The sequence below is a fragment of the Gynurincola endophyticus genome (assembly GCF_003991195.1).
GTDB lineage: Bacteria > Bacteroidota > Bacteroidia > Chitinophagales > Chitinophagaceae > Gynurincola > Gynurincola endophyticus.
On the sequence record NZ_RCWL01000009.1, the window covers coordinates 173,015 to 230,685 of the forward strand.

A 57,671-nucleotide genomic window follows, 5' to 3' on the forward strand; every position below is an offset into this window, starting at 1 on the left:
GGAATAATTTTTCCTGAGCCAGTAATAAAATAACAGGAATTATTTCTTCGTGAAATTCTTTTCTGTTGATTAAAAAGATCAAACATGAAGAAAATGAAGACATCATAACTTTCTTTATTTTTTTCATGTTTTTTCATTGATCATATGTTTTAATATTTTCGTAACTTTATAACCGCTTTAGGGGTATTCTGAAAAAGAATTGAGAGAGTCCCTTTGAACCTGATACGGCTAACACCGACGTAGGGAAAAGCAATAAGACAATGTTGCGTCTTATCCTTTTCTGCTCCGGATATTTTCCTAAAGCCATTTTAAATTTAATGAATGACTATGGAAAAGAATCTTTGGAAGCACATCTTACACGTTAAGCAACAATCTCCTTTAGTACATAACATTACCAATTATGTGGTAATGAATAACACGGCAAATGCACTACTCGCTGCCGGAGCTTCCCCTATCATGGCACATGCCAAATCAGAAATACACGATATGGTTCAACTGGCACATGCGCTGGTTATTAATATCGGTACCCTGGATGAATATTGGACGGAGTCTATGCTCATTGCTGCTAAAGAAGCTAAATCTAATAAAACTCCCTGGGTCTTAGATCCGGTGGGCGCCGGAGCTACTCCCTTCCGCGACCAGGTACTGAGCGTATTGCTTACTTATAGTCCTACCGTGGTCAGAGGCAATGCTTCTGAGATCATAGCACTGGCAAAAGCTAACAAAACTGCTACGAAAGGCGTGGATAGTACGGCTGCCAGTAATGAAGCGATTGATGCTGCCAGAAACATCCATAACCAATATGGTTGTATTGTTTGCATTTCGGGCGAAACCGATATTATTATTGATGAAGAAAGGGCAGTGATGATTAATAACGGACATCCGTTAATGACTAAAGTTACCGGACTTGGCTGCTCTGCTTCTGCGCTCATCGGTGCATTTATCGGTATCATTCCCAATAAAACCGAAGCGGTTGCTGCTGCTATGGCATTATTGTCTGTAGCAGGTGAACTGGCCGAACAAAAAAGTAACGGCCCCGGTAGTTTACAAATGCACCTGCTCGATAAACTGTATAACATTACTGAAGAAGAGTTTCTCGCACACGTTAAAATAACTCATTAATGAGTAACCATTTGCAGTTTCCTTATCAATTGTACCTGGTTATTTCGGAAGCCGATTGCCGGGGAAGAAACTTTTTACAGGTGGCAGAAGCTGCCATTCTTGGTGGTGTAGATATCATTCAACTTCGTGAAAAAGATCTTTCTACTGACGTATTCCTGAAAAGAGCTGTTGAACTAAAGCAGATAACTGATAAGTATAACGTACCGTTGATCATTAATGATAATATTACCGTTGCAGAAAAAGTGGATGCATTTGGCATTCATGTAGGCAATAGTGATACCCCTCCGGTTCTGCTAAGAAAAAATCAGGCTTTTGAAAATAAAATGATTGGTTATTCGATCGAATACATTGAGCAGTTAACCAATATCCAGACTGCTGTAGCAGATTATCTGGGTGTAAGCCCGGTGTTTAGTACCGCTACTAAAACTGATACGGTAACAGAATGGGGACTGGATGGTATTCGTACAATTCGCGAAATGACCGTTAAGCCACTGGTAGCGATCGGAAATATGCATTTGAAAAATATTCGTTCGGTAATAGATGCGGGTGCAGATTGTATTGCCGTTGTTTCGGCAATCTGTGCAGCTGATTGTCCGCAACAGGCTGCCAGCGAATTAAAAAATGAAATATTAAAATGAAAAAATTTACCTATCCATCGGTGTTAACCATTGCCGGGTTTGACGGCAGCGGAGGCGCCGGTATACAAGCAGATATCAAAACTTTTTCTGCATTAGGTTGCTACGCCACTTCCGTATTAACCGCATTGCCCGTGCAAAATACGCAGGGAGTACGTAAAATATATCCGATTCCTGTTGAAGCTGTAGCAGATCAGATAGATGCCATCATGGAAGATATTTTTCCTAATGCCATCAAAATAGGAATGGTACATACACCTGCATTAGTAGAAACAATAGCCAATAGCTTAAAGAAATATAAAAAGGTTCCGGTAGTATTTGATCCGGTAATGGTCGCTACCAGCGGACATCGTTTAATTGAAGAAGAAACGATCAGCTCCATTATCGATCAACTGCTTCCACTTACAGCAATCATTACTCCGAATATGGACGAAGCAGCTATTCTGGCAAAGATGCAAGTAACGACTCCTGATGATATGCTTGTAGCAGGAAAACGTATTCTAGAGCTGGGCTGTAAAAATTTATTGCTAAAGGGTGGGCATCAGGAAACAGCACGTATTACTTCTTTCTTTTTTGAAAAAGACGGCAGTTACAAAACTTTCGAAACTGAAAAATTTAATACCAATAATACACACGGTTCGGGATGTACATTATCCTCTGCCATTGCCGCCTGTCTGGCATTAGGAAAATCGTTAGAAGAGGCTGTAAACCTCGGTCAGGAATATGTTTTTGAAGCCATCAAGGCAGGAAAGGATGTACAAACAGGAAAAGGAAACGGGCCCCTGAATCACTTCTTTAACCCACAAAAATTAGTAAAATATGAAATGGTCTGAACAGGTTTGGAGTAGAATTGAAAAAGACTATCAATCGATACTAAAAATGCCTTTTATTACAGAACTGGCAGACGGAAGCTTACCCAAAAATAAGTTTCAGTTTTATATGGCACAGGATTCTATTTATCTGGAACATTTTGGAAGAGCACTCGCATTAGTAGGTGCACGCGCACATGATATTAAAGACGCCCTGTCGTTTATGGGATTTGCTGCTAATGCCATCGTTGTTGAAAATGCTTTACATGAGTCTTATTTTGTAGATTTTGGAGTAACGGATAAAGGTAAAATTGAACCTGCCTGTCATCATTATGTGCATTTTTTAAAAAGCACTACAGCGTTGGATGCAGTAGAAGTAGGAATGGCTGCTGTACTCCCCTGCTTCTGGATCTATCAGCGGGTAGGTGATCATATTTATAAAAACAGTAAAGCTGAAAACAATCCCTATCAAAAATGGATTAATACATATAGTGGAGAAGAATTTGGCGTAGCAGTTCAACAGGCTATCATGAGTTGCGATGAGGTTGCTGCTAAAACTACATCGGTGATAAGAGATAAAATGACAGAGGCATTTGTTGCTTCTACCTTGCTCGAATATAATTTCTGGCAGGCTGCCTATGATTTAAAAATGTGGAGATAAATCACGCATTCCTTTTACAAAAAAGCCTGCAAGCAGCAGGCTTTTTTGTGTATGCATGCCACATTACCAGTAAATGATTGCAAAATAGTTGTATTTACTGATGGCATAGAATTTATGAATATATAGGTAATTTCAGAACCCGCTCTCTTTCTATAACAACTTCTCATATTGTTTCATCTCAATATATTACCAATAAACTTGCTTTTATGAAAAAACTACTACTTCCTGCATTATTGATTTTACTGATTTCATCACTTGTTTATTCACCACTTATAGCCTGTACGCGTGTAGTATACAAAGGGCCGAATGGTACTGTTATTACAGCCCGTTCAATGGACTGGAAAGATGAAATTGCTGCGAACTTATGGGTGTTTCCCCGCGGTATGGAACGTAATGGCGGTGTTGGCCCGTTATCTGTAAAATGGACATCTAAATATGGTAGTATTATCAGTACTGCATGGGATATAGCAACTGCCGACGGGATGAATGAAAAAGGACTGGTGGCAAATGTATTGTGGCTCGCTGAGTCGGCATATACGCAATTCGACCCAAAAGGAAAGAAAAAGGGATTGGCTATTTCACTATGGGCACAATATGTATTAGATAATTTTGCAACAGTAAAAGAAGCGGTTAATCAACTGAAGTCAGAGCCTTTTGTTGTAGTCAGTGATTATATCCCCGGTACGGAACGTTTTACTACTTTACATCTATCCATATCCGATGCGAACGGAGATAATGCAATATTTGAATACGTAAAAGGAAAATTAATTATTCACCACGACCCTTCTTATGTAGTAATGACCAATTCACCGGTTTTTGATCAGCAACTGGCGTTAAATAGTTATTGGAAAAATATTCCCGGAACAGTCATGCTACCCGGAACAAACCGTGCTGCAGACCGATTTGTGAGAGCATCCTACTATATTAATGCGATTCCTCAAACTGATAATACCCGCGTGGCAATTGCAAGTGTATTCAGTGTTATCCGCAACTGCTCAGTACCATTTGGCATCTCTTCTGAACAGGAACCCAATATCTCTTCTACCAGATGGCGCTCTGTATCTGATCACAAAAACCTTGTGTATTATTTTGAAACAGTATTTACTCCGAATACATTTTGGGTAAACCTGAAAGATTTTGACCTATCCCCCAAAGGAAAAGTGATGATGCTGGATCTGGGAAACAATGCTACTTATAACGGAAAAACAAATGCTTCTTTTGTAGAAAGTAAACCATTTACATTTCTTGGATTGGCCGAATAAGAAACAGGTAAATACGAAGAGCCCTATCTTAAAAGATACAAAAAAAAGCTGATATTTCCAAAAATACTTTAACATACATTCATTACTTACTTTTGGTAAGTAATAAGTAACTTTGGTGATGGAGAAAAGCAAATCTGTTAAAATAGATGTAGATGAAAACTGTCCTGTTCGGGGAATACTCGACAGATTTGGAGACAAATGGTCTACCCTGATACTTTTATTGCTCGGTGAAAGTTCTGTATTGCGTTTTAATGAGATTTATAAAATGATTCCGGGTATTTCTCAGAAAATGCTGACAGTGTCGTTAAAAACCCTGGAGGAAGACGGATTGGTGAAAAGAACGGTATATCCACAAATACCCCCACGTGTAGATTATGAATTAACGCCACGCGGTATGAGTCTTTTGCCGCATATTCAAAATCTGGTCAAATGGGCAAATGAAAACAGATTAAACATTCTCCAATCAAGAGAAACACATCGTTTATAAACTAAGTAATATCAGTGATGATTATTTCTGTAATTAATGTATCCTTAGACGGGTTTTGTAATCACATGGATGTGATCGCAGATAACCGCCACCATGAGTTCAATAACCAGCTTATTGAACAAGCTGATATCATTTTACTAGGTAGGGTAACGTTTCAGTTGTTCGAAAATTTCTGGCCAAAAGCTTTAAACGATGATTCATTACCACAGCATATGCGCCAGACAGGAACATTGCTCACTAATAAACAAAAGTGGGTGGTGTCTTCTTTTTTGAGTAATTCTGATTGGAAAAATACCAGATTTATCAAAAATCTCGATCCTGAAACAATTTCGGGTATTCAGCAAACTAGTAAAACTTCTATACTTATACTAGGAAGCCCGGCCGTTATAACAACACTGAGTCAATCAGCAGTGATAGACGAATATATCTTTTTGATACAACCGCTTATTTCCGGTAAAGGTAAAAGGCTTTTTGAGCAGGCTTTGTTGTCAGCTCCTTTACAACTAAAGATAGATCAACAAATACGATTAGATTCAGGTGTGAATATTCTTCATTATAAAAGACCCCTGTCTATGTGATAAACATATTACAGGGGGCTTCTTGTTATTTCGTTTTATTAATAAGCAGCTGTAAACTGTTGTTTAATAAATTGTGGGTTTTGTGCTTCATCAATCAATGCGATCGATAGATCTTCTACAGAAAGTACGCTTCTTCCGGCTGCATTAAATACAGGTGAAGTAGTTCCTGTACGGTATTTTCCGGTTCTACCGGTGGTGATACCTGGATGCATTTCTATTGCAGGGCTAAAAAATGTCCAATCAAGCACTTTATTTTCTTTGAGCCTGTTATAATAATCTCTTACTGAAGTGGCACCTGGTTTAATCTCAGCAGGAAAGTCGGGTCCGTCTACTAATTGTTTACCGTCTATTTGTAAAGTACCGGCTCCGCCGATTACAATATAATGCTTAACACCGGATTGTACTACCGCTGCTTCAATTGAATCCAGCCCTTTGGAATTATCCTCGTAAATATTCGGATTTGTCCAACCGGCATTAAATGAACTGATTACAACGTCAGAACCCGTAAGTACTTTTGCCAGTGTATCTATATCATTTACATCAACATTTTCTTTTATGAGATGATCATTGGCAATAGTTAGCTTTGAAGTATCTCTGGCAACGGCTAAAACCTGTAAACCTCTTTCAAGTGCTTCATTTACTAAAGCTTTTCCCACAAATCCGGTAGCTCCTATAATGGCTATTTTCATATTAGTATTTTTAAATTATTATAAGTTTAAAATAGTTCTTTACTAACTTTTAGTAAGTCAAAAATATATCCTAACCTACTTAAAAACAAGAGCTTACGAAACAGTTCGACACGCACCTACCGGTAACTAATATTGATTTTCAATGATTTAAAATAAAATGAAAAGCTTATTTTATTAAAGTTTTAAGAGATTAATAATTAATAAACCAATCTGCTGCAGTATAAAAATTATACGAAAATATTCTGAGAGAAAGTTTCCTTCCGTTTTGATTTTCACCATTAGTTTGTACATTGTCCGATCATATTCATTTATTCTCTAAACTCAACCACCAATGATAATTTTCGGGCATAACTCTAAATATGTTGTACATGAACCGAATTATGAAGATTGTACTTACTGCAACAGTAAAGCCAGTGTTTCATTATATATCTATCAAAAATATGCACACGTATTCTGGATACCTATGTTTCCTTTGAGAAAAGTGGGTGTAAGTGAATGCAGCCATTGTAAACAGGTGTTGAGAAGCAAACAAATGCCGGCTTCATTGAAGTCAAGGTATGAAAAACTTAAATCGGAAAGCAGAACGCCGTTATGGATTTTTAGCGGTACATTTTTATTGATAGTGTTAGTAAGTTCACTGGTCTTTATCAGTAATAAAAAAACTGCACTTACCAAAAAATACATCGCTGCACCACAAGCCGGGGATATTATGAAAATAAGAACCTCTACCGGCCACTATACACTTCTAAGAATAGCAGATGTAAGAGAGGATTCTGTTTTCATTCAGTTCAATCAGTATGAAATTAATAAATCCGGCAAATTACATACATTAGAATCTGAGCCATTTTCGGAAGATGTATTTATTTTAACCAAAGAAGAATTACAGGAAAAATACAACAGCGGTGATATTTTTAATGTTGACCGCAAAAAAAACTAATTTTAATACAGGGATATTGATGATTGTTAGCAGTATCCCTCTTCTACTTCTTTCAAAACCACTTGTAATTTTTTCTTTACCAGTTTCAGCTGTTTTATTTTTAATTCTACTTCTTCTATTTTAGCTGCAATAACAGCTTTTTTCTTCTCGGGTGATAACCGGTTATTTGTCCAGCTGTCTAACAAATTCTTAATTTCACTTAATGTAAAACCGACCTCCTTTGCTTCATTGATGAATTCAATTACTTCAATAGCATCTTCAGGATATGTTTTATAATTATTAGTAGTAACCCCTTCCCTGCATTGTCCTTTAATCAACCCGCGACTTTCGTAGTAGCGCAGAGTATGAATAGAAACGCCTGTTTTCTTTGATAGAGTGTTAATCAGCATAAAACGGGAATGTTTATAAAAAGTTAAAGTGTAAACTATTGAGTATACTCTATAGTTGTCAGGAATAAAATTAGACCATACTTTTATACCGTCAAAAATTATCTGACAATACTGACAATTTTTCAACCAATTGTTATTAAAAACTGTTCTTAATAGAAGTGGTCAAAGCTAACTTAAACTGAATGAAAAGATTTTTTAAATACATCAAACGCATTTTTTTTGTTTTGTTAATGTGTTTAGCTGTAATATTTATTGTAACCTTAATGTATATGCAACAACCTCAATTCGGAAGAGCACCGGCAGGCGAAAGATTAACAAAAGTAGAACAATCACCGAATTATAAAAACGGTAAGTTCAGAAATCTGATAGAAAAACCCACTATTACTGAAGGTTATTCTATGGCAGGTGAAATATATAAGATGCTCTTTAAGAAATTTCCAAGAACTGCTCCCGTTGATTCATTACCAACTATAAAAACTAATCTGAAACAACTTGATATCAATGAAAATGTTTTAGTTTGGTTCGGACATTCTTCTGTTTATATTCAGATTGAAGGTAAACGTATTCTCATAGACCCTGTTTTTAGTGAGCGTGCCTCCCCTATTCCATGGGGTCCGAAAGCGTATAAGGGTACAAATATTTATTCAGCAGACGATATGCCTGAGATCGACTATCTTCTGATCTCACACGACCATTATGACCACCTTGATTATCCGACTATTCTTGCGTTAGAAGATAAAGTTAAGAATGTGGTTTGTGGTTTAGGTGTTGGTGCTCATTTTGAGCACTGGGGATACGCTCCTTCGAAAATTATCGAAATGGATTGGTATGAGGCGTTAAAAGTGAGTGATTCGCTTACACTTCATGCTTCTTCTGCACAACATGATTCGGGAAGAGCTTTCAAACGTGCACAAAGTTTATGGTTATCGTTTCTCCTGCAAACACCTCGATTAAAAATTTATATCAGTGGCGATGGTGGTTATGACGATAGGTTTAAAAATTTACAAAGTACATTGGGTGACGTTGACTGGGCGATTATTGAAAACGGGCAATATAATAAAGCCTGGCAAAGCGTACATAATTTACCGGAAGAAGTTGCCCAGGCAGCGCTGGATCTGAACACCAAAAATCTATTGACGGTACACCACTCCAAATTTACATTAGCCCGTCATCCATGGGATGAACCTTTGATTCGTGCGAAAGAGCTGGCAGCTGCAAATACTTATCGACTGGCAACGCCAATGATCGGAGAAGTTGTAAAGCTGAATGACAGCACACAGGTATTTCAGGAATGGTGGAAAGGAATCCGGTAATAAAGAGTGGAAAAAAATGATGTTATAAAAAAAGGCTGTCCCGTTTACGAGACAACCTCTGCTTAGTTTCCATCATCTTCTATTCTAGCGTATCAAAAGTTTTTGTGTTTCCTGATAATTGCCGTAACGAATGGTAATCATGTACCACCCAGGTTTAAGGGAATGGTTGATTCTTGAAGAACTTGTTAACTCTTGTTGATGAAACAAACGCCCGCTGCCGTCGTATATAGTAAGGGTAGATTTTGTTCCTTTCAATGCAGAAGGTAATTCAACATAAAATTGTCCATCCGTGGATGGGTTCGGATATATTCTCGCTTGTTCGATAATTTCTTTCTGAATGAGCTCATTTTGTAAAGTAGTGGTTGCGGTTCGTTGTGACGATGACACCGCTACAAATCGCCACATAGCACTGTGCCAACCGGCTTGTGATCCTGTATACTGAGCATTACCAGTGAGGTTTTCAATGTTAATCCATTGTGAGCCGTTCCAGCGGTTTTGCAGGTAGTTCCATCCGCTACCGGCTGAAGCAATCGTCCATTGAGCACTATACCACGATGTATTAATATTGCCACACTGTACGCTCCCATTTTGATTTTCAAGATGCATATACCTGCCGGTATTTCGATTTTTTAATAACACATAACCATTACCGGCATCTTCCTGTATCCATTGATAAGCAGTGTTATTACCAGGATTGGTACCATACTGTACTGTACCATTTCCATTGTCATATAGAAAGCGCCCTGCCTGCCAGCGGTTTTCTATATGATAATATACTGGTGCAGGGTTTCCCGGAAATGAATCATACCATGTGCCGTTCATGTACCAGCCGTCTTTATCTCTGTTTAGATTAGCTGTTTGTGCGGTACCGTCGTTAAATATCAGATTAGTAGCAGTGATATTGGTAAATGTATAACTATACCAGCCATTTCCATCTGAGGTCATTGTAACACCGGGCCATGATCCATCTGTCAGAATACCGCCGGGCTGTGCACTCCACCAGTAAATACGCACGGTACTTCCCCAACTCACTGGTTTATTGAAATGAACTGTAAAGCTGGTGGGAGCCTGTACGGTTACGGTAGTAGTTGCAGTTCTGTTCTGATCAACTGTAGTAGCTGTAATTGTTGCCGTACCAATTGCTACAGCTGTAACTTTGCCTGTAGCGTCTACGGTAGCAATGGCATTATTGCTGCTCGTCCAGTTAACAGTTTGATTAGTGGCATTGGATGGCACTATTGTAGCTGATATGGCAGACGTTAACCCTTGCTGTAAAGTAAGGGTGGTTGGATTTACCGTTACACCTGTTACCGGAACATTCGGAACATTTGCATTGGTTAATACCAGATACTGAAAAGCACCGAGTGTGATCGTATTTGTTGCTGTTAATGTAGTGGATGAATTATTATTGAAAACATTCACATAAGTACCGGCCAGTGCAGATGGAATCTGATAGGTTCTTGACTGATTACGCATATTGGCTATCACTACTACTTTTTCAGTTCCCTGTACTTTTGTAAATGCACAGATATCTGTATTAGAGTAATTGGTCATTGATCCCCTTCTGATAGCGGTACTGGCTGTTCTGAAGTTCAATATTTTTTTGAAGTCGGCTGAAGCAGACTGATTCGCATTCCAGTTAATTTTTACAGTAGTGTATGGCCAGGGAATGGTTTGATTGAAATCCACTTCTTGTCCGCTGGTCAGAAAAGGTACGCCACGCATGTAAGCTGATACCATAAAATTCACCACCACTCCGTTGTGGCCACCAAAAACATTCAAAGCAGTAGTTCCGTTTTCGGTATCATGATTGGCAGTATAACGAACTACCTGCTGATGAGCGGCTGCATAAGTATATTCAACATTAGTGGTTTGTTGAATCTGACTTACATTACCACCGTTTGCAATAGGCATAATGGCATCATAATACCATTTATCTCCAAAGTTGAGATCAAATCCAACCTGGAAGTTTTCTAAACGGTCTCCTTCTGCAAAAAATAATAAATTTCTTCCGGAAATACCTCTGAGATTTGTAATTGCCTGTTGCCAGAAGTCTAATGGTGCATTATTCGCAAAATCGCAACGAAACCCATCTATGTTTGCTGCAAATACCCAATACCTCATGGCGTTAATCATGGCCGTGCGCATTCCGCTATTGGCAAAATTCAGAGCAGCAACATCCGGAAATGGATTCAGCGGTTGTACAACACCGTTCCCATCTCTGACATATCTTTCGGGATATTGGGTGATCCAGTCATGATCCCATGAAGTCTGGTTTGCAATCCAATCAATCATTACTGCCATTCCTCTGCTATGAGCACCATCTACCAATGCACGCAGGTCAGTTAATGTACCATATTCAGGCGCAATGCCTGTAAAATCTTTTACACAATAGGGTGAATTGGAACTTCTGTTATCCTGACCTACCGGATAAAAGGGCATCAGATATAATACATTAATTCCTAATGCGCGGATAGAATCCAGGCGGGCTGTGACACCGGCAAAATTACCGGCAGCACTAAAAGGCCGCAAATGTACCTGATACATATTGACATCACGGGCATCGGGAACATTATTAAATGGAGTTCCGTATTGTGGGGGATCCTGTGCCTGTAGGGGAATTGACCAGGCTGTAAATAAACCTAAAAACAGGATGAGTATGAGACAATAAAGTCCCTTATCACTCTTTTTAAGAGCAATCGTGTGTAACACTTTTTTCATATGTGTCGTTTTTTAATGTTCGTGCTGAAAACCTAAGATGAAGTTTTTTGTAAAATCAAATACTGGTAGGGTAATAGAGAGAGTTGCTCATTCAATACCAATGATTCGTTGTTGTTTAATCCATTCTTCCAGTTTCCCCGAATTGCTGCCGGAACTTCCAGTGACTGATTATTGTTGCGCATGTTTATTATAACCAGTACGGTTTCTGATTCGTGTGTTCTTGTGAACACAACTATATCGTTGTTGCTGTATGGCTGTAGTGATCCTCTTTTGAGTGGAGTACTATGGTTTCGAAACGAGATAAATGTTTTATAAGCCGCTTTTACAGTTGTATTTTCGTTTGACCAGTTTATTTTTACAGAAGTGAAGGGAAATGGTATATTTTGCTGCATTCCAATTTCCTGTCCATTATAAATCATGGGTACACTATTGATGGTTGCCGCTGTTACAAAAGCCGCCATTGCTCCATCATTTCCATTAAACAAATTTACCGGAGAACCATCCGACCCGTTTACATCGTGATTAGTAGTATAACGTACCACCCGTTTACCGGCAGCTGCATTTACATATTCTGCCTGATGAGTTGTAAACAAGGTATTGACTGATGCATTGTTCATGAGAACTGATTTCAGGGTTCCATAAAAATTAAAACCGAAGTTGTAATCAAATCCGGTAAGAAAATTATTATTACGGCTACCTTCTGCCATCAATAATAATTTATGTGTTTTGATTGATCGTAAACTGTCATTGGCCTGCTTCCAGAAGTCCAGCGGCGGCCCGTCAGCATAATCGCATCTAAAACCATCTACATTAGCTTTGTATATCCATGATTTCATTGACCGGATCATTTCTTTACGCAGGTCCTGATTCGAAAAATTAAGTTGGGCAACGTCTCTCCATTCGAGCGGACTAATAATTTGCCCGGCGGAGTTCTGTTGATACCAGTTTTTGTGTTCACTGATCCAGGTATGATCCCATGAAGTATGATTGGCAACCCAATCGAGTATAACGGCTAATCCTTTACTATGTGCTGCATCCACCAGTTCACGTAGGTCGTTTAGTGTTCCGAATTCATCACTAACAGCATTATAGTCTTTTATGCAATAGGGAGAATTAAAAGCGTTCAATTGTCCTACCGGATGAATCGGCATCAGATAAACAACATTAGCTCCCAGTGATTTAATTTCATCTAATCGGGCCGTAACCCCCTTTAAATTGCCCTGGTTGCTGAATGCGCGAATATTCACCTGGTAAAGAACAACATCTTCCGGATCAGGAACGCCCGTGAAAGGAGTTCCATATTGCTCAGGAGAAGGATCATCAGGTGGCTGATTGTCGGGGGAATTTGTTTTTTTGCCACAACTACTTAACAGCAGCCAGAACAATAAAGTATAAAGGGTAGTTTTCATTCTTTCTCAGATGAATTATTAATCAATTATTGTTTTACGATAGAATAACTATAATTACCGGCGTGCTGAAGATCGAGTGTTATTTTGTATACACCGTCTTCTGCTACAGAAAACTCCTGTAGGTTTTCATTGTAAGGTAATAAAGGATGATTTGCATACTGTAGTTTACCTTCATTATCCAGCGCAAGGTCCATACTCCATGCTTTATTAGCGCGGAATTTAAATGAACCGTTTGCAATCAGGTGAGTGGTAACTGTCCAAACCTGTTGAGATTCGTCATAGTTCAATTCCGTATCTGCATCCCAACCTCCCGGCGTGGCAGCTCCAATAATGCCCCAGGTGGTTTTAGTAGCCGTCCATGTATTTTGCTGAAGATTGGCTGTAAGATAATAATATCCACCGACAGGAACAGATAAACCTGCTGCCAGGCCGTCGGTATCTAATGTACCGTTTCCGCCGTCACCATAGTTCGTGTGATTCCAATCCGGTGTGCTGGTGTATTTGAAATATAAAGGGCCTTGTCCGGGCATATAAACAAATCCGTCATATAAGCCGGTTAAAGCGGCAACAGGTGCCAGCCGTGGTGCTGTGGACGGATCCCAGCCCTGATACTCACCCGGAACAAACAAATCAATACCGTAAGGTGTAATTGTTTGTATCAATGTATTTGAATATACAGGTGGTATTACAGATGTTTTTCCATCAAATTGATTCACATTGGCAATGATTCTTACTGCAATTTCAGCAGCCACACCCGGCGTTAAATTTAGCTGGGTAAGAAGATTATTGAGTTCAAGTGCTGTAAAGCCGTGCGTTAAAACGCGGTTTTCGATATTAATTCGTGTGGCAGTAGCCCAATTATTGGAAGTATCATTGACAGCACTAAACTGAAGAGTGTAAGAAACTACAACATTAGCCCCGAAAGAAGCAGCTTTCCAACTGTAGGTTAAAACAGTATCATTATTCATGCTCTCATTCAATACCAATGTGGTGGCAGAGGTAGTCAAAGCGCTTGAATCGAATGTGCCGGCACTTAAAACCGGCAGGTCACCTTCTTTTTTACATGCTATGAATGTCATCAGCGTGAAAAAAACAGATAAAAAAGATATTTTGATTCGCATAGAAAAAAATTTATTCATTCACAGATCCGTTTAGAATCTAGTAATTATTGTTTTGATCCAGATTGGTATTTGCAAGAATTTCTGCAGCAGGAATCGGATACAAGGCGAAGTGAGGTGCCACCCCTGTTCCGTCTTTCACGCCACCTTTCCACGGCCATAAATAAGAACTGCTTGTAAACAGTCCGTATCTGATCAGGTCAGTTCTGCGAAATCCTTCCCAATATAATTCACGCATACGTTCATTTAATATTTCATTTAACGTGATGGCACTGACGTTTCCGCTGGTATTTTCATAGGCTCTTTCCCGTAACTGGTTAATATAATTCAATGCATCTGCCGTAGAACCACCGGTTCCGCCACGTAATACAGCTTCGGCATAAATCAGGTGCATTTCTGCTAATCTGAATAAGGGAAAATCGACACTACACAAAACGCCATTTGGTGAAGGCGGCGTAACACCCGCAGAGGTTTTGTTATTAAATTTGTGTACACTCAAACCATCATTAAACGTGAATACATCATTTACTTCCAGGTTTGTACCGCTGAACATGGCTCTTTTATCAGCATTTCCGCTATAGTCTCCAAAAATCAATGGAAGGTTTTTAGTACTTCTGTTTCCTAACCAACCACCGTTAGGAATTCCGTAATTCGCATTATCCTCAGCGTTATTTCCATGTGCAGCACAGATCAGAAAAGTAGTGCCCCCGTAATTTTGTGATTCAACGGCGTCATACGCGATGGGTAAAATAATCTCCGGATTATTTATATCATTATCGCTCATGAAAAGTGTTTTGTAGTTCGTTTTCAAGGCGTAACCGGCGTCAATTACTTTTTTAGAATAAGTAATGGCATCCGTAAACCTGTCGTTACCTGTATATATTGCGGCGTTCAGATAAAGCCGTGCCAATAAAGCCCATGCGGCACCCTGGTCAGCACGTGCATATTCATTCTGGCGCGGGGCAGCCAGATCATTTTCAATGGCAATTAGCTCTGATTCTACAAAATCGAATAAATCAGCTCTTGAAATTTGTTCAGGTATATATTTACCAATAGGATGTTCTTCTGTTACAAACGGAGGATTTCCAAATAAATCCATCAATACCCAATATTGGAAAGCTCTTAAAAAGCGCGCCTCTGCTTTAAACCTTCTGATTTCATCTGCTTCCTGGCCGGTATATCCCCTGGCTGTTATTTTTTCTTCACTGGCTTCCCTGATCAGCTCGTTGGCAACGGTAATTTGAAAAAGGCTTCTGGCATAAGCAGCATGTACAAAAATATTGGAGGAAGTCCAGTTAATATTATGAAAGTTCACCAGGAAAGCATCATTCCAGGCACAGATGGCTTCATCGGTCGGCAATTCCTGTAAGTTCCACCAGGCGCGCAGGAAGTCGGTGGTACCTGCATCAGTAATTCCTGCAATATTTACATCAGATACCCCTACTCCTGTGCTACTCACCAACGAATAAGCTCCGTAAACCTTTGCCAAAACTTCTTTATAACCTGTTAAGGTACTGAACTGTTTTTCTGATGTATTGGCATTTTCCGGTTGTAAATCAAGTTTCTTATGACAAGCTGTTGCTGTTACCATCAATACAGCTACGGCAATTATATGTATGTTGAAATATTTTTTCATAAACTGAATTTTTGAATCCCTTAAAATTGAATACTTGCGCCTACTACAAATGTGCGCGGACGTGGATAAATCACATTGTCAATACCACCATAGATTTCAGGATCTAAACCGGTATATTTTGTAGCAACAAATACATTCTGACAATTAGCGGTAAATCGAAGTGATGCTTTATCATTCATAATACGTCCGAAATTGTAGATAACTCCAAGGTTATCCATTCTCAGAAAAGATGCGTTCTGAATGTAATAGTCTGATTGTTTCTGGCCGTTAATAAATCCTGTATTTAAAATATCACTGTTTGTATTGGCGAGGTATTGTAACGGATTCAACATATTTGCCACTACTGCACCTGTTGCAATTTCATTATATAAATAGTTGCCAACATTTGCACGGATAACTGTATTGAATGTCCATTTTTTATGTGTCAGTTGTGAAGAAAAGCCGAAAATATATTTAGGAAAAGGAGCCTGATACCGGTAAAGGTCTTTTTCATTAATAGTACCGTCACCATTACGGTCTGCGTATACTCCTTCAATAGGTTTTCCATTCGTGTATAGTTGTTGATATACATAAAAAGAATTCGGAGAATATCCTACTGAATTAATCTGAATAACACCATTACCTGTTAAAGTACCTGCATAAGTTGAATCTTGTGTGGCTGTTAAATTGGTAATGGTATTTTTATTGTAAGCTGCATTAAAAGAAACTTCTAATGTTGTTCTTTCATTACGAATGGGTACAGTCGTTAATGAAAGTTCGATGCCTTTATTTTCAACATTTCCTACGTTGGTAAGGATTCTTGACCCGAAGTTTGATCCGGCCGGAATAGGAATTTCATTCAGGAGGTCTTTTGTTTTTTTGAAGTACACATCGATTGCACCGTAAATACGGTTGTTCAGAAATGCAAAATCAACTCCTGCATTATACGCGGCTGTTTGTTCCCATTTGATGCCGGCATCATAGGGAGATGGTGTTCCCATGCTATACCAGTTATTACCGAACCTAACCAAAGATCCACTGCCGCTGAGTGAATAAACAGACTGATAAGGATATTCATAGATGCCATCCTGATTACCCGTAACACCATAACTCAGCCGGAGTTTTAAATCGTTTAAGGCATTCACATTATTTAAGAAGTTTTCTTTATTAAGCTGCCAGGTAAATGCCAGTGAAGGAAACGTTCCCCAACGAACATCAGGTGCAAAACGCGAAGAACCGTCTGTTCTTAAAGAAGCTGCCAATGTATATTTATCATCTACGGTATAAATGACTCTTCCGTAGTAAGAAATTAAGGTATTTTGTGGTTTGTCATATGGAAACTTCGGAATACTTCCCGGTAAAGTGTCTCCCTTTTCGGTAATAGCAGGAAAGTTGAAATTTGTGGTCTGATTGTTATAATAACCGTATCCGGCCGTGGCGTTCAACTGACTTTTTAGTGAAGGAAACTGTTTATTGTAACTCAGATAAAATTCCATCACAGTATTATTCAGTTTGTTAGAATACTGATTACGCTGGCCTCTTTCCAAAAAGTTTTGCGCAGCATACTCCGGAACGTTTACGGTACCCTCTCCTTTCGCTACATCATAACCAAGGTTTAAGTTGGCGTGTAACTCCGGCAAGAAATGGAATTTGTAATCGAACTGCGCACTTCCGTAACTTCTGTAAACATTGCTCATGTTTCTATATAAATCCAACAGTGAAACCGGATTTTTGGGTGCCAGTTTATTCAGCGTGTGTTCACCGCTTAAAGGATCTATTGAGGCCCATTCATAATAATTACCATAAGGTGATGAACTATAAACCGGTTGGGTAGGATCAAAGTATACTGCCGAACTAATGGCGGCATTATTTGCAAAGCGTGTATTATTATAGGCCCCTTTAAGGTTAATATCTACTTTAAGATGGTCATCGAAGAAGCGCGGACTTAGAACAATTCCTCCGGAATAGCGTTGCAGACGATCGGTTCTCAGAAGTCCTTCCTGATTCAGATATCCGACAGAAACCCTGTAAGGAATATTGTTTAGCGACCCGGCAATGCTTAAATTATTATCTGTACTGATAGCGGTTTGAAAAATCTGATTCTGCCAGTCAGTAGAGGTTGCACCCATCAAAGATTTATAAGTATTGATATTATCATAAGTTCCTCCGCCTAATGAATCTACCAAATGGCGGAACTGATCAGCAGACAGTACATCCATTTTTTTTGTCATTGTGGCTGCAGACACCTGAGTGGTGAAGTTAATAACAGGTGAACCTGCACTTCCTTTTCTGGTAGAAATAAGAATAACTCCGTTAGATGCGCGTGATCCGTAAATAGCGGTTGCCGCTGCATCTTTTAAAACAGTAAAAGAAGTAATATCAGCGGGGTTAATCAGGCTTAACGGATTTGAAGCACCATATATACCATTTCCACTGAGCGGAACACCATCTACAACGATTAATGGATCATTACTGGCATTTAAAGAAACACCCCCGCGAATACGGATAGTACTTCCGGCACCCGGAGAACCACCGTTACTGGTAACAGATACGCCGGGTACTTTACCGGCGATAAGCTGTTCGGGAGTAGTAATAGCCCCCTGCTGAAAATCTTTAGAAGTAACTGTTGAAATTGCTCCGGTTACTTCCTTTCTTTGTACAGAACCGTAACCAATCACTACCACATCAGCCAATAAATCTTCTTCCGGTTCCAATGTAATCATTAAATCAGGCTGAGCTGTTATCTCTTTTGTATGATAGCCAACATAAGAAATCGATAATTTACTATTTACCGGAACTTCTATTTTAAAGTTTCCGGATATATCGGATAGTGTTCCGGTTGCTGTTCCTGCGATTTTTACCGATACCAACGGTAATGGTTCTCCTTTCTCATTTTTAATAACTCCTGTAACCGTTATTGTGTTTTGTGCACTAACAGTCTGCAGGATAAAAATGCAACTGAAAAACAACAAAAACACTTTAAAATGACTAAACAATTTCATATTGACAAGTTGTGTGAATGAACAGATTAATTTTGGTGGCTGTGTAAAGAGTTCGATGAAAGCTTTTGCAAGAGCTGAAGAGCCGGTATACTTTCTGGTTAAACGAATCCGGCTTTCCGGGATGGTTCAAAATATCTTTGGTGAATGTCATGACGGGATATGTCACGGTCTGTACTTACTTTTTGGATAGTAATACCTGGATGGTTATTGAATATAGCAGGAGTTTGGAATACGCCTGATTCATGGAATTGGGTGAATAACAGTTTTTTCATCAGCAGCTTTTTGCAATCGGGTTTTAATAAAATGAACAACCTAAAAAAACGACATGCGTTCACGTTGAACAACTTTTAAAACACCAATGGAAATATTTGACGAAAAATAGTGTTAAGTAAATTTTGTATAATATTGAAAATCATACAAATAAAAACATATTAAATATAAATATTATAGAAAGATTAAAGACTTGAAAAGTCAGAATAATGAACGTACATGAAGGGTTCTGCAATAGAAAATCGTGTAGTGTATGAAAATATTGATCATCTACGTTTAAACACAGATAATCATGGGGGAAGATAATCTTAAAGAGTTTTAGCTGTTTAAATGGTTTTGATTTTCATCACCTCGTCTTCAAATGTTTCTACCGGAATGCGTGATTTATTTCGGATCCGGGACTTATAGCTATAAATTGTTTTAACTGAATAGCCGAGTATGCCGGCTATTTTCTCCGGATCAGTTACCCCGAGACGAGTTAACGCGTAGATACGTAAATCAGTATTTAAGAGTTCGCCTTCACGCAGAACAATTTGTTCTTCAGGGTGAAGTAGTGCATTCATTTCCTGTACAAAGTTGGGGAAAAGTTTAAGAAAAATGCGGTCAAAACTGAGTAACAGTTCTTCTTTTTCCTTCCGTGTATCTATTTTATTGAGATAATAAGTAATGTCTTCGTATCTGCGTTCTTTGATTTTTTGCTCAATGGTGCTTTTAATTTTGTCTAGTTTACTATAAAATTCAGAATCAGCGTTGAAGAAATACCCGATATACTCTTCTTTAATTTTATTAACTTCTTCTAATTTATCGTTCAGTTCTTCCAAACGGCGGTTTGATTCCTGTAATTGTTCAATGGCTGTTTTCTGCGCAGCGTTGGCTAAGCTTAATGCTGATTTAGCGTGTTTCAGTTTTCTAATCTGACGAGAGATGATCCAGGATAATGCAATTAATGCTAATACCAGAATCGTGACAACCACTGCATACTTTATTAATATAGCTTTTTGAGCCTCCATTGCAGCGATTCTTTCCCCTTCTATCAAAGGCAGAATCGTGCTTACCTGAAGTTGGCGTTGACGGGCACCATAATATTTTGCGTTGGCGATTGCTCCTTCAATACACATAGATGCATGCCGTAAGTCGCCCGTCTGATACAAAAGAACGGCCAGGTGAAAAATAGCAACAGTTTCTTTGGTAGTAGATTGTATATCTGCAATAGAAGCACGAACCAGTAATTCTATTGCCTTAGCTGTATCCGCCCGCTGAAGATATACGGTACTTAAGGTGGAGGCAGTAATAGCCAGTTGATGTTTTGATAATTCAGGCCAGTTGAGTAACTGTTCTAACTGGATGAGCCCTTCGTCCAATTTATTGGTTTTAAGAGCTTTTAATCCGGCATAATACTTATATTCAAATGATTCAGGAACAAAATAATGCAAAGCTGAATCGATATAAGTATTACCCAATTCATCATACTTAAAAGAATAATTGTAATCACTTACATAACCTGCCAGATCATAATAATACCTTGCCCAAAGTGAATAGTAAGTACCTTTTAAACTATCAGGAACCAGGTGCTTTTGTAAGGTAGATAAAGAATCATAGGTTTCTTTGAATAATCCTCCGGATAACAGTATAAAACTGAGTCTGATTTTTGCGGAAGCCTGGTAATTAACATCGTTCAGGCTATTAGCTATTTCAATTAAGCGATGTGCATAGGTATAAGCAGAATCATAATTATAGACTTTAAAAGCCTCGTATAATTTTTCATAATGCCTGAAAATAGTGGACGGGGATTGATCAGAGACTTGTAAGGCAGCGCGGTAGCTTTCGATTTGTTTTATTTTATCAGCTTCATATTTCGCCGCATTTTGCATGACGCCGTTCAATTGATGCATGAGTTCATCACTTCCTGCGATACTTCGCACACAAATTATCGTTAGCAGCATTATGCTGATAAGCACTTTTCTCATTTTCATGTTGGCTGTTAGCTGGTTATTTCAAATGTAAGATGATTCTATTATATAGAAAAGAATCATTCCTGAAGCAACAAAGTAAGTTACGAATTTAGTAGTGATTTTTTATCTTTTTTATTCAGGCTCTTTGCCAGAAATGTTACTTAGTACAAAATCAACACTAATTGCGAAAAGTATTCCTCATGCTACTAATCTGAAAAAAATAAAAAAATTAATAAACTATCTTTACCTGGCAGATCAGATTTACTACAATTTCACCATTTATGAGTTTCGATTTATTCTTTTATAAAAGGAAAAACAGCAATATAACTTGCGATGATATCAGCAATTATTTAACCCGAAAACTAACGTCTCCTAATGAGGACGAATATCAATGGTTCTTTGAGAACGACCGTACAGAAGTTTATTATTTTTTTGAAAAAAACGACCCTGCAGGAGAATTTTATGAAGGATTTGAAAATACCGGATTTGTTTTTAATCTGAATTATGCCAGGCCAGAGTTCTTTGGGTTAGAAGCTTTCGATTTTGTAACATACTTCGTAAACGATCTTGATCTTTATGTAATAAACCCTCAAACCAGTAAAGCTGCTCCTCATAAGCCCGGTAAAACAGAACTCTTTCAAACCTGGAATAAAGCTAATCTATATGCTTGCAGTCAATTCAATAATGAACAATCAGTTTATCTGCCGCCAGATCTGACTAATGCCATCTGGGTACATAATTATAATGTAAAACGGATGCAATATGAATTGGGAGCAGAATATTTCGTTTCAAAGGCATTCTTCTTCAAAAAATCAGATGGTGGCACACCAGTTACCTTATCTATCTGGACAGAACATTTTCCGAATGTATTGCCGGTTACAGATTATTATGTACTGGCACGAAAATATAAACGTTTTTTCAAAACTATTAAGGAAGTAATATTGTTATCAAAGGAGGATTTTAATGCTAAATTTTCCAGTTATTTTGAAGCTTATAAATACCCGGATACTATCATTATTCATCATGAAAAAGCAAAAGCTGCAGCAGCTTTGTTCAATAAAGTACGCACTGATTTAAATTTTGAAAAAGAGCTGATCAGAGTTCCGGCAGATTTAATTCTGAATATACCAGCTTCGTAAATGAGTATTACAAGTCTTATAAAATATTAACAGGAGCACCACATGAAGCTTACTGTTTTTTCAATACTTTTATATCCGCATTCTTTAACAGAAATGAGATAATATGAAAATGAAATTTATTGTATTTGGGGTGGCAGCTATTGTAGCAGTATTAACTACAGGTTGCAGGTTATTTCAGCCAAAGGAAGTACCTGTAACAAATAGTACGTCACAACCTGAATTAAGAAATCTGATCATTTTCTATGATGCTAAAGTGGGTAAAGAAGGTTTGCTGGAAGCAGTAAATCAATATGGTGCAAAGTTACTTTATGATTATACAAACTTATATGGCATTGCGGTTGCTGTTCCTGAAAATAAATCAATAAATGATGCCATTAAATATTTCAAGAAAGTAAATGGTGTTTTATCTGTAGAAAAAGATCAGCTACAATCAATTCAAATGCAATAATCCTTTAAGAACAATCAAGATGAATACGATCTATACCACTATTTATAAAAGTACTTTTGGCGAACTGTTACTCGGTGAATATGAAGAGCAGCTTTGCCTCGTAGACTGGAATTACCGTTCAAAACGTCAGCAGGTAGATGATCGGCTCAAAAGTTTTTTTAAGGCGGAGTATGTTGAACAACTTACGCCTTTGCATCAAAAAGCAATAGATCAGTTAAAAGAATATGCCGATCGTAAACGTACAGAATTTAATTTGCCATTGATATTTGCGGGTACAGCTTTTCAACAGAAAGTATGGAATGAATTACTCAAAGTTCCTTTCGGAAAAAGTATTTCTTATCTGGAACTGAGTCGCAGATTAGGCGACGAAAAGGCCATTCGTGCAGTAGCTTCGGCGAACGGTGCAAACGCTATTTCTATTCTGGTACCCTGTCATCGGATTATCGGCAGCAACGGAGAGTTAACAGGATATGCCGGCGGAACGGCGGTGAAACACAAGTTACTACAATTAGAAGGACTTATCCAGCAACAGGCATTGTTTTAGTAATCAATTAGTACGGTTGAATTTACCAATATAAAAATATTGTAGAATTAACACGTTTACTATGAATACAATGACCGCATTAGCTCAATTGCAATCTATCCTGAACGAAACTTACAGCTCGGAAGAAAATGGTGAATTTAAAATAGAGCTCAAAGAAGGCTTGTCAGATGATGAAATTCATCTGCTGGCACAACAACTTCCCACCCGGCAACTTCCTGCCGAAATTCATGAATTATTAAGATTTTCTTCGGGTTTTAAATTCCCTCCTTTTAAAGAAATCACTTTTGATGGAATCAGCCTCTTCGATATGGAGGAGTTTTTTCCTTATTCTGTTAAACTGACTACAGATATTTTTACTAATGTATGGATTGTTGACGTTGATCTACAGGGAAACTGGGGGAATGTTTTTTTTATCAGTCATGATCCGGCGGTGATAGTGAAACACTCAGAAAATTTATCACAATTCATTCAACATATCCATGAATTTGGCAAAGATAAAAAACTATCTAACCTGGATAAAATCCGTGAAAAAACGGTATTTGATATATGGGAACAAAAAGACGGTTTAATAAGCCTTGAACATGCACGTCAATCTGACGATCTGGTGTTGAAGGAGTTTGCTTCCCGCCTCGAAAATAATTATGTGATTGCCGATCTGAGAAATAAGCCAAATAAATCTGGTTTTGCATGGGGCAAGTTTGGCCCTTCCATACAAAAAACGATTCGCAACGGATCTAATACTTTATGGGGTATTGAAAGAAGAAAAGGGATATTATCAAAAATATTCAATCGCTAAACAAACTTTGTACTACTATAAATATACTCTATCATCTAAAACTATAGAAATATGAAATATATTGTTGTTTTGTTCTTAGTTATAGCTACTTTGATTTCCTGTAAAGAAAAGGCATCGTCCGTAGATCGAAGAGATACCACGAAGGACAGAGACTCGATGAACTTACAGCCGTTACCTCCCACCCCTGCAAAAGTAACGACATGGAAAGGAACTATAGATCATAAGATTCCGGTGGTTATTCATTACCAGACAGACAGCAATCTGATGATGGGCGAAATTACCTATCTCAGTACCAAACAACAGGAACCTATCAAACTGATCGGATTGATTCAGGACGACAATAATTACCGTTTTCAGGAGTTTGAAAAAACCGGTAATATATCAGGAGTGATCAATGTGAATTCAACTTCCGGTAAACTAACCGGTACCTGGATGTCGCCGGTTACCATGAAAGAACTACCGGTAGAACTTTTCGCTGTTGATACCAATTTAGTTGCAACGGCAGAAATAAAAGCAGACCGTAATACAGCCTTCGGTAAGTATGCCTATGAATATGGTAAAAAAGGATATAAAGGTTATTTTACTTTAAACAAAATTGATGAGATGAAAGCTGAGTTTGAAATTTCAGCTGTCACCAGTGAAGACAGAGGACTTAACCTGGCTGATGTAAAAAAGGATACCATTAACTTGCCAACAAACAACTTTACTTATGAAATTCCGCATAGCGGGAAATGTGGTTTCGGAGTAAAACTTTATAAAGATTTCGCCTATATATATTATACAAATGGCTATTGTACCGGTCAGTTTGGCCATAATGCCACAATTGAGGGTATTTTTCTGAAAGTAAAATAAATTTATTCCTGAATTGGTTTATTTTTCAGTTAAGCCATCTTAGGTTTGTATGAGTCAATGTGCAAATAAATAACCTTTCCGCAACAAATTGATGATCTTAAATGTTGCTTTAGAGGTAACTTATGATCACATTAATTCAATACTCAGTGAAATGGTATGAACGAAATTTTTAAAATATTCAGGGTAGACGCCACAGCGGCGCATAAAATTCAACAGTCAGTAAATGACCCGCACCATCACGACTTTGAAGAACTGATTATCGGTAGAGAAGGTCAACTAGAGCATTTTATAGACTTCCGGTCTAAATTAATAAATGCTCCTTTTGTTAGCTTTGTAACGCAGGGCAAATTACACCGCGTTCAACCCATAGTAAAAGATGGCAAATGCGACTTATGGGTTATTCGTTTTAAAAGTGAATTCATTGCCGAAACTACATTTCAGCTCTATTCCTCTTTTCATGATAATGCCAATATCAGTTTTGAACATAATAGTTGTTTTGAACGGCTGATTACTCTTTGTGAACTTATTTATCAGGAATACCAACAGGAAGCAGCTGATCTCGCCGTGATCAGACAATTATTAAGTACTTTATTTACTATTATTGAATCTGACAGACGCAAACTCAATCTGAATAGCGAAGAATCAAAAAAAATACAAAGTGCTACTTTTAAAAATTTTCTACGCCTTCTCGATGAACATTATAAAGAACCAAGAGATGTAAATTTTTATGCTGAAAAACTCTTTATGACGGTAAGAAACCTGAATCTTACCTGTCAGACTATACTCCATCAAAGTGTTTCAGAAATAATTGAAACCAGAAAACTCACTGAAGCAAAAAACTTATTGATTACTACTGATAAAACTATTTCAGCAATTGGTTTTGATCTGGGGTTTAAAGAAAAAACTTATTTCACTCATGCCTTTAAGAAAAAAACAGGTATGACGCCGAAAGAATTCAGAGAGGAAATGAATAAACTGCTTCCATAGTTGCTGATAAAAAAGAAGCTAAAGCAAGTGTAAAATTATAATCCATATACTTTTAATACTTATTTTTTTAGTGCTGACAATAGTGTATCAAGTTCATTCAATGTCATTGTAAATCCGTCTTTGAATCCCATTTGAAGGAGCATTTCAATATTGGCAAATGTTTGATGCCTTATAGTGATATCCGCTATTGTTGTTTCGTTTTGTTCAATGAGGTTCAATTCCCATTGTGAAGTTGGAAGTGCTGTGTTAATATTTTCGTCTTTATCAGCAAATGAAGACAACCAATTCAAATGGGTTGTGGGGTTTATCAACGTGAATTGCTGAATGCCCCAATGCTCCTGTCCTTCAGAATTTACCATAGCATAAAATCTGCGTCCGCCAACTGTGCAATCCATAATTTTTGTTTTGGATTGCAACGGTTTTGGTGCCCACCATTGATCAAGCACTTCGGCATTTGTCCATGCTTCCCATACTAATTCAATGTCTGCATTAAATGCCCGTTTGATGTTTACCGTGTTATTTTCTTTGTTGACAGAGAAGTCAAATAATAGATTGGTACTCATTTTTCGTTTTTAATGATGGAATACATAATCATCCGGTAGGAAATATAGCGCAACTATTTGGCTTCACAAATTTTTATTGATTTTTTGAAAGAACAGACACCTTAACTCATAAAAGCTTCAAACAAGGTACCTCTTCCTAAAAACACAACTTTTCTTCCGATTAGTGTTACCACGCCGAATAAACTTAAAATACCTTTGTAAGTAATCTGTATACCAGACAGACATGATTTTTTAAACAGCTTCTATTGATAATGAATCGAAAAGACTTTGTAAAGACAATGGCAATACTACCTATAGGTGCAGCGGCATACAAACTGAATGCATTACACAATGCAACGCAAAACTTTGAAGCAACGGAGAAAATGCCCGTTCTTTTTCTTGGTCATGGTAATCCGATGAATGCGATCGAAAATAACACTTTCACGCATGGGTTTGAAAATATCGGAAAATCCATTCCAAAACCCAAAGCAATTCTTTGTATTTCTGCTCATTGGGAAACCCGTGGTACTTTTGTCACTGCTATGGAAAAACCTAAAACCATTCACGATTTTGGAGGATTTCCACAGGCCTTGTTTGATGTACAGTATCCCGCACCAGGTAGCCCGGATCTTGCAAATGAAACACAGAAAATAATCCAGTCAACACAGGTAGGTTTAGACCATGACTGGGGCCTGGATCACGGTTGCTGGACGGTTGTAAAGTTCCTTTATCCGAACGCTGATATACCCGTCATACAATTAAGCATTGACTATACCCAGCCGCCGGCATATCACTATGCGCTGGCTAAAGAACTGGCCGCTTTGCGTAGAAAAGGCGTATTGATTATAGGAAGCGGAAATTCTGTTCATAATCTGAGGATGGCCGCATGGGATAAAATGACAACACCCGGTTATGGATATGACTGGGCAATTACAGCGAATGAAAAAATGAAAAAGATGATTACCGAAAAAGATCATCAGTCGCTCATTCATTTTAATAAACAGGGCCGTGAGTTTCAATTGGCAATTCCAACACCCGAACACTACCTTCCATTGTTATATACACTGGCTTTACAGGAAAAGAATGAACAAACAACCTTTTACAATGATGAACTGATAGCAGGTTCATTGAATATGCTCTCAGTGAAAATAGATTAAAAGAAGAGGTATTATCTGAATAACCACTACACCGTTCATATTTCATATTATTACGAATGAACAAATATTACCGAAACGTTTAGATACCTGTAAAGAGCTGTGTAGTGATTTCTACATTAAGCAATTGACTAAAGTCAGAAAGAAACTAAAGATTGACAAAACCCTGATTATTTCAAATACTAACATCTGTTAAAAAATCTGATTTTCAAAGAGATACCAGGTTTTCAGAAACGATTATCAGCGATCTGGTTCAGATAAAAGCGGAGAGTGTTTTTTTACAGTCAGCCTGTTCAGATTTTTGTTCTGTGGTTTATGGTGCCGGTAATTTGGTAATTAGCAGGCAAAGGCCCGTTCTGCTTAAAAACGACAGAAGTTTTTAGTACCGATAACAATTGACTAACGTAATCAGTAGAACCGGATGTATGGTTCAGAAGTTGTATATAAGATTATTGAATTTAAATCATCATATATGGAAATAACCGCAGCAGTTGTAAAAGAAAAAGGAGGTTCATTCAACCTTCAAAAGTTAAAGTTGGAAGAACCAAGACCCAATGAAGTATTAGTAAGGATTGTTGCTACAGGAACCTGTCATACGGACATGGCTGCCAGAGATAATTTTTTAGGTTCATCTGACTTCTTTCCTATTGTATTAGGACATGAAGGCGCCGGGATTGTTGAAAAAGTGGGCGCTGCCGTAACCGGATTAGCAGTTGGCGACCATGTGGTAATGACTTTTGGTTTTTGCGGACATTGCGTAAACTGTAAATCAGGAAAACCGGCCTATTGTGAAAAGTTTATGCCTTTGAACTTTGGCGGGTGTCGTTTAGATGGTTCGCATAGTCATCACGATCATGATAATAACGGCATAAAAGATAATTTCTTTTCACAATCATCTTTTGCAACATATGCAATCGGTGATCAGAATAATGTTATAAAAGTTCCCAAAGAAGCTCCCCTGGAAATATTGGGACCTTTGGGATGCGGCATACAAACAGGCGCAGGTGCCATCATTAATTCATTAAAAGTAAAAGCCGGGAGTTCAGTAGTAATTTCAGGATCAGGAGCCGTGGGATTAGCTGCCCTGCTGGCTGCCAAAGCCTGTTCTGCAACAACAATCGTTGCGGTAGATATTAATGAAGAGCGTTTAAATTTCGCATTAGAACTGGGTGCTACGCATGTAGTAAACAGCAAAAAAGAAAATGTGATTGAAGCCCTTCAAAAAATTGAACCAAAAGGATTTGATTTTGGCTTTGATACAACAGGCCGGAATGATGTGATTAATAATTCATTAGCTGTTTTGAAGTCTGCCGGTGAAATGGGCATTGTTGGAGTAGCGGAAAAACCACTTGAAATAGAAATGAATGGGTATGTTGCCCGGGGTATTCAACTAAAAGGAATTGTGGAAGGTGATAGTGTTCCTGGTGAGTTTATACCTGCAATGGTGAAAATGTATATGAATGGACAGTTTCCCTTCGATAAATTAATTAAGAAGTATAAGTTCGAAGACATTAATCAGGCAATTGATGATTCCGAACACGGAAGAACCATAAAACCTGTCATATTAATAGGCGAATACAATGGTTAATAATAGCCGTTTGAAATTCAAACGGGTTTCATCTGAAAAGCTGTTTCTTTCGAGAAACAGCTTTTTTATGACACAGACACTATCTGATAAGATACAAAAAAAAATTGATATCAGCAAATCGCATTAATAGGGTACGAATCAACTATATACTAACCGAAACGGGATACTTTTATATACTCAATGGCAGCCAGGTATTGGTCAGACACAGTCTCCCCTCTTTTCTTAGCCTCTTTCAACAAAGAGCCTAATACATCAGTTTTAAGTGTATGATGGAGTGATTCATATTTATGAATGCAACCTGATAATTCATTTAATAATTTTTCATATTGTTGATAAATATCGACCAGTTCTTTTGTTTTCTCACCTACCGAAACCACATCGATTTCTCCTTCTGACTGCCGGCATAAAACATCCAATGCCGTAACTAATGCCAGGTGTTTTTTATTGCTGATAGGTCGCATTTATTGTTTGTTTAATAAATAATCAAGTTTAAATCACACTTATGGAATAATTGTTTTAACTGCTACCGGAACTACTTTCCGTCTTGAATGTTTTTGTAATTCCTGTATATATACTGAAGAAGTTTTTTGAAGCTCAATATTTTTCCTCAATGGGTGTTTTTGATTAATTGTAACTACTCCGGTTATTTCCAGGGCTTTTTTGAGCAACACATCATCCGTATTTCCAAATTGTTTTAAAGGGAGATCTGTTATTTCATCTATAGAATAATCAGGGTATATTCCCCGTGAATAATCTCCCTGATAACTGGCATTATAGAGTTTAAAAACCAGCGGATGCATCACTACAAAATATTGCTGAGGAATTCGTTGGTCATTGATGGCAAATGAAGCCATATCTTTTCCCATAGTAGAATTGCCAATTACGATTACATCAATGTAAGGCTTCATGTTATTAATGAGTAATTCTGCCGCTGAGGCTGTTCTTTCAGATACCAATATAATTACTCTTTTCAGATGTAACCGATAAGGTAATAATGATGAAAAAGATGCAGTGGAATTGTTATTTTCACGGATGGTCTGTTCAAACGAACTTCGCCTCTCTCCTCCGTTTTTATTGGCCCTGTATATTACAAACAAATCATTTCCTTCTACGTTACAGAGTATAGCAGCAAGTTTAGCTGCTGATGAAACATCCCCTCCCGGATTATAACGCATATCCAATATCAGCTCATTCACATTCTGTTGTTTCAGCAATGAAATCACACTCAGTAATTGCTGATCAGCCGATGCATTGAACGTATTATAGAAAAGATAACCGGCTTTTGTATACCCATTTTCAAAGACATTACTGATATATACAGCAGGCTCTGAAAAACGATGCGAATTGATTTCAATATTCTTATCTGTTAGCCACTCATTGTTTTGCCAGATACCTGTAGTTAAAAGAAGCGTATTACCGCTTCTGATAGAATGAACAACCGTCTCGATATTCGAAAACGTTAGCGGTATGTTGTTAACGAAAAGAAAATAATCGCCTCGTTTCAACCCTTTTAAATCAGCCGGACCACCCGGCACCACCAATGTAATAATACCGGTTAAACCACCTGATTGATATGGCATCTCCAATAACTCATATTCAAATCCATACCAGGCAAAAGAAGAATATTCTGTATTTAATTGATCCGGATCATAGATATAGGAAAAACGGTCTTCCTTGCTTAATAATGTGTTAAAAAAAGCAGTTGGCGTATTTTGGTCAACAGCATCGGTGGGAATCTTTTCATTCCAGTAGTAATATACTTTCATACTATCCATTATCCATTGATTGAGGTCTGATAACACAACTGTACTTCTTTCCTTTTTACAGGCAGTTGCGACCAGCACCAGCAGAATAATATAGTTGAGTTTACTACCGCGAAACATATTACTTAAATTATATTCAATTGATATTGTGTTGTTAAGGCAAATAGCTATGTTGAATAGAAGCTCTTTATAGAAAATAACAATTTTTTTTGACCGGCAAAACATAATGATAACATGAAATCATATTTTTTTGCTAAGTTTGTATGCCTTTTTAAAGTAATTTTAAAAGAGCATAACAACTTAGCCACTCTATGGTATGATAGAGTGGCTTTTTTTATCTTAACGCCGAAAAAATTGTTTCTGCCAGATAGTAAGGATAGAGCTCATCACCAACATTATAGAATTTCAACAAATAAGTGTTCGGTGCGCCTGGCCAGTAGCTACCCAAAAAAAGAAATCCGAACAGCTCTCTCCCATCAAATAATATTTCTTTACTCTCTGCATCACGAATAACCATCATTCCTCCATTATTGAAAACGTCTACCGGAATTTTATGATAAGATGATATTTTATTATAAGGAATATCATTGAATTCAGCGATTATTTTATCCGGATCCATTCCGGATGCATCATAAATAATCAGGTCAATGTCTTTATTAAAACTTATAGGTGTTGGATCTATATTTAAAAATCCTATTGTTACATAACCGTTTTCGTGCGCAGGAATTTCATTAGAAAATCCTGTAAAGAATAACGGATCAGACTCACTATCCAATTCAATTAATGAAAATGTATAAGCAGGAGACTTTGCCTGCCAGTCAAAATGAAGTACAGTATCAATAAAGAAATCTTTTAATCCTGCCTGCGAAATTCTGAGCCTGTGCTCACCTGCTACAATTGTTACGTTGCTTAATGCTACAGAACTACTGATACTGTCTTTCAATAGTTCTTCATCTAACCATACATCGAATTTTTTAACAGATGCGGTGGTATTGATTGACAGAGAAGTAAAAGTTGGTTTTTCTAAAAAGTTGTTCTCTTTAGTACAGGAGAAGAAAACGGTAACAACGAGTAAGAGAGAAAATACTTGTTTCATTTGTATCTTTTTAAATAACCCCTATGGCAGGTGCCATAGGGGAAATAATTCCTAATTATTACGATGTTTGAATTTTTTGACTAGTAAGGGTTAGTTTGAGGTTGGTATGAAGCCCAAACTGCATCCCATCTTGCAGAACCTGCTGCTCCGAATGCACCACGGTAATTCAATGAAGTATTGAAGAACGGAGTTGGTAAAGTGGTGTAATCAAAGTTAGATGCTGCCGGAGAACCAGCTACATATCTGAAGTCAGGGTTAGCAATAGTGAATGGGCTTACTAATCTTACGAAAGCAACCGGAGAACCTCCGATTAAACTAGGGATGTTGTTGCTGAATCCTGCCCAGGCACCCGGGTTTGGATTGAAATCATCCAGTTGTGATTGAACGGCATTGTTTCTGAATTGAGCAACCCCTGAAGTAATGTCTGCAATTACCTGAGGACCGTCAAAGAAAGCACCGCTATTGTTCCAACCGGCAATGATTGAGTTATGCATTCTGAACTGGCTGCTTCTTCTGAAACGTACACCATTTAATAAACCACTTGGGTTACCGCTATAACCTAAGATGGTGAAGTTTGATAAGATAGGAGCTGTTCTTGGAGTTAATACTGAAGACGCACCATCGTTATCGCTTTCAATACCGTTTGGATCGCTACTCAATACGCTGTGAACGGCAGGGTCACGAAGTGCAACGGCGAACTGAATTTTACCTACATAACCGAAATCGAAATCGAAATCATCATCAGTATTACCTAAAGCAATCAGGTTTTTAGCATTCACGGTACCTCCGAAAAATTCGAAAGCATCGTCTTGACCGTAAGAAACCTGGATGTTTTCCAATACCGTAGTATTACCAACACCGCCTAAAGTCAAACCGTTAATCTCGTTATTATTACCTAAATCACGTCCGGCAAATTCAATACGAACGTATCTTAAAATACCACCGTTATGTGCAGTGTCGCTTCCACCGTAATTGATAGAGTAACCGGCAGGAATTTCAGTGCTGATAATACCTTCGATTTGAGGTAACGGACTTTGGTTTACCGGCGCGTTACCTAATACGATAATGCCACCCCAGTCTCCCGGAACACGTTGACCGGCTGGTTTATCAGAAGTAAATACGATTGAAGTGCTGGCAGAAACACCATCCGCTTCAATTCTACCGCCACGTGTAACTACTAAGTAAGAAGTACCTCTGGATGAGCTTGAATTACCTTTGATCAATGTGTTTGGTTCAATTTGTAATACACCGGTGCTACCAACGTAAGTAGGTCCGTCTAAGATCCATACTCTGTCGTTTGTTAAAACGAAAGTACCGCCATTGATCGTTGAAGGAATAGTTGATGTCAATGAAGGCCAGGTACGAAGATCTGCTGCTGCAGAAGTAGAACGGTTAAAATTTGCACCTTCTACTTCTTCTCCGCCTGATTTTTTACAAGCTGCGAATGCCATCAGTGCGACAGCGATTAACAATGTTGATTTTTTTGTGAACATAACAACTTTATTTGTGTAATAATTAGGAACGAGTTAAAAGTTATAAGTCAGGCTCAGACTTATATTTCTGCCGTATTTAAATTTCCGGCGCAATTCATCATCCTTCTCATTGTACTTTCTGCTGTTTTCAGGCATACGGATAATGCCTTCTCTATCCGGTTCAACTGCCTCACCGGGTAATGTACCGATGATCGCATAATAATGTTTGGTATCGTTAAAGTATCTTATGACTGCCTGATTCAGCAGATCTGCTATATTCAGTTTTATTTCTGCACGGTTATTCGTTCCGAAGCGATAACTGAATTGAAGATCCAATACGTCTCTTGCTTTTTCCCATTCATTAAAATGTGCGGATTGCGCTCCGTAGATGATTCGTTCACCCACTCTTGTGTAACTCAAATTAATTCCGAGATGTTCACCCGTGTATAATAAGCCTCCATTAATTAAGTATGGTGCCTGACCCCACAACGGCCGGCTCTGTTGTGCAGGGATAAGCAATTTTTTACCGCCCTCCAGGTTTTGGTAGATGTCTTCTTTTCCTTCCAACGTAAGTTTGGAATGCATCCAGGTGAAATTCCCCGACACAAAAAGGTTATTGAGTAAGGAAGACGTTTCGTTAAACATAGCCAGCGATTTTCTGAAGTTTACTTCAAAACCGATATTAGTTGCCTGGTCAAGATTCATATAATACATTTCGGCTACCTGCGCACCACCACCGCTTAAATCACGCATCTGTAATTCAATCGGATTGATAAAATGTTTATAGAACCCGGATACCGAAATGATTTCTCCCGGCGATGGATAATGCTCAAAACGGATATCAGCATTGTGTATACTGGTAGGTTTTAAATCTTTACCCGTTACATACGTTCTTCGTTGTGCTTCAAAGTAAGTGAAGAAAGAAAGTTCACGAAGATCAGGACGTGCAACCGATGCAAAGTATGAAGCACGTATATTTGTTTTAGGTGATAATGAATAGATTAAAGTAGCTGAAGGAAGCCAGTCTATTTTATCTATCTGTACCAGCGAGTCTGTTCTGACAGGATTGTCTCCTACATAAGAAACGGCAGATGATCGATTGGCTGTAATGTTGTGTTCCATTCTTAACCCTGCAATTACTCTTAAAGCAGCCATTGGTTTTCCATCGAACATAATATAACCTGCATTCAATCGTTGGAAACCGTCATAACCATTTGTTTTTCCAACACCTAATGCCGGATTGGTGAGGTAAGGCACATAATACAATTGATTCGCTTTAAAATTTTCCCTGGCAAAGGCTTCATAGTAAGGTAAACCTGCAAAATGTGTGTTGTTTCCTTTAATCGCATAAATTTCAGCTTCGAATGAGGCATCACGATAACTGCCCTGATAACCGGTTTTAATCAGTTGCTTTCTATTCCAGAAGCGAAGTGGAATATCGGTCTCTGCGGCCCAGGTATACCGGTTTTCACGAAATGTAGAGAAGAAATTGCTTGAAAAAGTAAGTGCATCCTGTACCCATACATATCGGTAAAGAACACTGTCTTCTGAATAACCTACATGGTTTTTGTTATCCGGTTCATCACGTTGCGTGCGTGATGCACTGGCATGCCATTTCAGAATGGGCCCTTTTGTTCCGATCTTATGTTCTCCTTCAATACGGTTTTGCATAATGGAATTGATTAACGGGGTATTCGCTATTCCATCTACAAAAAATCCATTGTACAAGTCTTTTCCGCGGTATAAGTAAGATTGCTCGGTCAGCCTTCTGCTGTAAATATTTTTAATTCCTATTTTATGATTACCAAAAGAATAACCTGCATTCAGCATTGCACTCCAGTTCGTTGAAAATTCATATTCTTTTCCTTCAAACCGGAAGAACCTGGCGAGCTCGAGCTGATCGGTATATTCAGTAGCAGTTTGTTGATTCCGGTAAGTAATACCTGCTACTACACCTAGCCTGTTTCCATTGTCAAAGCTGACTACTTTTCCGGCATTAATACCGTAATCCTGCAGCGGTGCGCCTTTGTAATTATACATTTTGAAACGATTCGGGAAAAGGGCCATCATTTCATTTCGTTTTTCATTGTCTGCAGCATTGTTAGCAAAAGTTAAGGTGGCATATTCGTTGTTATTAAATCCTTTGCCAATTTTGCGATTGTCATCAATCGCCAGAAAATCATATTTACCTCTTTGTGGCTGATAAAAATCTTTTCCTGTGGCTGCCGTATTAATACCGGTTCCGAGTTTTATGCTGAAAAAGTTTTCAGTGGGAATCGATCTTGTTTCCACCTCTACAATCCCACCTGAGAACTCACCACTTAAATTAGCGGTAGCGGTTTTGTGAACAATCACATTATCAATCATCGATGAAGGAATAATATCGAAGGCAAAATTTCTTTTATTGGGTTCAGTACTGGGTAATTGTGATCCGTTTAATAATACATTATTATACCGGTCGCTCAACCCTCTTACCGTTACGTGTTTTCCGTCCTGAATATTTAATCCGCTTACCCTGCCTAATACCTGAGCTACATTGTTATCAGGAGTTCGAGCTATTTGTTCGGCAGTAATACCATCTGTTGTGGAAGCACTGCTTTTCTGACGCGCATACAAACCTTCCACCGATGCTTTCTGATAAGAACTGGTTACGACTACCGTTTGCAGGTTTTGTGCATCGTCGGCCATTACAATATTCAGTGGGGTATTTTCTTTTTCACTTATCTTAATGTCTGTAATTCTTTTTGTTTGAAATCCTACATAAGTGACTTCTATGGTATATTGCCCAGGCGTGAGTGTAATTTGATATGAACCGTCAACACTGCTTTGAGCATTGCCCCCTTTTTGCATTACCTGTAGTGAAGCGCCTACTAATGGATTGCCTCTGCTATCGATAATTTTACCACTTATAGAACCTGCCTGTTTAACGGCCGCTAATGTAGCTTTAGGTGCAGTTGCGGATTTTGTTTCTTTGATCAATATATAATTGTCCATCAATTCATAAGTAAGCGTTGTTTTTTTCAATGTTATTGTCAACGCCTGTTGAATGGTAATATCTTTTTGGTTGATTGAAACTTTATTCGAAGAAAACCGGTTAATATCTTCTCCGAAAAGAATTCTGATACCACCTGCTTTCTGAATTTCTTCCAGTGCTTTTCGGGGAGTAACATTTTGAATGGAAATAGAGAGTTTTTTTGATAGAACCTGTTGGCTGTAAGCCTGTAAACTGAGAAGGATGATCAGTATCATCAGCATCGGTCTTCTTAGGGATGAGAAGGTATAGACATACGCTTTTATCCCTCGTAAAGGAAGCCTGTGTACTGTTTTTTGCATAACTTTGTTAAATGAATGGGTTATTTATTTTAATAATCTATTCGTCCCGGTTTCCGGGAATCTTTGCTATCAAGCCGTTTGTGGTGAAAAATGGGCGGCCTGGTATCTTTTTAAAAGCGTTCTGCCGGCAAGCAGAGCGCTTTTTTACTGCTTACAACATACCTTTAGTAAATATTTATTGATTGTTGGTGATTGAATTTATAATCGAACTTTCCGATCACAGAAAGTATTTTCAGAATTGTCTGAATATCTTCTTCACGTTTAAAAGATCCGCTTATTTTGTAACGACTAATGTCGCGTTTTTCAAAAGTAATCTGCACGCCATAACGCTTTTCTAATTTTAAAGCTACCAGTTCTAATGTTTGCTGATCAAAAATCAGGTCACCCTCCGTCCATTGCAATAAATCTTCCGTACTTGCATTACCCTTCTGATGTGTTCCGGAGGCTTCGTCATAAGTGACTTTATACCCCGGTGTTAATACAGCCAATTCTTTATTTATCTTCTCATTTGCAACCGTACTTACTGAAACTTTTCCTGTTGCCACACTCACTGTAAGCGGATAGTTATCAAATGCCTCAATTTTAAAGGAAGTACCTAACACTTTTGTGAGCATTGTTCTGGTATGCACTATAAAAGGACGCTCCTTATCTGGTATCACATCAAAAAATGCTTCACCTGAAAGTGTAACTTCCCTACTCTGTTGATTAAATTGTCTGGGATGGCGGATCATTGCTCCGGCTCCCAGAAAAACAGAGGACTGATCAGGCAAAAGATATTGTACCGGTAAGCTTTCTTCATTCCACTTTTCTACCAATGCATAACTATCTTCTACATTCACTGCCGGATTAGCTGATTTGTATATATAGTACACGCCTAATACCAATAATGCAATACTGGCAGCAGCATATGTTACTTTATGAAACATCGTAAAATGTTTCGTTTTTATACTGTCGTTTTCTTTCTCTGCCTGTATTCTGGAGAATAACTGATTTTCCCATTGCTGTATTTTCGCTTCAGCTACATTCTCTTCCACCAACAATTCTGACTGGCTTTCTCTTTCCATCATCAATGTATGGAGATATTCTTCGGTACCCGGTAAATCGAGTAAACGGCCAACACGCTCCAGCTCTTCGCGTGTGCATGTGTTTTTTAGATAGTTATTGAGTAATTGCTTATCCTCGTTGTTCATGTTAATTAGTTGCTTCTATTATAATCATCCGAAAATATGTATCAGACCACCTATCATTTTTTTGATAGAAGTTGATCCTATTTCACATCTTGCTATAAATCAATAAATTAACAAAATCAAGATAACAATTTGGTAATGTTATAAGGAAAAGGGAAATTATGTAGAACTCTTTACCGGGCAGGAAACAGCTATAACCCAAAAAAAATACCCGGGATGATTTCATCTCAGGTATTCTTTTAATAGGGATACAATCCGGATATTAAATGATATTTTTTTTTCGTAGTGATTTGAGGGCTGCTACCATGTAATTTTCAACAGTATTAACAGAAAGATTCATTTCAATGGCTATTTCAGCATAGGATAAGTTTTCTTCTCTGCTTAACCGGAATACCTCTCTCCTTTGCGGACTTAAATCAGAAAGACTACTTTCGTAAATTTTTTGATTTTCTGCTACTATCAGATTATAGTCTGCTCTTTTTTCTTCAACAAAACTGTCTTCAGATAAGTTTTGAAAAGATAAAGTCGGTGGAATATTTTTCCGGAGATACTTCAGTACGGCATTACGCATACAACGGAATAAATAAGGAGCAATTTCACCTTGCATAATGGGTTCATGGCGCTTCTGCCAGATAGAAAACAGCAGGTCTAAGACTAATTCTTCTGCAATCATTCTATCCTTAATATATACTACGGCCTGTTTATATAGTTTAGGAGAAAACCTTCTGAAAAGCTCTTTATAGGCTTTCAGATCATCCTGCTTGCAATATTGCCATAAATCCATATCGGAAATCTCATGATACTTCATAGAGAAAATGGTGTTACTGCTACAAATTTGGCTTTTTAAATATTACCCCAATGTTAACTTTTGCTGTTTCCCTATTTTAAAAATTCATTTTTAAAGTATAATTTTATTTAGAATTTCTATTCCCCTATTTATTAATCAATTATATTTTTTTACAACTTCGTTCATCCGGTACTGATATTTATGCACACTGTTCTCCGAAGAATCTGTTGATTGCTTCATTATTTAAAAAATGGGGTTGCAGCGCATACTACAAACCGGGTATTTTTCTGAAAAACAAGACTAAAGATTATTTATTTTGCGAAAAGTTTTTTGCCAACATCGACAAAACCTTATTTATAATATGAATGTCTCAAACATCTTACCTTTCTTATTGGCAGCCTGTTCAAATACGAATAATTATAGTCGTTCTGCTATTGACTGCAATCTTTAAATAAGTGATACCATTTGTAGTATTGAAGACGGTGATGTGTCAGGTGTGATTAAAGATTACAGAATGGAGCAACCGGTTCACAATGGCGGGATAATGACCGTAGTAATTTTATAACGGTTTATCATCCGCATTCAGGCATATTTAGTCAGTATGTACATCTGAAACAAAATGGTGCATTGGTGAAAGTTGGAGATAGTGTGCTCAAAAAAACAACCAATTGGCCTGAGCGGTATGACCGGTTATACGAATATCGCGCATTTGCATCTGAATATTTTAATACCGAAAGCCGGCGCCACACTCATTTCTACCTCTATTGAGTTTGAAGGTGGGATACAAGGCCATCAGCTTAAAGAAGGAGCCATACTCAACAATAAATAATCCGGAACTTTAGTTCCGGATATTATTCTTATCAGTTGTTTTAAAAAGATTACTCTGCCCTTGTAAAGACAGTCGTTCTTCCAAACATCGGTGCTCCTACATATCCTCTTACATCCAGCCTGGCTCCATCCAGTTTCATTTCGCACTTGTATGTATTACCACTTTTCGGATCATAAATCTGACCGTTTGTCCATTTGTTTTTATCAAACTCAAAATCGGTTAAAAGAATGGTATTTACTAAAGAACGATTTCTCAGTTTGGCATCTTTATTTTTACTGTCTTTTCTGGGAGTCGTTCCGTCTGCTTCATAAGCATCTTTCAGCCAGATAAGTTTACCGAAATATTTTCCGTTCAGCTCATATATCTGAATTTTTCCGTCTTTCTCCTGATTAAACCATATTCCCACTATTGCCTGTTTGTTTTGTGCTGTAACAGACAGCGTTGTACCGATTAACAAAATCAATGACACCAATAATCGCATATCTCTCTATTTAATGTTAACTACCAGGTGTAAAACAAATAAAATCTTTTTATATTCTTTTTCATCTATCTTAAAAAACTGCAATGTAAATGTGAAAAATACAGGTTTTGTAAGAGCTGAACATATTAAATTAAATCCTTTAAATGCTTATAGTTGCTTTTTACAATATCCATCATTTCTTTGAAGTTACCATTCAGCATCATTTTACCCATTGATTTTGTCATTCCCTTAATTTGTGAAAACTCTAATTTCGGTGGCATTGCCAACGAGTTTGGATTGGTAAACACGTTTACCAGTACCGGCTCCTGCATTTGCAATGCCTGTTGAATGGTAGCAGATACCTGTTCAGGTTTTTCAATAGTAAAACTTTTCATACCCATTGCCTCAGCAACTTTTGCAAAGTCAGGATTATACATATCGGTTTGCCAATCCTGCAATCCTTCTACCTGCATTTCGAGGCGTACCATACCCAGACTTCTATTATTGTATACAATTATTTTAATGGGCAGTTTATATTGTACGATAGTAGCAAGATCACCCATCATCATAGATAAGCCACCATCACCACATAAAGCCACTACCTGCTGACCCGGACGGGCCAGTGCTGCACCAATAGCCTGAGGTAATGCATTGGCCATTGATCCGTGTGTAAAGGAACCAAGCATACGTCTTTGTCCGCTGGCATGCAGATACCTTGCCCCCCAAACACAACACATTCCGGTATCAACGGTAAAAATAGCATCCTGACTGGCGTAGGTATTGATCATATCCGTTACATATTCGGGTGAAATAGCATTCTCCGTACCGCGGTCATCTACGTAAGTTTTTAATTTATCCTTTACATCATCGTATTTTTCAAGTTGTTCTTTTAAGAATGTATTGGATGACTTTGCCTGGATCAGCGGAATGAGTGCATGTAAGGTATCTTTGATATCACCGGCCAAACCTATATCTACTTTTGCTTTCCTTCCCAATCGTTCGGGGCGTTTATCTACCTGAATAATTTCCAGATGATCGGGCATAAAATCTTTATATGGGAAATCCGTACCCAATAATAATAACAGTTCTGCATCATGCATGGCATAAAATGCCGATGACAATCCCAGCAAACCAGTCATACCTACTTCATTCGGATTATCATGTTGAATCAACATTTTTGCTCTGAAAGAATAGGCAACAGGTGCACGTAACAACCCCGACAGCTGAACCACTTCGTGATGTGCTTCTCCTGCGCCCCAACCGCAGAAAATGGTAATTTTCTCACAGTTATTCAGTTTATCAGCCAGTAGTTGGATAGATGTATCATTGGGACGGAAAACGGTTTCCATTGGCAATAACAATTCGGCAGAGCTACTTTCTACGGCATCTTCTTTTGTAAGATCACCCGGCAACCCGAGTACTGCCACTTCACTATGGGTATATGCATGCTGCAGGGCGGCCTGTAACATACGTGGAAATTGTTTAGCAGTTGTGGCAATCTGATTATAACCGCTGCAATCGTCGAATAGTTTAATGGTATTTGTTTCCTGAAAATACCCCACCCCGAACTCATCGGTTGCACAGGTTGAAGCAATAGCCAATACGGCAGCATTACTGCGTTGTGCTTCATAGAGCCCGTTAATTAAATGTACGTGCCCCGGGCCGCTACTGCCGGCACAACAGGCAATGCCGTTCAGTTCAGCCTCGGCTGCGGCTGCAAAAGCACCCGTTTCTTCGTGACGAACATGTATCCAGTCAATATTACCATTTCGACGTACAGCGTCGTTTACCTCATTCAGACTATCTCCAGTAACCGAATAAATTCGTTTAATTCCGGCTTTTTCTATCGTTTCCACTAATTGATCCGCTATCTTTTTTGCCATAGTATAATTTTTTTAGTTTTCGGAAAGATTCTTGCAATAATTTCGGTTCGGGTGGAGGTAATTTTTACTCACTCGCAGTGCGTATGCTAATTGCATCAAATGTTGCGCCGCCACAGTAAAACAATGAATATTGATTCATCTCAAGCTGAGGAGGTACAATTGATCAGAATACGATTAAATTCTTAATAAGCGTTCTATTTCGCTAAAAATGAACTGATAATGAACTACAATAACAAAACATTTAAACCGGTTACCAATACCGCTAACGGTGAAACCTCAGGAGAAACAACCTTTCATTATAAGCAAACCGGTAATTTGTTAACCGCAGAATATTATGGTGGCAAAATTGTGTACGGGCATTTAATTGGACTCGTTGATGACGAGGGTAAAATCGATATGCGTTATCATCAGATTAATGACAAAGAAGAAATCATGACCGGTATCTGCCGCTCTGTACCAGAAATATTGCCCGACGGAAAAATCAGGCTACATGAAAACTGGGTATGGACATCAGGTGATTTTTCAGAAGGCCAATCCATCATAGAAGAAATCTGATCAATATAACCCTACTGAATTTTATTTTTAAATTGCAGTCATAGAAAATAAAAAATGGATTTATTCACTCAGACCCCCGACGAAACACATAACTGGTTACCGAAAGACGGTATTGTTCATTATTACGGCAAAATAATGCAGCGCTCAGCTGCGGATGCCTTGTTACACCGTTTGTTACATGATATTGAATGGAAGAATGATGAAGCCGTGATGTTTGGCAAACGAATTATTACCAAAAGGAAAGTAGCCTGGTATGGCGACAAAGGTTTTTCTTATACCTATTCTAATACCACAAAACATGCGCTTGCATGGACAGATGATTTACGCCTGCTGAAATCGATTGCCGAAGCAAAAACCGGAGAAACATATAATTCCTGCCTGTTAAACCTTTATCATAACGGAGAAGAAGGCATGGCATGGCATAGCGACGGAGAAACTGCACTGAAAAAGAACGGAGCAATTGCTTCCATCAGCCTGGGTGCCGAAAGAAAATTTGCATTCAAACATAAAGCGACCGGTGAAAAAGTAGAATTGATTCTGGAACACGGTAGTTTATTAGTAATGAAAGGAAATACGCAAACACATTGGTTACATAGATTACCTCCTACCAAAAAAAATCACAAAGAACGTGTAAACCTCACTTTCAGAACGATAGTTGAAACAAGTTAAAAAAGAACCGATCATCGACCGACGATAAAAAATACACCTTTAGTATAAGCATTCAGGGCATTATCAATTGTCGGGTATAATCACCTCATTTTTGGAAATATCCGTTTTTTTTCTTATCTTTTAAGAAGGGGCTTTGTTTCCTTTAAAAAGAAAAGCGCACGAGTGTGCGCCTTCTTTCTTTACTGAGACAATAGAGACTAACACCAACTGCCATTCTATTCCCATCCTCCTCCTAAAGCACGGTAAATGTTTACCATTGCATTCATCTGTTGTAATTTTGTTTCTATCAGATCGAATTTTGACTCTAATGCATCTCTTTGTGTAAGTAGTACTTCCATATAGTCAGCTCTCGCAGAGGCAAATAAATTACCGGAAATGGTAATTGATTGTGTCAGGGCTTCTACCTGACGGGATTTAAATCCATAGCTTTTTTCGAGATTATTTATTTTACTCATCTGATTAACTACTTCCAGATAAGCGTTTAGTAAAGTACGTTCATACTCATATACTGCCTGTATTTGTTTTGCGTTGGCATTATAGTAATCTGCTTTAATGGCATTTCTGTTAATTAAGGGAGCAGTAATATCTCCGGCCAGTGAATACAGCAACGATTCAGGTGTTTTGAAAAAATGTGCCGGGTTGAATGCCTGATAACCGATAGCCGCAGAAATACCTAAGGAAGGATAAAACCTTGCTTTAGCCACTTTAACATCCAGCTTAGCTGCCATCAATGATTGTTCAGCCTGTCTGATATCTGGTCTTTTATCTAATAGTTGAGCAGGAATACCAGCATAAATAATCTGTGGAACAGAATGTTCAAAATCCTGATGCTGACGTGGAATCGGCTGTGGGTACCGGGCCAGTAAAAAGTTGATTTTATTTTCAGTTTCTACAATCTGTTGTTGAATATTATATTGAATACTTTGTGTATTCAATACTTCTGCTTCAAATCTTTTCACTGCGAGTTCGGTAACCTTTGCGGATTCTTTCTGCACACGAACAATTTTCAAAGCATTATTCTGAATATCGATATTCTTTTGAACAATTTCAAGTTGATTATCCAGTGCCAGCAACTCATAGTATGCGTTGGCTATTTCGGCTATAAGATTCGTGATTACGAAATTTTTACCTTCGATCGTAGCCAGGTACCTGTTAACGGACGCCTTTTTCGCATTCCGTAGTTTTTTCCAGATATCTATTTCCCAGTTTGCATAAGCTCCTATTAACATATCGCCTAACGGCTCAGGTGTTTCTTTGCCGGGTTTTATATCAATATTAGCTTCACTCGCACCACGACTGGTATATCTTGCTGCTTTATCAACTCCACCGCCGGCTTTGAGCCCGACAAATGGCAGGTACTCTCCTTTTCTGATACTGATTTCATTGCGGGCAATATCAATTTCCTGCAATACAATATTTAGTTCCTGATTATTCTTTAAAGCTGTATCAATTAAATTGTTCAGATAACTGTCATTGAAATATTCCTTCCAGTTAAGCTGAGCACTATTGGTAGTGTCATACGAGTAAGAATAACCCGCAGGTATTTTTTTATTCTCATTTTTTTCAGTGATAGCCGGTATTTTACAAGCAGTCAACACTAGAAAAACACTAAGAATACTTACAGATTGAATTTGATTTTTTTTAAGCATGGTGATCGATTTCTTCTGTTAATGGACTTTCATCTTCATCTCTGATGAGTTTACGGTTATCTGCCAGTTTTGCGAAAATGTAATACAGTCCGGGTACAATAATTACTCCGAACACAGTTCCGAACAGCATTCCTCCGGCTGCAGAGGCACCAATGGTCTGGTTACCGATTGCACCAGGGCCATGCGCAAATACAAGTGGAATCAACCCTGCAATAAAGGCGAATGAAGTCATCAGAATCGGGCGGAAACGAACTTTCGCTCCCTCAATCGCTGCTTCATAAATAGAAAATCCCTGCTGGTGTTTTTGTACTGCAAACTCAACGATCAATACTGCATTCTTTCCTAATAAACCTACCAGCATTACCAGTCCCACCTGCGCATAGATATCATTAGCCAGTCCCATACTTTTCAATAAAAGGAATGAGCCGAATACACCCACCGGCAGAGAGCAGATAACCGATAACGGAATAATAAAGCTTTCATATTGAGCAGCCAATACGAGGTACACAAAGCCTAATACTACCAGAAAGATGTATAAAGACTCATTACCTCTTCCTACTTCATCTTTAGAAAGTCCTTCCCAATCAATAGCATACCCTCTGGGTAATACTTTAGCAGCTTCTTCTTCGATCGCTTTAATAGCTTCTCCGCTGCTATAGCCTGATGCAGGTTCTCCTCTGATGGCAGATGAGTTATACATGTTATAACGTGTAATTTCATTCAGGCCCTGTGATTTTTTTATTTTCATAAAAGCTGAATAAGGAACCATTTCATCATGGTTACTTTTTACATATAACTGCATCAGATCATCCGGAAGTTTTCTGTATTCCGGAGCTGCCTGTACGAATACTTTATAGAAATTTCCGAAACGGATAAATCCTTGTTCATATGAACTACCGATGAGAATAGAGAGGTTATCCATTGCTTTTCCGATTGATACACCTTTCTGCATGGCGGCTTTGTTATCGATTTCCAGTTCATACTGAGGATAATTGGCACTGAAGAAAGTAAACAAGCCTTTCAACTCTTTACGTTTTTCGAGTGCAGCCATGAATTCATCGTTAATCTGCTCCAGATCTTTATAATTATCACTATTGGTTTTGTCGAGCAGGCGTAATGCAAAACCTCCGGCAGCACCATAACCCGGTACGGCAGGTGGCCCGAAGAACTCGATCGTTGCGCCGGGAATTTCTTTAGCTTTTTCTTCCAGTTCTTCGATAATTTCATTTACCGAATGTTTACGTGCAGACCAGTCTTTCAGATTAATCAAACAGGTACCGGCATTAGATCCACGTCCTTCCGTGAGTACCTCATATCCTGCTAATGCCGACACTGATTGAATACCGTCGACCTGTTCAGCTACTTCCTGCAATTGTTTGGCGATATCATTGGTTCTTTCGAGTGTAGAACCCGGAGGTGTTTGAATGATGGCGTAAATCATTCCCTGGTCTTCATTAGGAATAAACCCGGAAGGCAACATTCTGCCAACACCCAGGATACCAACACCGAATATCAATAAGACTGCGAACGTAACTACGCGTCTGTTAACAATATGCTTTAAAAGGCCTACATATCGGCCGGTGAGTTTTTCGAAGAGTTGGTTAAACTGATCCATGAAACGGGTCATGAATGTTTTTCTTCGAGGTTTTCCATGTGTATTCTTTAAAATCATAGCACACAAAACCGGTGTTAGTGTTAATGCAACAATTCCTGAAATTACAATAGAGCAGGCCATTGTAATAGCAAACTGTCTGTAAAAAATACCTACCGGCCCCGTCATAAATGCTACCGGCACAAACACAGCAGTCATCAATAAAGTAATAGCGATAACAGCACCACTGATTTCATGTAAAACTTTTTTCACTGCCCGGTAAGGTGATATGTGTTCTTCTTCCATTTTGGCGTGCACGGCCTCCACCACCACAATGGCATCATCCACAACCACACCAATTGCCAACACTAATGCAAACAGCGTTATGAGGTTAATGGTAAGGCCGAAAAACTGCATGAATATAAAAGCACCGATCAATGATACCGGAACAGCAAGGGTGGGTATTAATGTAGAGCGCCAGTCTCCTAAAAACAGAAATACTACTAATGCTACCAGAATAAACGCTTCACCGAGGGTATGTACGACTTTATCGATTGAAGCATTTAAGAAGCTGGATACATCGTAACTGATTTCATAGTCCATTCCGGGCGGAAAGGAGGTTGCTTTAATTTCATCGAGCTTTGCTTTTACGCTTTTGATCACATCACTGGCATTACTGCCGTAGTTTTGCTTCAGAACAATTGCTGCAGAAGGATATCCGTTTAAGTTAGAATAGATATCATAAAATTCACTTCCCAGTTCTACATCAGCTATATCTTTCAGGTGTAATACCTCACCGTTTGCATTGGCACGGATAATGACATTCTGGTATTGTTCAGGTTCATTGAATCGCCCCTGATAAGTTAATACATATTCAAGTGCGGCTGAACGTTTACCGTCGCTTCTGCCTATTCTACCTGGAGACCCGATAATACTTTGAGTACTTAATGCTTCCATCACTTCATCGGTAGAAACATTATAGGCTCGCATACGATCGGGTTTCAACCATACGCGCATGGCATATTGCCGGCTACCGAGAATGGTGGCTTGTCCGACCCCACTGATCCTCTGTACTTCCCGTAATATATTAACATCTGCAAAGTTGAACAGGAACTTTTCGTTAGCGTTAGGGTCTTTACTGTATACGTTTACATACATCAGCATGTTAGGCTGAACGATATTAACAATCAAACCTTCACGTTGTACCAACTCGGGAAGCCGGTTGGTAACCTGTTCAATTCTGTTTTTTACGTTAACAACAGCCTGATTCGGATCTACACCGATATCAAAAACTACCTGGATATTTGCTTCACCGGCACTGGTAGCGTCAGAAGTCATATAACGCATCCCGGGTACTCCGTTAATTGATTTTTCTAATGGGATCAATACCGATTGTACCAATACGTCTGCGCTGGCGCCCGGATAAGCGATACTGACCATTACACGTGGCGGAGCGATAGAAGGAAACTGTGAAATAGGCAATGTATTAATTGCCAGCAGGCCCATGAAAATAATGACAAGTGATATCACTATTGCAAAGACCGGTCTTTTGATAAATAGATTAAACATCTTTTTGCTTTTAGTTGATATACTGTATTATTCTGTAGGAAGTTTTAAATGAGCCATTACAGCAGCGGGGTCTTCATAACGGAAGGTTACTTTATCATTGTCTTTCACTTTACGCAAACCTTCCAGTAAGATTTTATCATCCGCTTCAATACCTTCATTGATGATGTATAAATCAGGCATTTCCGCACCGATTTTGATTTGTTTGAGATGTACGATATTATCCTTATCTACTACATATACGTATTTTCTATCCAACATTTCAAAAGTTGCTTTTTGAGGTATAATCAAAGCATCTTTGAAAGGTTCTGTCATTTTTATATTGCCGGTTTCACCATGACGAAGCAGTCCTTTGGGATTAGGAAATGTTGCCCTGAAAGCGATATTACCGGTTTCGTTGTTGAAGTCAGCTTCGATAGTTTCAACAAGTCCGGGATAATCAAAGAGCTTGTTGTTTGCCATCAACAGATTTACTTTGATCGGCTCGTTTGCTTTTTGTGCAGTGCTATAATCGAGATATTCGGCTTCGGAAACGTTATAATAAACCCACATTTTACTATTATCAGATAAACTGCTGAGCAATTCACCTTCATCTACCAGGCTACCCGGACGAACTAAAAATCTATCGATGATACCATCAAAAGGTGCCCTGATTTCGGTAAAAGCCAAATGAGTACCTGCTAATAATAATTCGGCTTTGGCTTTGTCTAGTTTTGCCTTCGCCATTGCCAGTTCATTAGGAGCCACAATATTACTATCAGCAAGTTTTTTCGTATTCTGGTATTCGATTTCTGTAAAGTTTACTTCTGCCTGTGCTTTTTGAAATTCAGCTTCATAGAGCATTGGCATAATCTGAAAGAGTAATTGTCCTTTGCGAACAAACTGTCCCTCGTCAACATAAATTTTTTGCAAATAACCTTTTGCCTGTGCCCGCAACTCAATGTGATGAACAGAGCGGATCTGACAAACATAATCTTTGGTAATGGAAGTGTCTTTTTTCAGAGGACTGGTTACAAGAAACTGAGTTTCTTCAGTTTTTTCTTCGTGTTCTGAATTGCAACTTGAATAACAAACAAGGGCACACCCGCCCATGATGAGCATGAAAAATTTCTTCATAAAAAAATTTGCTTTTAAAGCAATCGGCTTTTGGAAAATTATTTTAAGGTAGGTATAACACAATAGCAGTATTCATAGTCTTGAAACAAGACGAATGAGTACTCAATCGTGAAAAATCGTAGTATATGGCAAGCCGCAAGAAGAAAGCATATGTTGATATGCCGGAAGAAAATCAAATTCTGAATACGCAGAACCTGAGATAAGAGTGGGATAAATAATAAGCTAAATAATTACAAACAGGGAGACTATAGTCGGTATGATAAGGAGTATCTTCTAAAGGAGCAAAATAAACATCGATGAAGTAATTTGAGGAGGATGTTTTTTTCTTAAAGTTGAGATATTTAATTTTCTCATCTTTATTGTCAACTCCTATAGCGAGTATCCGGTTACTATCGTGAGTTGTGTTAGAAGAAACAAATTGAGCAGGAATGATAGTAGATTCGGCTGAAGCAAAAAGAGAGGATTTTATTTTTGACTGACAGGTAATATTTTGCACATGTTCAGCACTGATATTATATGCATTGGCATATAATTGCTGACTGAAACCAGCCAAAAAGTAAACGCTCAGTAATAAAACTGTTCTAAGTAGCCATTTAATCATTCTACATCAAACGTACACAAACCTTCGTTTACGAACTTCTGAGGTGTAGTTAAAAAAATGTTAAATGGGTTAATGCGTTACCGGAATGTTATTTATAAAAAATTATCATTTTTAAACTCAATTAAAGCTAACAGACAGTTTCTGAATATTTAAACAGATTAAATAATAAATGGAATACCTATCCACCGGACTTTTTTTTGGAAACACGAATCATTTAATAAATCTGAACGGTTTAATCCTTACCGATACTGAATACACACACGGATATGTTGATTGGCATTATCGTGAATTGTGCTATTTTACTTTTATACAGGAAGGCCTGGTTTCAGAAGGCAATAGAAAATCTACCTATAACTGCACAGCCGGTTCATTATTGTTTCGTAACTGGCAGAATGCACATTATAATATTAAGCCTGCCGGTTATACCATTGCTTATGAGTGTAGTTTTTCTGACCAAAGCCATTTTATACGTTGTTTTAAAGATGCTATGGTAATGACTCCGTTGGCTTATAAAAAAGAATCACATAAAAGCCATACCTATCATCCATTTGAATTACAGTTACGTAAATATATGTAGTACCGAATGCATGCAGGTCTATTTACAGATACTATGGGTGTTTTAACACTTAAGTATTGAACTGGGGTTTATCGGATTGCTCGTTAAATATCGCTCAGAGGGATTTATTGAGCAGAGCGGTTGATAAATAAAACAGTATAAAGGGTATCGATAGGTAACATTATAAAGGTGGTTGGTGGAATTTAATGTTACGGGCAGTAGAAAAAGATCATTTATATTTTCTACTAAAGTATGATTTGCGCTGTTTGTCTTCATTGACACTCGGCTAACACATCGTAAACATATAGGAATCTAAATAATAGCAAACTATTCACTGCCGGAGCTTAATTACATTCTGTTGATTATTAGTTCATTTTTCTTGATATTCTCCAATCTTCCAGCGAAAATGCAGATCACTGGCATACTAACCAGGCATCATCAATAATTAAAATCTCATCCGTTAATAGAAACAATACTTGCATACTTAAAAATTGTGATTGTAATTACTGCTACCACCTATAACAAGCCTTATACACACGCACAGGCCAATAGAATGATACGGGAACACCTTGCCAGCCATATTACCGTAACTGTAATCAATCATTTAGTTTTTACAAATATTCCGCTTTCTACGTACATTTATAATAATCAACAAGTGAATATTTATAGAATCATATGAATAACCGGAAAACAAAGTCATTGTATGACTTGTATCAATATTTAGAACTGCCTTTAGATGTGTTGCAGGCATCTAAAGGGTTTACCATTCATAACCTGAAACACACCGGCTTCAAACTTCCCTACCAGTCCCCTTCTTTCAAACCTGATTATTTCTCCTTCTTATTTGTTAAAGACGGAAGCGGAAAATATGCCATTGATGATTACACTTTTGAAGTCAATCCAAACACAGTTTACTTTACAAATCCGAGTAATTACAGAACATTTAGCTGGAAAAAAATCACTGAAATATATCTCATCACTTTTGATGAATCTTTTCTCAAAGAATATGTGCATAAAGACATTTTTACCCTCTTTCCATTTTTATTAACAGAAACGGTTGAGCCAAGAGTAGTTAGCGACGAGCAGTATAAAGAACTGGAAAACATTTATCTTCTTATTGAGGAAGAGTATAAGATGACAAACAATGACCAACACGTTATTATTGGCCATTTACTATCAGTCTTATTGTATAAAATAAGAAATACTTTCTTCTTAAATTATAATCCTATCAACGAAGGAAAAAGAAGTTCCCAGATCGTAAAAAAATTCAAGCAACTACTGGAGAAAAACTTCAGAGACTTACGTTCGGGTAAAACGGATACTTTGTTGAGAATTCATCATTATGCAGCTGATCAAAATCTGCATCCGACTTACTTAAGTAATGTTGTTAAAACCAAAACCGGCAAACCTATTTCTGTGTGGATTAGTGAAAAAACCATTACTGAATCAAAAAATCTTTTGAAAAATACGCTGACTCCGGTTAAGGAGATTGCTTTCCGCTTAGGTTTTGCCGAAACAGCCCATTTCAGTAATTATTTTAAGAAGCATACCCATATATCTCCTATTCAGTATCGCAAACAAAAACTTAACAATACATAAACGTTAGTATGTGATTTTTACAACCATTGCTGTGAAATTCGCAACATACAAATTTGTATGCTTTCTTAATTTTGAACTTACAAAAAACATCAAAGCATGAAAACCTTACATAATAAAGTAGTACTGATTACAGGTGCATCAAAAGGTATTGGTGCGGTTGTAGCAAAACGAATGGCTGAAGCCGGTGCAAAAGTTATTGTGAATTATTCCGGCAGTAAACAGGCTGCTGACGAAGTAGTACAACATATTATCAGTGCCGGTGGCGAAGCAATTACCGTACAGGCAGATGTCAGTAAAACGCCGGAAGTAAAAAAACTTTTTGATACCGCTATTACTCATTTCGGTAAGATAGATGTGCTGGTAAATAATGCCGGTATTATGATTACTAAACCGATTAAAGAAACTTCTGATGAGGACTTTGACCGTCAATTCGATATCAACGTAAAAGGCGTTTTCAACACGCTTCGTGAGGCTGCAGATAAATTGGCAGAAAATGGTAGTATTATTAATTTTTCAACTTCCGTCAATAGATTAATGCTACCTGGTTATGGTACCTATGTAGCTACTAAATCGGCAGTAGAGCAGCTGACCCGCGTTTTCTCCAAAGAAATCGGACGTGGCATTAATGTAAACACTGTTTCGCCAGGCCCGGTAAATACGGAACTGTTTATGAATGGAAAATCAAAAGAATTGGTTGACAGACTGGCTTCACTCAACCCTTTTAACCGTATCGGTGAACCGGATGATATTGCTTCGGTGATCGTATTTCTGGCAAGTGATAGTGCCAAATGGATAAACGCTCAGAATATAGGGATAAATGGTGGAATGGCATAGTGCTTTAATTATGCCTTAAAGACGTACATAAGTTGAAACTTATGTCGTCTTTATTCCATTCGAAAAAAACACGTTTAAACACGATATTATCGTGTAAATTAATATAATAAAAAATCCTCTTTTTTACAAGTGAATTGTATTAAAAAGTGATTAATTGACTGATGTTATGTATACCAGATCTGATTAACTTCTGCGCTAATTGTAACTCTACATCTTCGCCTTTTATAAACTGTTCAAATGTTGGTTGTATTGAATAGTCAGGAATCACTCCACGCCCAAATTCACCTTTTTTTACATCCAGTACAAACCTCAATATTGGTATATCTATTTTTAATTTCGTACTCGGTAAAGTTAACTCCAGTGATGTACCACTGGTATTACCATTAAAACCTCCTCCCGCTTCTTCGCCGATAAAAACAGCATTGGTATGTTCTTTCACCAGACTCGCAAATTCGGCACCACCGGAATAAGTCCAGCCGCTGGTCAATACAAATAAACTTCCTTTAAATGCATTGGCTTTTACCGGTTCTGCAGCATATCTGCCCGGCTTACGATAGTATTTTCCATCCGAGTGCTGCTCATTATCAAATTTTAACTCTACTTCCAGTGCTTCACGATCTTCCTTTGAAGAATAATCCGTATGATCAAAAAAGCTAAAGCTCAGTTTCGACACTTCTACATAACGATACTTTTGATATGGTTTACTGGTGAGATAAGAAAAAAGAAAGTCTTCATTACCTTCAGAACCACCACCATTATCTCTGATGTCAATAATCAATGCTTTTACTTTTCCGGATAGAATCTTTTTAAAAGATGAATCAACAAATGACTTGAACCTCATATTACTTTTTTCAAAATTCTTATTTGAAAAAGTTCTGAAGCTGATCATTGCCGTTTGGTCGTCAAGAAACTTTAACTCGGCCGGAGAGGTAATCTCCCTTCTGATAGTATTTTCGCGACTCACCTGCCGGTGTATATTTGTCAGCCCTTGTGATAAAACCGAAGCAACAGTGAATGTTTTTTCTTTTTTAGACAATGGATCTACTACAGTAATAGTATTTTCATTCCGTTGACAAATAACTTTAGCATACTCTCTGGAGAGTCCCCTGAAATCAAGTGATCTGTATTTAGAACTAAGTATGTATCCATCAGCAGCGAAAGTATTAAACAAACGTTCGTAGAGTTGAGTTAGTGGCAAACCGTTGATCGCCACCAGTTCAAACCCTTTAATATTTTCTGTGCTGACAGGACTATTCAGCAGATATGTTTTGTTATTCAAATGTATGACTGAAAGCGGAAGGAACAGGCCACTTCTGTTCAATCGCCTGTTGATATCATCTGATAAATAGATGTCGCAGTGATCCTCTTTTGAGTAAGCAACAATAGGGGCCGCAATATTGTAAAATTGCAACCCGTTTAAACTGTCTTTTATTAATTTTCTCTGAACAGCCACCACACTGTCAAACTGAGCTTCTGAAGAGTACCAGTAAAGGCCTGTGTGGGCTTCTTTCAGACTATTCACCATCAGGTCAAAATCTGCGGTCAACTGGTCTTGTGAATATTTCTGTAACTGAAGGTTTTCAAATGAAGTACCTTCCTGATTGAAAGAGTGGTTCCCACTACAGGAATAACATAGAATAAGAATATAAAGTATTAGAATTCTGTTCACTATAAGGTTTTAGTACAATCAATCTAAAGATTATACCAAACTGCTCAAATCATCCATTATTTTTGTAAAAGAAACTTTAAAGTCAGGATACGCGGTATTTCCGAACGATTGTTATCGTCGAAATACTCTTTAATTTCAATTACTTGAAAGCCAAAAGCTTGCGCCGCTCCGGTAAAGTCTGAAATGTTATGTATGTAACAATTAACAATTACCTCCTCCTCTCCTTGCCGGTATCTTGCTTTTGAACCGGAATATTGCTTAAATGGATGTAGCTCTCCAATATACAGTATAGCATTGTTCTGAAGCACTTTTGATAACTTTTCAAAAATATCATTCAAATTTTCAATATGTTCCAGTACCAGACTGCAAACTGCCAGGTCAAAACTATCTGCCTTAAAACTCCACGGAGTTGTAATATCAAATTTCCTGAACGCTACCTGATCACTTATTACTTTTCTTCTGGCTATTGCCAGCATTTCTTCTGACAAATCAACCGCCAGTATTTCATCACCTTTGGTGATTAGCCATTCTGTATTTTTACCGGTTCCACAACCAATTTCCAGACAATTTCTAAAGGCTGTATCACCCAGTGTTTCTCTTAATGAAACAGCTTCAAGATCACGTGTCTTATTCAGATTGGTGTCATATTGTGCAGACCACTCATTATATGCTTTCTCAACATTCATAAAATATTATTTTCACCCATGTACGGGCAATTGAAGAAGTAACAATGGCATTTTGTAACGAATGCATGGGGAACATTACGAGCCAAGGTTGGATACAGCAAAATTACAATATGTATTTTATATTCACAAAAGCTGTTATGATCAAAGCAGGCGAAAGTATTCAACAATACATTTTTTACTTTTATGAGTATTTTTAATGATAAACCGATACGCGCATAAAGATCATTTTTGAGCGGGAGAAGATTTGGCATAGCCTTATCAGTTAGTCTGAAGAAGCATTATAGAGCAAAACTTGATTATTAACGTATCATTATTTGATTTCCATGGTGTTAAATATGATTTGATAGATACAAATCTGATCATTTATATGTAATTTTATACTATGGAACCCAATCTTTCACAGGGATTTTATCAGGGATCATGGGCCTATGACCACACTCAGATTCGTACTAATTTTCTGAGCAAGGCTGATTTTTCACCAGCTGAACTGGATATGATATGCAACCGCCTGCAGGCTAAAAAGATTAAGAAAAGAAGAACTTTATTCAATGCTGGCAGTATTCCTCAATATGTTGTTTATGTTAACAAAGGACTCTTACGTATGTTTAGTACCGAAGCTGATGGTATTGAACGCACGATAGATCTGGCTATTGAAGATACCTGGCTGGCAGATCTGGAAGCACTGTATGAACGCAAATCCGCTTCTGTTTCTATTGAAGCACTGGAAGATGCAGAAGTTTTTATGCTTCACCACGACGACATCCAATACCTGCATCAACAAATACCCGCATTGGTTAATTTCAGTCGTCTGCATGCAGAAGAAAAGTTTAACAACGCGATGAAACGCCTGCAAACGATGAATCATCCAGGTTACACAGCCGAACAACGGGTTACTTTTTTTGAAAATATTTATCCTTCACTAACAAACCGGGTACCATCTAATATCATTGCTTCGTTTCTGGGCTTCAGCGCAGAAACTTATTCCCGTATTAAACGTTCCCGAATGAATAATAAAGGTGGAAATGTATAAAATCATCCTTTCAATATAGATGTTACTCCTTACTCACATATTCACTTGACATAAATCAAGTATTTGTATTGATTTATGTTCTGGTTCTGCCCATTACCATACAGTAACTTAGCACAAAAGTTATTAATTATGTTATTGAAAGGCAAAAATATACTGATTACCGGTGCTGCTACCGGAATCGGACAAGGAACGGCTAAAGTATTGGCTAAAGAAGGCGCCAACTTACTTTTATGTGATATCAATGAAGCATCTCTGCAAGAAACCATGTCACTTATTGAATCATTTGGAGGTAAATACCCAACCTTGAAAGTGGATGTTTCTAAAAAGGAAGATATTGAAAACATGGTGAAAACAGCTGTAGATGTATTAGGTTCATTAGACGGTGCTTTCAATAATGCCGGTATTTCGGGCGCTACCGCTGAAATTGCCGAGTACCCGGATGATGCTTTCGATAAGGTCATCGATACTAATTTAAAATCTATCTGGTGGAGCTTAAAAGCACAGATCAAAGTAATGTTAAGTCAACCCGGTAAAGGGTCGATTGTAAATACTGCGAGTGTAGGTGCGCTCGTAGGTAAACCTGGTATTTCCGCCTATATTGCCTCCAAACACGGTGTATCCGGTTTAACTAAAAATGCAGCATTGGAATATGGTAAACACGGTGTTCGTGTGAACGCAGTTTGTCCGGGTGTAATCAGAACACCGATGTTAGACGGACTTATTAAGAGTGGAAAAGTAGGTTCTGAAGCTGATTGGAATGCTATTCAACCAATCGGCCGTTTAGGTACTACAGAAGAAATCGGCGAAGCTGTGGCGTGGTTATTATCAGACCGTGCATCTTTAGTTCACGGACAATCAATTGCTTTAGACGGTGGTTTTACTGTTTCATAAAATTCTCTTTACTCAATAGATGTATTTTTGTAAGTTCAGCAAAGCTTGTTTCTATCAGAAACAGGCTTTTTATTCAATATACCATGATGTTGTTAGCACCTTAAAAAAAATATCGGCCAGAAAGCTAAACCTTAATTGAATCATTTACTCTGCATATATCAAACCATACGATGCTGTATTATCCCGCAGATTACGCTCAAATCATCATTCCAATCCAAACGAGCACTGCGCTGAATTACATTTAAGCTTTACAATCGCTTATCAGCGGCAAAAGTTCATCTGTCAAACATAGGAGCCATTAAGAGGTTCAGAAGGTTTTATAATTCTTTTATCATTCCTACAAATTTGTTAATCAGTACCGGTTCTAGCTTTAAAACTCTTCGTTGAGAAACTGATGAAGAAACATTCCCGGTAGTGATGTATTCAATCGCTTTTGCCAGGTTGTTCTCTGTAGTGTCGCCAAGCTCTTTACCGGGCTCTTCCTGCGCCGGTATATCTACCGGTATACCATCGAAATAATCACCCTGGCCCAACGCATTCTTAATATTGAATTGTGCCAGATAAACAGTAAACTGATCAATGTTTATTCCAAAAAAACCGACGGGTTTGCCATAAGTTTTTTCACCTACCAGTTTCACATTCAGGTAAGGTTTAAAACTATTGATGAGTAATTCACTGGCTGATGCCGTAGTAGCATTTACAATAAAAATAATAGTGCTTAACCGGTTCAGCTTAGAAGCACTATTAAATTTAGAGGTGTTTCCATTTATTGAAAAGTCAATATCTGCAAAGGTAGCTGCGCGGCCGTTCAAATACACTTGTTGTCCGCT

Annotated in this window: 52 protein-coding genes and 1 riboswitch (2 of these 53 running past the window's edge); of the genes, 26 read left to right on the top strand and 26 right to left on the bottom strand. The window is 38.0% G+C overall.

Annotated elements, in window-relative coordinates; translation table 11 throughout:
• From D9O48_RS16005 to D9O48_RS16040, 8 genes are all read left to right on the top strand, one after another.
• A protein-coding gene (locus D9O48_RS16005) for a hypothetical protein (protein WP_126973990.1) crosses the window boundary here: on the top strand, positions 1 to 7 show its 3' end. Its footprint begins 368 nt before the window's first position; 7 of the gene's 375 nt are visible here — the last part of the coding sequence; its start codon lies beyond the left edge, outside the window; the stop codon is at positions 5 to 7.
• A 162-nt stretch (positions 8 to 169) separates the two neighbouring features.
• Positions 170 to 263, top strand: a riboswitch (TPP riboswitch).
• Between the two features lie 64 nt (positions 264 to 327).
• Entirely contained in the window at positions 328 to 1,122 is a 795-nt protein-coding gene (gene thiM / locus D9O48_RS16010; RefSeq protein WP_199750599.1) for a hydroxyethylthiazole kinase, read from the top strand.
• On the top strand, positions 1,122 to 1,760 hold the full coding sequence (gene thiE, locus D9O48_RS16015; protein ID WP_126973992.1) for a thiamine phosphate synthase: 639 nt from the start codon (positions 1,122 to 1,124) through the stop codon (positions 1,758 to 1,760). The genes thiM and thiE overlap by 1 nt, the downstream gene beginning before the upstream one ends.
• Positions 1,757 to 2,590 (top strand): bifunctional hydroxymethylpyrimidine kinase/phosphomethylpyrimidine kinase, encoded by an 834-nt coding sequence (thiD, locus tag D9O48_RS16020; RefSeq protein WP_126973993.1) that lies wholly within the window; start codon positions 1,757 to 1,759, stop codon positions 2,588 to 2,590. The genes thiE and thiD overlap by 4 nt, the downstream gene beginning before the upstream one ends.
• The gene (gene tenA, locus D9O48_RS16025) at positions 2,577 to 3,227 is read left to right on the top strand and encodes a thiaminase II (RefSeq protein ID WP_126973994.1); all 651 of its coding nucleotides are present in this window, start codon (positions 2,577 to 2,579) and stop codon (positions 3,225 to 3,227) included. The genes thiD and tenA overlap by 14 nt, the downstream gene beginning before the upstream one ends.
• Positions 3,228 to 3,433: 206 nt before the next feature.
• Positions 3,434 to 4,489, top strand: coding sequence for a linear amide C-N hydrolase (locus D9O48_RS16030; RefSeq protein ID WP_126973995.1), 1,056 nt, complete (start codon positions 3,434 to 3,436; stop codon positions 4,487 to 4,489).
• Positions 4,490 to 4,607: 118 nt separating this feature from the next.
• On the top strand, positions 4,608 to 4,976 hold the full coding sequence (locus D9O48_RS16035) for a winged helix-turn-helix transcriptional regulator (protein WP_126973996.1): 369 nt from the start codon (positions 4,608 to 4,610) through the stop codon (positions 4,974 to 4,976).
• A 17-nt stretch (positions 4,977 to 4,993) separates the two neighbouring features.
• Positions 4,994 to 5,554 carry a dihydrofolate reductase family protein gene (locus D9O48_RS16040; RefSeq protein WP_126973997.1) on the top strand — a complete coding sequence of 187 codons (561 nt, stop codon included), beginning with the start codon at positions 4,994 to 4,996 and terminating at the stop codon, positions 5,552 to 5,554.
• Positions 5,555 to 5,592: 38 nt separating this feature from the next.
• Here D9O48_RS16040 and D9O48_RS16045 read toward each other — a convergent pair whose 3' ends face one another.
• Positions 5,593 to 6,243: an NAD(P)-dependent oxidoreductase gene (locus D9O48_RS16045; RefSeq protein WP_126973998.1), complete on the bottom strand. Its 651-nt coding sequence runs from the start codon at positions 6,241 to 6,243 to the stop codon at positions 5,593 to 5,595.
• A gap of 331 nt (positions 6,244 to 6,574) precedes the next feature.
• Here D9O48_RS16045 and D9O48_RS16050 point away from each other — a divergent pair, with 331 nt between their 5' ends.
• Positions 6,575 to 7,180, top strand: coding sequence for a hypothetical protein (locus D9O48_RS16050; protein WP_126973999.1), 606 nt, complete (start codon positions 6,575 to 6,577; stop codon positions 7,178 to 7,180).
• 26 nt (positions 7,181 to 7,206) lie between these two features.
• Here the strand turns inward: D9O48_RS16050 and D9O48_RS16055 are convergent, their stop codons facing one another.
• Complete coding sequence (locus D9O48_RS16055; protein WP_126974000.1) at positions 7,207 to 7,569, bottom strand: MerR family transcriptional regulator; 363 nt, start codon at positions 7,567 to 7,569, stop codon at positions 7,207 to 7,209.
• 269 nt (positions 7,570 to 7,838) lie between these two features.
• Between D9O48_RS16055 and D9O48_RS16060 the strand changes: the two genes are divergently transcribed.
• Positions 7,839 to 8,882, top strand: a complete 1,044-nt coding sequence (locus D9O48_RS16060; RefSeq protein ID WP_233589264.1) for an MBL fold metallo-hydrolase — start codon at positions 7,839 to 7,841, stop codon at positions 8,880 to 8,882.
• A gap of 84 nt (positions 8,883 to 8,966) precedes the next feature.
• On the opposite strand, the gene D9O48_RS16065 is transcribed toward D9O48_RS16060, so the two are convergent.
• From D9O48_RS16065 to D9O48_RS16090, 7 genes are all read right to left on the bottom strand, one after another.
• Positions 8,967 to 11,603 (bottom strand): alpha-amylase family glycosyl hydrolase, encoded by a 2,637-nt coding sequence (locus tag D9O48_RS16065; RefSeq protein WP_126974002.1) that lies wholly within the window; start codon positions 11,601 to 11,603, stop codon positions 8,967 to 8,969.
• 32 nt (positions 11,604 to 11,635) lie between these two features.
• Positions 11,636 to 13,012, bottom strand: coding sequence for an alpha-amylase family glycosyl hydrolase (locus D9O48_RS16070; RefSeq protein WP_126974003.1), 1,377 nt, complete (start codon positions 13,010 to 13,012; stop codon positions 11,636 to 11,638).
• A gap of 26 nt (positions 13,013 to 13,038) precedes the next feature.
• On the bottom strand, positions 13,039 to 14,133 hold the full coding sequence (locus D9O48_RS16075; protein WP_158624916.1) for a SusE domain-containing protein: 1,095 nt from the start codon (positions 14,131 to 14,133) through the stop codon (positions 13,039 to 13,041).
• Between the two features lie 37 nt (positions 14,134 to 14,170).
• Entirely contained in the window at positions 14,171 to 15,766 is a 1,596-nt protein-coding gene (locus tag D9O48_RS16080) for a RagB/SusD family nutrient uptake outer membrane protein (RefSeq protein ID WP_126974005.1), read from the bottom strand.
• Between the two features lie 20 nt (positions 15,767 to 15,786).
• A complete protein-coding gene (locus D9O48_RS16085) occupies positions 15,787 to 18,747 on the bottom strand; it encodes a SusC/RagA family TonB-linked outer membrane protein (protein WP_126974006.1) in 2,961 nt (986 codons plus the stop codon).
• 98 nt (positions 18,748 to 18,845) lie between these two features.
• Positions 18,846 to 19,019 carry a hypothetical protein gene (locus D9O48_RS18800; protein ID WP_158624917.1) on the bottom strand — a complete coding sequence of 58 codons (174 nt, stop codon included), beginning with the start codon at positions 19,017 to 19,019 and terminating at the stop codon, positions 18,846 to 18,848.
• 324 nt (positions 19,020 to 19,343) lie between these two features.
• Positions 19,344 to 20,939, bottom strand: coding sequence for a DUF6377 domain-containing protein (locus D9O48_RS16090; protein ID WP_126974007.1), 1,596 nt, complete (start codon positions 20,937 to 20,939; stop codon positions 19,344 to 19,346).
• Between the two features lie 311 nt (positions 20,940 to 21,250).
• On the opposite strand from D9O48_RS16090, the gene D9O48_RS16095 reads away from it, so the two are divergent.
• The 6 genes from D9O48_RS16095 to D9O48_RS16120 all read left to right on the top strand — a co-directional run bounded on the left by D9O48_RS16095 (position 21,251) and on the right by D9O48_RS16120 (position 25,735).
• Entirely contained in the window at positions 21,251 to 22,108 is an 858-nt protein-coding gene (locus tag D9O48_RS16095; RefSeq protein WP_126974008.1) for a hypothetical protein, read from the top strand.
• 103 nt (positions 22,109 to 22,211) lie between these two features.
• Complete coding sequence (locus D9O48_RS16100) at positions 22,212 to 22,556, top strand: hypothetical protein (protein WP_126974009.1); 345 nt, start codon at positions 22,212 to 22,214, stop codon at positions 22,554 to 22,556.
• A gap of 19 nt (positions 22,557 to 22,575) precedes the next feature.
• Positions 22,576 to 23,100, top strand: a complete 525-nt coding sequence (locus D9O48_RS16105; protein WP_126974010.1) for a methylated-DNA--[protein]-cysteine S-methyltransferase — start codon at positions 22,576 to 22,578, stop codon at positions 23,098 to 23,100.
• Positions 23,101 to 23,161: 61 nt separating this feature from the next.
• A complete protein-coding gene (locus tag D9O48_RS16110) occupies positions 23,162 to 23,896 on the top strand; it encodes an SMI1/KNR4 family protein (protein ID WP_199750600.1) in 735 nt (244 codons plus the stop codon).
• 51 nt (positions 23,897 to 23,947) lie between these two features.
• Complete coding sequence (locus D9O48_RS16115) at positions 23,948 to 24,748, top strand: hypothetical protein (protein WP_126974011.1); 801 nt, start codon at positions 23,948 to 23,950, stop codon at positions 24,746 to 24,748.
• Positions 24,749 to 24,904: 156 nt separating this feature from the next.
• On the top strand, positions 24,905 to 25,735 hold the full coding sequence (locus D9O48_RS16120; protein WP_126974012.1) for a helix-turn-helix transcriptional regulator: 831 nt from the start codon (positions 24,905 to 24,907) through the stop codon (positions 25,733 to 25,735).
• 59 nt (positions 25,736 to 25,794) lie between these two features.
• On the opposite strand, the gene D9O48_RS16125 is transcribed toward D9O48_RS16120, so the two are convergent.
• Complete coding sequence (locus tag D9O48_RS16125; protein WP_126974013.1) at positions 25,795 to 26,298, bottom strand: SRPBCC family protein; 504 nt, start codon at positions 26,296 to 26,298, stop codon at positions 25,795 to 25,797.
• 251 nt (positions 26,299 to 26,549) lie between these two features.
• Between D9O48_RS16125 and ygiD the strand changes: the two genes are divergently transcribed.
• Positions 26,550 to 27,434, top strand: a complete 885-nt coding sequence (gene ygiD, locus D9O48_RS16130; protein WP_126974014.1) for a 4,5-DOPA-extradiol-dioxygenase — start codon at positions 26,550 to 26,552, stop codon at positions 27,432 to 27,434.
• A 469-nt stretch (positions 27,435 to 27,903) separates the two neighbouring features.
• Entirely contained in the window at positions 27,904 to 29,019 is a 1,116-nt protein-coding gene (locus D9O48_RS16135) for an NAD(P)-dependent alcohol dehydrogenase (RefSeq protein WP_199750601.1), read from the top strand.
• Positions 29,020 to 29,168: 149 nt separating this feature from the next.
• Here the strand turns inward: D9O48_RS16135 and D9O48_RS16140 are convergent, their stop codons facing one another.
• From D9O48_RS16140 to D9O48_RS16170, 7 genes are all read right to left on the bottom strand, one after another.
• Positions 29,169 to 29,480, bottom strand: a complete 312-nt coding sequence (locus D9O48_RS16140; protein WP_126974016.1) for a hypothetical protein — start codon at positions 29,478 to 29,480, stop codon at positions 29,169 to 29,171.
• 39 nt (positions 29,481 to 29,519) lie between these two features.
• Positions 29,520 to 30,902: a S41 family peptidase gene (locus D9O48_RS16145; RefSeq protein WP_158624918.1), complete on the bottom strand. Its 1,383-nt coding sequence runs from the start codon at positions 30,900 to 30,902 to the stop codon at positions 29,520 to 29,522.
• Between the two features lie 214 nt (positions 30,903 to 31,116).
• Complete coding sequence (locus D9O48_RS16150) at positions 31,117 to 31,878, bottom strand: hypothetical protein (protein WP_126974018.1); 762 nt, start codon at positions 31,876 to 31,878, stop codon at positions 31,117 to 31,119.
• Between the two features lie 80 nt (positions 31,879 to 31,958).
• A complete protein-coding gene (locus D9O48_RS16155; protein WP_126974019.1) occupies positions 31,959 to 33,371 on the bottom strand; it encodes a hypothetical protein in 1,413 nt (470 codons plus the stop codon).
• Positions 33,372 to 33,404: 33 nt separating this feature from the next.
• On the bottom strand, positions 33,405 to 36,599 hold the full coding sequence (locus tag D9O48_RS16160) for a TonB-dependent receptor (protein WP_158624919.1): 3,195 nt from the start codon (positions 36,597 to 36,599) through the stop codon (positions 33,405 to 33,407).
• A 248-nt stretch (positions 36,600 to 36,847) separates the two neighbouring features.
• Complete coding sequence (locus D9O48_RS16165) at positions 36,848 to 37,873, bottom strand: FecR family protein (protein ID WP_126974021.1); 1,026 nt, start codon at positions 37,871 to 37,873, stop codon at positions 36,848 to 36,850.
• A gap of 259 nt (positions 37,874 to 38,132) precedes the next feature.
• Positions 38,133 to 38,678: an RNA polymerase sigma-70 factor gene (locus D9O48_RS16170; protein ID WP_126974022.1), complete on the bottom strand. Its 546-nt coding sequence runs from the start codon at positions 38,676 to 38,678 to the stop codon at positions 38,133 to 38,135.
• Positions 38,679 to 39,303: 625 nt separating this feature from the next.
• Between D9O48_RS16170 and D9O48_RS16175 the strand changes: the two genes are divergently transcribed.
• The gene (locus D9O48_RS16175) at positions 39,304 to 39,486 is read left to right on the top strand and encodes a hypothetical protein (RefSeq protein ID WP_126974023.1); all 183 of its coding nucleotides are present in this window, start codon (positions 39,304 to 39,306) and stop codon (positions 39,484 to 39,486) included.
• 49 nt (positions 39,487 to 39,535) lie between these two features.
• Here D9O48_RS16175 and D9O48_RS16180 read toward each other — a convergent pair whose 3' ends face one another.
• Positions 39,536 to 39,967, bottom strand: a complete 432-nt coding sequence (locus D9O48_RS16180) for a DUF2147 domain-containing protein (RefSeq protein ID WP_126974024.1) — start codon at positions 39,965 to 39,967, stop codon at positions 39,536 to 39,538.
• Positions 39,968 to 40,092: 125 nt separating this feature from the next.
• The gene (locus D9O48_RS16185) at positions 40,093 to 41,829 is read right to left on the bottom strand and encodes a thiamine pyrophosphate-dependent enzyme (protein ID WP_126974025.1); all 1,737 of its coding nucleotides are present in this window, start codon (positions 41,827 to 41,829) and stop codon (positions 40,093 to 40,095) included.
• A gap of 219 nt (positions 41,830 to 42,048) precedes the next feature.
• Between D9O48_RS16185 and D9O48_RS16190 the strand changes: the two genes are divergently transcribed.
• Positions 42,049 to 42,384 carry a hypothetical protein gene (locus tag D9O48_RS16190; protein ID WP_199750602.1) on the top strand — a complete coding sequence of 112 codons (336 nt, stop codon included), beginning with the start codon at positions 42,049 to 42,051 and terminating at the stop codon, positions 42,382 to 42,384.
• Positions 42,385 to 42,438: 54 nt separating this feature from the next.
• Entirely contained in the window at positions 42,439 to 43,053 is a 615-nt protein-coding gene (locus D9O48_RS16195; protein WP_126974027.1) for an alpha-ketoglutarate-dependent dioxygenase AlkB family protein, read from the top strand.
• A gap of 215 nt (positions 43,054 to 43,268) precedes the next feature.
• On the opposite strand, the gene D9O48_RS16200 is transcribed toward D9O48_RS16195, so the two are convergent.
• From D9O48_RS16200 to D9O48_RS16215, 4 genes are all read right to left on the bottom strand, one after another.
• Entirely contained in the window at positions 43,269 to 44,702 is a 1,434-nt protein-coding gene (locus D9O48_RS16200) for a TolC family protein (protein WP_126974028.1), read from the bottom strand.
• Entirely contained in the window at positions 44,695 to 47,862 is a 3,168-nt protein-coding gene (locus D9O48_RS16205; protein ID WP_126974029.1) for an efflux RND transporter permease subunit, read from the bottom strand. The genes D9O48_RS16200 and D9O48_RS16205 overlap by 8 nt, the downstream gene beginning before the upstream one ends.
• Before the next feature lie 27 nt (positions 47,863 to 47,889).
• A complete protein-coding gene (locus tag D9O48_RS16210) occupies positions 47,890 to 48,975 on the bottom strand; it encodes an efflux RND transporter periplasmic adaptor subunit (RefSeq protein ID WP_126974030.1) in 1,086 nt (361 codons plus the stop codon).
• A 172-nt stretch (positions 48,976 to 49,147) separates the two neighbouring features.
• Positions 49,148 to 49,576 (bottom strand): hypothetical protein, encoded by a 429-nt coding sequence (locus D9O48_RS16215; protein WP_126974031.1) that lies wholly within the window; start codon positions 49,574 to 49,576, stop codon positions 49,148 to 49,150.
• Between the two features lie 169 nt (positions 49,577 to 49,745).
• Here D9O48_RS16215 and D9O48_RS16220 point away from each other — a divergent pair, with 169 nt between their 5' ends.
• From D9O48_RS16220 to D9O48_RS16230, 3 genes are all read left to right on the top strand, one after another.
• On the top strand, positions 49,746 to 50,153 hold the full coding sequence (locus D9O48_RS16220) for a helix-turn-helix domain-containing protein (protein ID WP_126974032.1): 408 nt from the start codon (positions 49,746 to 49,748) through the stop codon (positions 50,151 to 50,153).
• Between the two features lie 654 nt (positions 50,154 to 50,807).
• Positions 50,808 to 51,731: a helix-turn-helix domain-containing protein gene (locus D9O48_RS16225; protein WP_126974033.1), complete on the top strand. Its 924-nt coding sequence runs from the start codon at positions 50,808 to 50,810 to the stop codon at positions 51,729 to 51,731.
• Positions 51,732 to 51,827: 96 nt separating this feature from the next.
• Positions 51,828 to 52,565: an SDR family oxidoreductase gene (locus tag D9O48_RS16230; RefSeq protein ID WP_126974034.1), complete on the top strand. Its 738-nt coding sequence runs from the start codon at positions 51,828 to 51,830 to the stop codon at positions 52,563 to 52,565.
• 139 nt (positions 52,566 to 52,704) lie between these two features.
• Here D9O48_RS16230 and D9O48_RS16235 read toward each other — a convergent pair whose 3' ends face one another.
• Together D9O48_RS16235 and D9O48_RS16240 are read right to left on the bottom strand one after the other, a co-directional pair.
• Positions 52,705 to 54,234, bottom strand: coding sequence for a S41 family peptidase (locus D9O48_RS16235; protein WP_126974035.1), 1,530 nt, complete (start codon positions 54,232 to 54,234; stop codon positions 52,705 to 52,707).
• A 56-nt stretch (positions 54,235 to 54,290) separates the two neighbouring features.
• The gene (locus D9O48_RS16240; protein WP_126974036.1) at positions 54,291 to 54,920 is read right to left on the bottom strand and encodes a class I SAM-dependent DNA methyltransferase; all 630 of its coding nucleotides are present in this window, start codon (positions 54,918 to 54,920) and stop codon (positions 54,291 to 54,293) included.
• Between the two features lie 382 nt (positions 54,921 to 55,302).
• On the opposite strand from D9O48_RS16240, the gene D9O48_RS16245 reads away from it, so the two are divergent.
• Positions 55,303 to 55,950, top strand: a complete 648-nt coding sequence (locus D9O48_RS16245; RefSeq protein ID WP_126974037.1) for a Crp/Fnr family transcriptional regulator — start codon at positions 55,303 to 55,305, stop codon at positions 55,948 to 55,950.
• Between the two features lie 129 nt (positions 55,951 to 56,079).
• Entirely contained in the window at positions 56,080 to 56,841 is a 762-nt protein-coding gene (locus D9O48_RS16250; protein ID WP_126974038.1) for an SDR family NAD(P)-dependent oxidoreductase, read from the top strand.
• 317 nt (positions 56,842 to 57,158) lie between these two features.
• Here the strand turns inward: D9O48_RS16250 and D9O48_RS16255 are convergent, their stop codons facing one another.
• Positions 57,159 to 57,671, bottom strand: the 3' end of a protein-coding gene (locus D9O48_RS16255; RefSeq protein ID WP_126974039.1) for a S41 family peptidase. The gene runs 945 nt beyond the window's last position; only the last 513 of its 1,458 coding nucleotides appear in the window; its start codon lies off the right edge, out of view — the gene reads right to left on this strand; it ends in the stop codon at positions 57,159 to 57,161.

Bases quoted from the DNA above. Each gene is read 5' to 3' on its own strand.
- thiM (WP_199750599.1), top strand. From the start codon at position 328: ATGGAAAAGAATCTTTGGAAGCACATCTTACACGTTAAGCAACAATCT.
- thiE (WP_126973992.1), top strand. From the start codon at position 1,122: ATGAGTAACCATTTGCAGTTTCCTTATCAATTGTACCTGGTTATTTCG.
- thiD (WP_126973993.1), top strand. From the start codon at position 1,757: ATGAAAAAATTTACCTATCCATCGGTGTTAACCATTGCCGGGTTTGAC.
- tenA (WP_126973994.1), top strand. From the start codon at position 2,577: ATGAAATGGTCTGAACAGGTTTGGAGTAGAATTGAAAAAGACTATCAA.
- D9O48_RS16030 (WP_126973995.1), top strand. From the start codon at position 3,434: ATGAAAAAACTACTACTTCCTGCATTATTGATTTTACTGATTTCATCA.
- D9O48_RS16035 (WP_126973996.1), top strand. From the start codon at position 4,608: ATGGAGAAAAGCAAATCTGTTAAAATAGATGTAGATGAAAACTGTCCT.
- D9O48_RS16040 (WP_126973997.1), top strand. From the start codon at position 4,994: ATGATTATTTCTGTAATTAATGTATCCTTAGACGGGTTTTGTAATCAC.
- D9O48_RS16045 (WP_126973998.1), bottom strand. From the start codon at position 6,243: ATGAAAATAGCCATTATAGGAGCTACCGGATTTGTGGGAAAAGCTTTA.
- D9O48_RS16050 (WP_126973999.1), top strand. From the start codon at position 6,575: ATGATAATTTTCGGGCATAACTCTAAATATGTTGTACATGAACCGAAT.
- D9O48_RS16055 (WP_126974000.1), bottom strand. From the start codon at position 7,569: ATGCTGATTAACACTCTATCAAAGAAAACAGGCGTTTCTATTCATACT.
- D9O48_RS16060 (WP_233589264.1), top strand. From the start codon at position 7,839: ATGCAACAACCTCAATTCGGAAGAGCACCGGCAGGCGAAAGATTAACA.
- D9O48_RS16065 (WP_126974002.1), bottom strand. From the start codon at position 11,603: ATGAAAAAAGTGTTACACACGATTGCTCTTAAAAAGAGTGATAAGGGA.
- D9O48_RS16070 (WP_126974003.1), bottom strand. From the start codon at position 13,012: ATGAAAACTACCCTTTATACTTTATTGTTCTGGCTGCTGTTAAGTAGT.
- D9O48_RS16075 (WP_158624916.1), bottom strand. From the start codon at position 14,133: ATGCGAATCAAAATATCTTTTTTATCTGTTTTTTTCACGCTGATGACA.
- D9O48_RS16080 (WP_126974005.1), bottom strand. From the start codon at position 15,766: ATGAAAAAATATTTCAACATACATATAATTGCCGTAGCTGTATTGATG.
- D9O48_RS16085 (WP_126974006.1), bottom strand. From the start codon at position 18,747: ATGAAATTGTTTAGTCATTTTAAAGTGTTTTTGTTGTTTTTCAGTTGC.
- D9O48_RS18800 (WP_158624917.1), bottom strand. From the start codon at position 19,019: ATGAAAAAACTGTTATTCACCCAATTCCATGAATCAGGCGTATTCCAA.
- D9O48_RS16095 (WP_126974008.1), top strand. From the start codon at position 21,251: ATGAGTTTCGATTTATTCTTTTATAAAAGGAAAAACAGCAATATAACT.
- D9O48_RS16100 (WP_126974009.1), top strand. From the start codon at position 22,212: ATGAAAATGAAATTTATTGTATTTGGGGTGGCAGCTATTGTAGCAGTA.
- D9O48_RS16105 (WP_126974010.1), top strand. From the start codon at position 22,576: ATGAATACGATCTATACCACTATTTATAAAAGTACTTTTGGCGAACTG.
- D9O48_RS16110 (WP_199750600.1), top strand. From the start codon at position 23,162: ATGAATACAATGACCGCATTAGCTCAATTGCAATCTATCCTGAACGAA.
- D9O48_RS16115 (WP_126974011.1), top strand. From the start codon at position 23,948: ATGAAATATATTGTTGTTTTGTTCTTAGTTATAGCTACTTTGATTTCC.
- D9O48_RS16120 (WP_126974012.1), top strand. From the start codon at position 24,905: ATGAACGAAATTTTTAAAATATTCAGGGTAGACGCCACAGCGGCGCAT.
- D9O48_RS16125 (WP_126974013.1), bottom strand. From the start codon at position 26,298: ATGAGTACCAATCTATTATTTGACTTCTCTGTCAACAAAGAAAATAAC.
- ygiD (WP_126974014.1), top strand. From the start codon at position 26,550: ATGAATCGAAAAGACTTTGTAAAGACAATGGCAATACTACCTATAGGT.
- D9O48_RS16135 (WP_199750601.1), top strand. From the start codon at position 27,904: ATGGAAATAACCGCAGCAGTTGTAAAAGAAAAAGGAGGTTCATTCAAC.
- D9O48_RS16140 (WP_126974016.1), bottom strand. From the start codon at position 29,480: ATGCGACCTATCAGCAATAAAAAACACCTGGCATTAGTTACGGCATTG.
- D9O48_RS16145 (WP_158624918.1), bottom strand. From the start codon at position 30,902: ATGTTTCGCGGTAGTAAACTCAACTATATTATTCTGCTGGTGCTGGTC.
- D9O48_RS16150 (WP_126974018.1), bottom strand. From the start codon at position 31,878: ATGAAACAAGTATTTTCTCTCTTACTCGTTGTTACCGTTTTCTTCTCC.
- D9O48_RS16155 (WP_126974019.1), bottom strand. From the start codon at position 33,371: ATGTTCACAAAAAAATCAACATTGTTAATCGCTGTCGCACTGATGGCA.
- D9O48_RS16160 (WP_158624919.1), bottom strand. From the start codon at position 36,599: ATGATACTGATCATCCTTCTCAGTTTACAGGCTTACAGCCAACAGGTT.
- D9O48_RS16165 (WP_126974021.1), bottom strand. From the start codon at position 37,873: ATGAACAACGAGGATAAGCAATTACTCAATAACTATCTAAAAAACACA.
- D9O48_RS16170 (WP_126974022.1), bottom strand. From the start codon at position 38,678: ATGAAGTATCATGAGATTTCCGATATGGATTTATGGCAATATTGCAAG.
- D9O48_RS16180 (WP_126974024.1), bottom strand. From the start codon at position 39,967: ATGCGATTATTGGTGTCATTGATTTTGTTAATCGGTACAACGCTGTCT.
- D9O48_RS16185 (WP_126974025.1), bottom strand. From the start codon at position 41,829: ATGGCAAAAAAGATAGCGGATCAATTAGTGGAAACGATAGAAAAAGCC.
- D9O48_RS16190 (WP_199750602.1), top strand. From the start codon at position 42,049: ATGAACTACAATAACAAAACATTTAAACCGGTTACCAATACCGCTAAC.
- D9O48_RS16195 (WP_126974027.1), top strand. From the start codon at position 42,439: ATGGATTTATTCACTCAGACCCCCGACGAAACACATAACTGGTTACCG.
- D9O48_RS16200 (WP_126974028.1), bottom strand. From the start codon at position 44,702: ATGCTTAAAAAAAATCAAATTCAATCTGTAAGTATTCTTAGTGTTTTT.
- D9O48_RS16205 (WP_126974029.1), bottom strand. From the start codon at position 47,862: ATGTTTAATCTATTTATCAAAAGACCGGTCTTTGCAATAGTGATATCA.
- D9O48_RS16210 (WP_126974030.1), bottom strand. From the start codon at position 48,975: ATGAAGAAATTTTTCATGCTCATCATGGGCGGGTGTGCCCTTGTTTGT.
- D9O48_RS16215 (WP_126974031.1), bottom strand. From the start codon at position 49,576: ATGATTAAATGGCTACTTAGAACAGTTTTATTACTGAGCGTTTACTTT.
- D9O48_RS16220 (WP_126974032.1), top strand. From the start codon at position 49,746: ATGGAATACCTATCCACCGGACTTTTTTTTGGAAACACGAATCATTTA.
- D9O48_RS16225 (WP_126974033.1), top strand. From the start codon at position 50,808: ATGAATAACCGGAAAACAAAGTCATTGTATGACTTGTATCAATATTTA.
- D9O48_RS16230 (WP_126974034.1), top strand. From the start codon at position 51,828: ATGAAAACCTTACATAATAAAGTAGTACTGATTACAGGTGCATCAAAA.
- D9O48_RS16240 (WP_126974036.1), bottom strand. From the start codon at position 54,920: ATGAATGTTGAGAAAGCATATAATGAGTGGTCTGCACAATATGACACC.
- D9O48_RS16245 (WP_126974037.1), top strand. From the start codon at position 55,303: ATGGAACCCAATCTTTCACAGGGATTTTATCAGGGATCATGGGCCTAT.
- D9O48_RS16250 (WP_126974038.1), top strand. From the start codon at position 56,080: ATGTTATTGAAAGGCAAAAATATACTGATTACCGGTGCTGCTACCGGA.